This window comes from Aurantibacter sp. (assembly GCF_039941195.1).
In the GTDB taxonomy this organism is placed as follows: Bacteria; Bacteroidota; Bacteroidia; order Flavobacteriales; family Flavobacteriaceae; genus Aurantibacter_A.
In genome coordinates, this window is sequence record NZ_JBDVFA010000029.1 from 1 (window position 1) to 57,671 (window position 57,671).

Here is a 57,671-nt window from a genome sequence, read left to right on the forward strand (position 1 = left end):
GGTATAGAATATATGACATTCTTGGCCGATTGGTATACGGAAAACTCTGCGAAAGGCATTGGATTCTTTCAAATAGGTGGGGGTATTGCTGGCGATTTTCCTATTTGTGTGGTGCCAATGTTGTATCAAGACATGGAACGAACCGACACTCCTTTTTGGAGCTATTTTTGTCAAATTAGTGACAGTACCACCAGTTACGGTTCGTATTCTGGTGCTGTGCCTAATGAGAAAATAACTTGGGGAAAATTAGATATTAATACCCCAAAATATATAATTGAGAGTGATGCTACTATCGTCGCGCCTTTGATTTTCGCTTACCTTTTAAAAATGTAATTTGATAGAATAATGGACAAACATGCACACCTTAGAAAAGTAATTGTTGATTTCAAAAAATTAACTCCGGAAGTATTAAGGCTTACCGTTGAGAGATATCCTGATGGATATGATGATAGAGATATAATTTCATTTAGAAACGCACATGGCGAGCGTATTGAGGCTGTAGAGGTTTTAACTGAGGACACTAAGTATTTGGTGAAAATCAGCGAAAAACTTGAGTATACGATGGAAAATTATAAACAAAGCGATTATGATGATTTTGAAGATGACGACCCTGAAGCAGTTGTAGCTCCATCTCCAGAAGATATGGTCGACGATGAGGATAACGATTAATAAAAGAATTAATAAGTACAATAAAATTAACCGGGGTTTTCTTTTAGAAAATCCCATTTTTTTATGTCACAAATCATGAAAATAGAAGAAATAGAAAATATTGAATTAAAGTTTTTAGATCTTAATGATTACCAAGAATTGAAATCAGCAATGATTTCAGCTTATACAAATATGCCAGGAGCATACTGGAAGGAAGAACACATAGAATCTTTAATAGAAAAGTTTCCTGAAGGCCAAGTAGTAATAAAAATAAATGGCCAGTTAGCAGGGGTGGCACTTTCGATTATTGTTGATTATGAAGATTTCGACGAGAATCATACATATGAACAAATTACCGGCCATTATTCATTCAATACACATAATAACAATGGTGATGTTTTATATGGAATAGAAGTGTTTATAAAGCCTCAATTTAGGGGTTTACGATTAGGACGAAGATTGTACGACTATCGAAAAGAATTGTGTGAAAAAAGAAATCTTAAAAGTATTGTTTTTGGAGGTAGAATGCCGAATTTTCATAAATATGCAAAGGAGCTAACACCTAAAGAATATATAGCTCAAGTGCGACGAAAAGAGATTCAAGATCCGGTTCTAAATTTTCAGATTAGTAATGATTTTCACCCTGCCAAAGTAATGAAGGGTTATTTGGAGGGAGATGCTGCTTCAAATGATTTTGCCATTTTAATGGAGTGGGATAATATTTATTATCAAAAACCATCGAAAAAGGCCGTTTCTAAAAAAACAATTATTCGTTTGGGTCTTATACAATGGCAGATGAGACCATACAAAGATTTAGAAGAATTATTGCAACAAGCCGAGTATTTTATTGATGCAGTATCTGGATATCGTTCTGATTTTGCGCTATTCCCTGAATTTTTTAATGCGCCTTTAATGGCAAAAGATAATCATTTATCTACACCAGATGCCATTCGAGAATTAGCAAAACATACGCAAGATATAGTACAGAAGTTTTCGGAATTTTCTATTTCTTATAATATCAATATTATTACAGGGAGCATGCCGGAAATGATTGATGGTAGATTATATAATGTCGGTTATCTTTGTCGTAGAGATGGAAGCATGGAGCGCTATGAAAAGTTGCATGTTACACCAGACGAGGCCAAAGTTTGGGGAATGCAGGGCGGAACACAATTGAAGGCTTTTGATACCGATTGTGGAAAAATAGGCATCTTAATTTGTTACGATTCTGAATTTCCAGAATTAAGTCGTTTATTGGCAGATGAAGGTATGGATATACTCTTTATACCTTTTTTGACTGATACGCAAAATGGCTATTCTCGAGTTCGGCATTGTGCCCAAGCACGAGCAATTGAAAATGAATGTTATGTTGCTATTGCTGGGAGCGTAGGGAATCTGCCGAATGTGCAGAACATGGATATTCAGTTTGCTCAAAGTATGGTTTTTACACCATGTGATTTTTCGTTTCCAACAAATGGTATAAAGGCTGAAGCAACGCCAAATACGGAAATGATATTAATTGCAGATGTAGATATCGATTTGTTGCGAGAATTAAATCAGTTTGGTGCAGTAAGAAATTTAAAAGATAGAAGAAAAGATATTTTCGAATTAAGAAAGAAATAGAATTGTCTAAAAAAGACAGTAAAACAACAAATAGTGGAAGATTTAAAGATAATTGGTGGAGAAGAGTGGTGTGTTTTTGATGATTTAGGCGTGCCTGCAATTAAAGCACGGGTAGATTCTGGTGCTAAGACTTCGTCAATTCAAGCAACAAATATTAAGGTTTATAGTAAAGGGGTAGAGGAATGGGTGAAGTTTGAGGTTAGTCCGTTACAAGAAAATAGAAGCATAGCTATTGAATGTGAGGCGCGTTTGGTCGACCGTAGAATGGTTAAAAGTTCCTCTGGTATTTCTGAAGAGCGTTTAGTGGTGCAAACCCCATTAACAATGGGAGGTGAAACTTTTGACGTTGAATTAACCTTGGCGAATCGAGATACAATGGAGTTTCGAATGCTATTAGGTAGAGAAGCTATTAATGCGCGATTCGTTGTTAACCCCGCTTTAAATTATCAAGTACAGTCTTTTTCTGATGAAGAAATAAATAGAAAGTACAAATCCTATTTTAAAGAAAAGTCTGGACTAAAAATAGCCTTATTGGCTAGTAATCCTAATTTGTACAGTAATAAAAGAATAATTGAGGCAGCCGAAGCTCGGGGGCATGAAATTGTGTTTTTGAATGTAGAATTGGCATATATGAAATTAGATGCCCAAGCTCCTGAAATACGATATCGAGGTGGAAATATTTTAGCAGGATTTGATGCAATTATTCCCCGTATTAAACCTTCAGTAACTTTTTATGGTTGTGCATTAATAAGGCAATTTGATAATCTGGGTGCTTATTGTCAGAATTCGGCCGAGGCAATTACCCAATCTCGAGATAAACTTTTTGCTTCTCAATTGTTTTCTAAAAATGATATTCATATACCAATTACGGGTTTTGCAAAATCTCCAATGGATACAAAAGACCTTATAAAAATGGTAAATGGAGCTCCTTTAATAATTAAGCTATTGGAGAGTACTCAGGGTAAAGGAGTTGTACTAGCAGAAACCAATAAAGCTGCGGAGAGTGTAATTAATGCCTTCAAGAGTGTAAACACAAATATTTTGGTTCAAGAATTTATTAAGGAAGCTAATGGTCAAGATATTCGCTGTTTTGTTGTTAATAATAAAGTGGTTGCTTCCATGCAACGTCAAGCACAAAAAGGTGAATTTCGAGCAAATATTCACCAAGGAGGTAAAGCTTCAACAATAAAAATAACAGCGGAGGAGAAAAAATTAGCTTTAAAAGCAGCTAAAGTATTGAATTTAGCTGTTGCGGGTGTAGATATAATTCGATCTAATAAAGGGCCACTGTTATTGGAGGTAAATTCGTCTCCTGGTTTAGAAGGCATAGAAAATGCCACTGGTAAAGATATCGCCAATGCTATGATTATGGCAATTGAAAAGAAATTGAAATTTACCATATAAGAGTGAAGTTTATTTTTTTGCGAAAAGTGGTGCGATTATAGCGTCGTCTTTTTTAAAATCAATAATTGGCACCATCTAAAATTTGTAACTTAGCTTCATGCATAAATTTCTAATACTAACGCTCGTTTTTATATTCTTTGTTTCTTGTAAAAATAATAAGAAAGACCAGTCTTTAAATCAATCGACAGAAGTAAATTTTAATATTGAAGAATGGCCAAAAAAGCTAAATGTTAATGCCAAAGCTGCTGATATTTTAAATAAGTGGCTCGAATATCAAGAGCTTGAGAGCACTTTTGCAAGTATTTATAACATTGATAATGCCGAAGATTTGTCTTTAATTATTGAAGATTTAATTGAGAAACAAAAAGCAATGGCCGAATCTACTTATCCTTTGGAGTTTGATACGCCGCATATAAAAAGTAGACAATTAATGCTTAAAACGTATATTTTAAAAACAAAAAGTAGTTTAGAATATCGTATAGATTTTGAACCACCTGTTATAGAAATGATTGATGCATTTAATGCTTTACGAAATCAGTTTAATGTAATTTTAAATAGTAAAATAGATATTGATTTAATTCAAGGAGACACTAATTGAAAATCGCCTTAAAATTAAATTGTAGTTAATAAAAAAAGCGCCAACCTAAGTTGACGCTTTTTTAATAGGATATGTTGTAATTACTCCTCTTTTGGAGCTGCTTCAGCTTCGTTTTTTCTTGACTCAAGAGCTTGTTTGCTTAAACTAGCCAAATTAAAATTAGGGTCTAGTTTTAAAGCTTCATCGATAGTTGCAATTGCAGTATCAATATTTTTGTCTTGGTTAAATTGGGCCAGCGCCTTTAGATGTGTAAATGCTGCTTTTAAAGAAACTTCATAAGGCTGTTGTCTTTCATAAAATGCATATTTCTGATCGTCTTTAACATTCAAAAGGCCAAATTCGATATTTTTTGATGCACCCACACCATCGCCTGTTTGAATTTTTAAATCAGCTAATTCATATGCTAAATAAGCATTAGGTACTCTTTTAAAAAGTACTTCAAATTGTTCTAATGCTCTTTTTGGTTGCCCAAGTGCTTTTAATGAAATGGCCTTTACCTGCACTGCTAAATCAGAATCGGTATCTTGTTTTTCAATACCAATGGTATTTAAAGCCTGTAAATGTTGATTGTCATTAGCATAAATATATGCTAGAGTATCTTTACGAGCTTGTGAAGGAGATAATATATTAAGATGTGTAAGTGCATTAATTACTCCATTCATATCACCTTGTAATCGCATTTCCTTATAAAATGCTTCGTAATGCTTTTGTAATTCGGTATTCGTCTGAGCCGAGCTTGCAAAACCAACTAGAAATACAAGGGCAATTAATAAATTTTTCATTTTGTAAATTTTTGGTGCGCTAAACTATTAAAATTATCTGGGTATATCTGTTATAAAACCTTTAAAATTAGCAAGTAAAAAGGGATGTCATATTTTGACATCCCTTTTACTAATTAAGTTGGTTATTTATTAAATGCTAAGCAATTGTGTAAGTAGCCTCATTATTTTTAAATGACTTTAATAATCGAGCATAAATAGCTAAACTTTTAGAGTCGTTATCTAAACAAGATTTTAAAAATTCATTTAAATTTTTAAATAAAATATTAGCATACAATGTCGGAATTTGTGTATTCACCTTTCTAGGGTCATAAGCATTGTCATCCACAATAATATCCATCTCCACTCTATTACGATGGTAATCAATCGAAACAGATGCCGCATTGTAATGGTTTTTCAAAATTGCAACATGGAGTCTTTCGTATTTACGTCTAACTTTAGCTTTCGTGCTTCCTGTGACAAGATTTTCAATTTCTTTGAGAATCTTTGTCCTTAAACTTGATTTTCTCATGGCAATATGTTTTATAATTATCCAATAAAGTTAGGGGTTAATCGATGTAATACACTATACATTAACAGTCACAGACCTGCTTTTGTTGTGAAATATGGACCTTGTGTTGTGAAAATCGACTATATGGTGGTAGTAAACTTGTATTTTTTAACAAAAATGAGTCTATCTGAGTTTACTATTTTGCCTTTTTTGTAATTATCTTGTTTATAATCAGGAGGTTGTAAATTATTTTTAATAGCTTCAGAATGATAATAATCTCTCTTTTTTGGATGATGAGGATAAACTCCATTAAATAATTCGTTCCACCAATTATTCTTTATTATTTCGGCAATAATACAAATACAATCATTTCTATGAATAAGGTTTATAGCATGATTACCATTTGATAAATTTGACCGACCAGAGAGCATATTTATAGGGTGTCTATTGCCACCAATTAATCCTCCAAAGCGCAGAATTGTAGTTTGAAATTGCCTATTATCTGTAAATATATTTTCAGCACTTAACATTTGTCTTCCCGATTCTGTAGCTGGTTCTGGTTCTGTTTCTTCAGAAACCTCACCTTCAACAGCACCATAAACTGCTGTACTGCTAATAAAAAGAATTTTTTGAACCGACGATTGTGCAATAGCTTGATGGAGCAATTGCATTTTTTTTACATAGTTTTCCTTCTTTATACCTCTTAATTTTGGAGGAACATTAATAACTACAATTTCGGTGTCTTTTAGAAATTCAACTATATCGCCTTCTAATTGTTCTTCAGTGATGACTATTTTAAAAGCATTGATTCCAACTTCTTTTAATGAATGTAATTTGTCAGCTGAGGTAGTACTTCCATTTATGGAATATCCTTTTTCTATAAGGTTTTTAGCTAATGGAAGTCCGAGCCAACCACAACCAATTAATGCAATAGTTTTATTCAAAAGTTATCTTTTTAATCGTTAGAATAGCATCGTTTAATACAAACGGCATTGGTATATTATTATTTGGGCGTGGGGGTACAGTAAAATCTGGATGATTTAATAAATCATTTGAAGCTTCATAAAGTGTTAAGGTTAGGGCTTGGTCTTTTGGAATTTTTATTTGAAGCTCAGTAAATTCATTATTAGTTATGTAATGGGTTAGTAATCTACCTTCTTCTTTAGCGCCAAGTTGCGAATCTCTAAGTTCTATTCCATTTATTATTACCTGGTTTAAAACAATTTTATTCGTAAAAACCTCTAATCTATTAACTTTTCGCTGAGGGGTTATACACAAATTGAGAATACGTTCATTTCCAATAATGGTATCAAAAGAGGTTTCAACTAAGGGAGGTTTTATGTTTTTTAATGGTGCTTCAGAAATATGGCTAAAACCAGTACTGTATTTACTGCTTAAAGTATTCTTTGATTCTTTAACGGGGTTATTTTTATTGATATAGTTAGCAGTCCAGTCGCTTAACACTTGTTCGTATGTTGCCCAGTTTGCCGTATTCGAATCAACGTCTAGTATATAGGTTAAACTAGTAGGTTTTGCATTTTCTTCCGAAAAATCAGAATTAAAATGCGCTTTTGTTATAAAAAATAGGAATAGTATTGTGCTCATTAAAGCCAGCCTATTTTTCTTTTTATAAAAACCAATAAGTGGTATTAGAAGAATAAAATTTAGTACTGTTAACACTGTAGTTCCTACCATTAATTTTAGTCCTAAACCAACAGGTAGTAATGCGATAAAAGGTGAAAATATCCATAGTGCAGGTATAGCTAAGAAAACTAATAAAAACGGATTTGGTTTTTTTTGATTGATAAGGACCATAAACGCGGCCAAAGCTGCAAAAACGGGAATAATAAAGTAAACACCTCCTTTAAGGTAATAGGACAATGCTCCACAAATACATAACCAAATAAAAAGTGGGGCTACTAATAGGTTTTTAGGATCTATTTTTTTGAATCGATGATAGGAATAAAAGCAAATGGCGAGGGATAAAAATATGAAGGCATTAATATATGCTTTTCCATTATAGGTGAAACCATGTAATATATCTTGATATTCGGGGTACAACCATTTTAAAAAGGACCAAGAGAAATAGCCCACAATTCCGGTTACTATTAAAGAAATAAGCGTTGGCATAAAGCCTATTGCGATTTGTTTTACGTTTAGTTTGTTGTTTTTTAAACCATAAATCAGTAAACCGATAAAAATAGAAACCGCTAGGGCGAACATCGGCCATATCCATGAAAAAGGGTAGGTTACCATTTTAAAAATAGGAACGTTAAAATAGACTAGGTCACTATCGTCTTTAAGGTTATTGAGATCTGTACTCGAAAAATGTTTTAACAATGGCATCAAATATGCTCCTTGGTGTTTCAAAGTATTTCTATCCAACCGATCATAATTATCACGTACGGTATGGTAGTCAAAATGGTCATCGATAAAGGCAAAATTAAAACCATCGATATCACCATCTTCACGAAAAACGGTTAAATCTGTATCATTCGGAAGCATTTTATAGATACTGTACATTAATGAATTTGCAACCGGAAAATCCGGATTAGCTCGCGTAAATTCTTTCATTAGTTTGGAATTACCCTTATTTGTCTCTAAAAGCATATAGCTCGCACCTCCGCTACCCCGTGCTTCAAAATTTAAAACTAAACCAGTTTCTTTAGCCCATTGGTGGTTATTTACATATAAATCTGCACCATTTAAACCGAGTTCTTCTGCATCCGTAATTAAAATGATTATGTCATTTTTTGGAGTTTTACCACTGGCTAAAAAAGCACGAATACCCTCTAATATTGTTGCAACACCACTCCCGGCATCACTTGCACCTAGCGATGAATGGGGACTACTATCATAATGAGTCATTAGAAGTAATGCTTTACCGTTTTCAGCGCCTTTAATTCGTGCTAAAACATTTATAGCTTTGCTATAATTTGCCCAATCACCAGCTGTGTAACCTTCTTGAAGTTGTGTTTCAAGACCTAATTTTTCCAGTTCTTTAATAATATATTCTCTTACTTCTGTATGTCCTTCGAAACCAACGCCATGTGGTTTTTGAGAAATGTTCTTAACATGTTGTAATGCCCTATTTGTAGAGAATTCTGATAGATTAGGTTGCTCATTTTCGTTGTATTTTGGCATTTCGGCGTCGAAGCACCAGTATACTGCTATTGCGATTAGTAGCAGTGTTAAAAAGCTTTGAAATGGTTTCATTTATTTATGAGATATTCGATAAAAGTATGAAATTCTTAAAGTTTTGATTGTTTCATCCGATTTTTTTGGCAAAATCATCAATAAAGAGTATATTTAAGATTAACCTTAACCGACCAATATTTACTTAAAAAGATTAAAATTATGGGAATAAAGAGTTTTAGAGGAGCCCGGAAAGAGACTAAGAAGGAGTTTGATGCCCCTATTTTGGTTACAGATTATATGACAAAAAAGTTAGTTTCTTTTAGTCCCAAACAGTCTATTCTCGAAGTAATGGAGTTATTTACCAAATACAATATTTCTGGTGGACCAGTATTGGATGATAATGGATTTTTGGTAGGTATTATTTCTGAAGCTGATTGTATGAAACAAATTTCTGAAAGCCGATATTTTAATATGCCAATTTTAGATAAAAGTGTTGAAAATTATATGACTAAAAATGTGGAGACCATTCCACATGAAATGAGCATATTCGATGCTGCGAGTGTATTTGTAAAACATAACCGAAGAAGATTACCGGTTATGAAAGACGGATTGTTAGTCGGACAAATTTCTAGAAAAGATATTGTTATTGCAGCATTAAAGCTTAGTGGGCATAACTATAAGTAATTAAAAGAAAATTTTTAGAGTAATAAAGCTTTCAATTATGAGAGCTTTTTTTATTCCCTTTTAACAATCATATAATAATCGTTGTCTAGGGGTAAATAACCTAAATTGTAAATGAAATAGTAGGTCGTACCTTTTTTAGTAGTATATAGGTTGGTGAAATAATCAAAGTCAAAATTCTTATCCAATAAACTATTTTTCGTAGTTCTCGTTTTACCATCTTTTAAAGTATAACTATCGAGAATTTTATAATTACGTCGCAGTCTATTATTAATATTACGAATGAGGTTTTTACTATCTGAATTAAATTTATTGTGATATGCATTTCTGCATCCATCGGAACAATATTTCTTATCGACCCGGCCCATAAGTTCTGCACCACATTCTAGACATTTTTTCTTCAAAACTCAGCTCTTTTGTAATTAAAGATTACTTCTTCAACTGCTCCATTTTTTTGATGTATTAACCCATAGATATTAATTTCATTTGAATTTACTTTTTCAAAAGTAAAACCGTCAAAATAAAGTCTGTTATCCGCTACTTTAATTAATTTAAATTGTTGTACTTCATTTTTCTCTTCCCAACCTTTTAAATTTCCGTGAAAATGTTTCAATTCAAAAACTAGTGTTTTCTCTACTTCACGAATATGTCCTAATTCGTAAAATTGAACTTTGCCCTCTACAACCAATTTAAATGAAAACATCATAGAACCACCTAAGGCCGGGCTCCATATTTCTTCGGTAATACCACCAAAAGCTTCTCCTTTCCAATGTCCTTCTATCCAAGAAATTTCTGAGAGATTTGAATTTGGAGACTGATCTCCTTCTTTAAAGGATAACGTGTTTTGTGCGTTAATTGAGATGCTAAAAAGAAAGAAGAGTATACAGATATTTTTCATTTTATGAATCTTGTACGTACAAGGTACGAAATATCCGTTTGCACACGGATTTATGGGTTTTATCATCACTTTTTTAAAGGTAATTGTAAATTAATGGATTTAAGTTGTAAGGGGTTTTACCTATGCTTACTTTTAGTTTTCAATTAATTTTTAAAATTCAAAAACCAAAAATGAGAAAAGTATTTTTACTAACATTTGTTATAACGACAATGTTAAAAGTCTATGCTCAAGACAAGGTAGAGGTTGAGGTTCTTCCTGGTGAATTTTGGTGGGGAGGTCTCAGTGCCATTGGTCATAATACACCGTACGACGTTAGCACTAAAGTAAGTCATAATCTCTGGGGTGATAATAAAGGGAATCAGGCACAACCCTTATTGTTGTCAAGTAAGGGTAGATATGTTTGGAGTGAATCTCCAATAGAATATTCTTTTGAAAGTGGGAAATTAGAGGTAACTACAAAAGCAGATAAAATAGAATTTGGGTCAGCAGGTAAGAATTTAAGAGATGCATACGATTATTCGGTTGAAAATTATTTTCCGCCTAACGGAAAAATACCAGATGACTTATTGTTTACAAAGCCACAGTACAACACTTGGATAGAACTTACCTACAATCAAAATGAAGTAGATATTTTAAATTATGCGCAAGCAATTATAGACCAGGGTTACCCTCCAGGAGTATTAATGATTGATGATAATTGGCAAGAAAGTTATGGCACATGGGAATTTTCTTCAAGAAGATTTACAGATCCAAAAGGTATGATGAATAGGCTGCACGATATGGGTTTTAAGGTTATGTTGTGGGTTTGTCCATTTATAAGTGCCGACACGGAGAATTTTAGATATTTAGCCAAAGAAGGAATGTTATTGCTTGATGGTGATAAAACAAAAGAAGTACTTTGGGCGAATACTAAAAATAAAGCTGCCATTATTCGATGGTGGAATGGCGCAAGTGCTTGCTTAGATTTGAGCAATCCAAAGGCTCAAAATTGGTTTGAAGAAAGACTTAAGTATTTAATGGATGAGTATGGTGTAGACGGTTTTAAATTTGATGCTGGCGATTCTGATTTTTATACAGGAGATATTGTTTCTTTTGTTCCTGATACTAACCCTAATGATCATACTACATATTTCGCGAAATTAGGATTACAATTTCCTTTAAATGAATATAGAGCATCATGGAAAATGGCTGGCTTGCCCTTAGCACAACGATTACGAGATAAAAATCATAATTGGAATGACCTTGCAAAACTTATTCCAGATTTAATGTCTCAAAGTATTATGGGGTATGCATATACTTGTCCTGATATGATTGGTGGGGGAGAATACCAGTCATTTGAAAATAATACTACTATAGATGAGGAATTGGTAGTGCGATCTGCCCAGGTACATTCGTTAATGCCTATGATGCAATTCTCGGTGGCACCTTGGAGAGTTTTGTCAAAAGAGAATAATAAACTGTGCTTAGAAGCTGCGATGTTACACGCAAAAATGGGCAATTTGTTTTTGAAATTGGCAAAAAATGCTTCAAAAACGGGTGAGCCAATAGTAAAACCAATGGTTTTAGCATATCCAAATGGCGGGTTTGAAACTATAAAAGACCAATTTATGCTAGGAGATACTATATTGGTTACACCAGTAATTGAAAAAGGGCAACGAAAACGAAAAGTTATATTGCCGAAAGGTAAATGGGTTGCAGAAAATGGTAACATGTTTAAAGGTGGTCGCACAATTGAGATTGAAGTTCCTTTGAGTCGTTTACCTTATTTTACTAAAAAATAAATAGATTTTTTTTGAGAGGGTGCCAAAATAAATGTCAAAATTTTAAATATGAATTCAATTAAATCTATTTCTACTTTATTAATTACCCTTTTAATTTGGTCTATAAATTATGAATTGAATGCTCAGAAAAATAATGTAAGATATCTGCATACCGTATTTGATCACATTGAGATTGAAAAGGACCTAATTTATGGTGAGGCGGTAAACTTCCAAGGAGAAAAGCAATCGTTGGCTCTTGATATTTATACGCCTAAAAATGATCACATTAAAAATCGGCCAGTAATAGTTTGGTTGCACGGCGGTGGTTTTAGATATGGTAATGATAAATCACAGTCTTATATAGTTGAGATGGCTAGTCGATTTGCTAAGAAAGGTTATGTTTGTTTGTCTTTGGATTATCGAGTTCGGAAAAGCCCTAAAACTGATATGGCTGGCACACTTTCAGATGCCATTGAAGACGCAAATAAAGGCCTCAATTGGCTAAGAGCTAATGGAGATTCTTTAAATGTAGATATATCTAAAATTATCATCGGTGGAGGTTCGGCTGGAGGTATTCTCGGAAGTCCTTTGGTTTTTAATAATACCAATAAGGAAGAAAATACTAGAGGAATTATTGGATTTATTAATTTATGGGGAACCCCTGATGAGAAATGGAGTAAACTAGATGTCGATAAAAATGATCCACCCACTATTATCGTTCATGGAAGCGAAGATCAATCTGTTTCTTATGACAATTCAGTTTTACTAATTGATAGCTTAAAAGCTAATAATATAAAGAATGAGCTTGTAACTTATAAAGGAGCAGGGCATACTCCTGTAAAATATATGGATGAGTTTGAAGTAAAAATTGCAAAATTTCTATACGATATTATTAATTAGTTTTCATTTGTACAAAATTTTAATCTTCTACTAAATCATGGCCTTAAATTAGTTTTAGAGAGCCTTAGTTTTAATTCGTATTATAGAATAGTTAGGCGAAAGAGGTCTCTAGTATTCTTCTCTCATTTTATTGCCATTACTTTTTTTGTCAGCCAAAACTAATATTAAATAATAGTTTCAAAAATTATTTTACTAATCAATCTATAGGTGTTAATTACATAAAACACTTGAAATCAGTATTTTAAATATAGTTTGATACTTTTTAATAAATATTGAATGTTAAATAATTTATAAAATAGTACCTTTTTATACATAGTACTGTAACAAAATGAAACATCTCTCGTCTATCTAGTATAAACAAATTATAAACAACAAATAATATCAATATTAAAAACAAGAAATTATGAAAGCAACGAGCAGCAGAACAGCAACAGAATCAAAAACAGGACAATACTTTTCATCTTTTGGGAATAGTAAAAGAGCGCAATGGGCGCAGTACAGAAATTTCAATCGCTAATCACGATTTTATAAACAACAAAGACCAATAATTTAAAATCAAAAAACATGAAAGCATCAATCACAAGAACAGCAACAGAATCTAGAAGTGGACAATATTTCTCAACTTTTAGTAATAGTAGAAGAGCTCAATGGGCATCTTACCGAAACTTTAACCGCTAATCACGGTATATAATAGCACATCAATCATTAATTATACATCATGAAAATTTTTATCAATCAATCGCCAATAGAGTCTAGAGAGTTTGCTTTCTACAATCAATTAAAAAACAACAAAAAAATCCGCTGGGTAGAATCGAGACAATTTCTTAACTAAGATTTCAGCAATAATAAATTAAAAAGGGATAGGCTTTAATTAATGCCTATCCCTTTTTTTGCAAATTATTGCTATTTTAAAAAATACCATTTATAGCGATAATCGGCATCTTATACAGTATTGTGGACACTGCATAATATATTTGTTTTTCTCCTCTTTATTTAGGTTACTTTAATTCTTAAGTTATGGTTAATTTTTGTTTAACTAAGCTATAAAAGAGTAAAAAATTAGAGCGTTAGTACTATGGTTAATACATCCAGTAGCAGAATTAAATCTATAGATATGTTACGTGGCCTAGTGATGATAATAATGGCTTTAGACCATGTTCGAGATTATTTTCATTTTGATGCTTATCTATTTGATCCTACTGATTTAACACAAACAAATGGAGCCTTATTTTTTACACGATTTATTACGCATTATTGTGCACCCGTATTTGTGTTTTTGGCTGGTACTTCTGCTTTTTTTGTAGGTCAAAGAAGAGGTTTGAAAGCTTTGTCTGTTTGGTTGCTAAAAAGAGGTTTGTGGCTTATATTTTTGGAGCTAACGATTATTAAATTTGGATGGCTTTTTAAGTTTGATTTGGGTTATAGTTTGCTTCAGGTTATTTGGATTTTAGGGTTGGCTATGATAATTCTTGCAGGATTAATTCATCTACCCAAAAAATCGGTTATTATAGTTTCTGTTCTAATGATAGTAGGGCATAATGCTTTTGATTCTTTTGTGCCAACAGGTATTTTTAATTCTGGAGTTTGGACTTTTCTACATGAGTTTAAATTGTTAACCTATGGCGATATTCAAATTTTTGTGGCCTATCCAATTATTCCATGGGTGTTTGTAATGCCTTTGGGGTATTATTTTGGAGCATTATATAAAACAACATTTAATAGAAAAATAAGGTCAAAAATATTGTTGCAATGTGGTATGGGTCTTATTGTTACCTTTTTCATACTTCGAATTATGAATCTGTATGGAGATCCATATGAATGGGAACCGCAAGATTCTTGGAGTTATACACTAATATCTTTTTTTAATATTTCAAAGTATCCACCTTCATTATTATTTTTATTAATTACCCTAGGGCCATCAATAATAGTGCTTGCTCTTGCAGAAAAATGGAAGGGTTGGCTTTATGATAAATTAGTTATTATTGGTCGAGTACCAATGTTCTTTTACATTATTCATATTTACGTTATTCATTTGTTGGCGCTCATTGCAGTAGTGATAACTGGGTTTGACGCATCTAATATGTACATTGATTTATGGGTTACTATGCAAAATGGTTTACGAGGGTACGGTTTTAATTTGGGTGTAGTGTATATAATCTGGATTGTCTTAGTAATCGGTCTTTATCCAATTTGTTCTTGGTATAATACTTATAAAACCAACAATAGAGATAAGTGGTGGTTAAGTTATTTCTAAATTCTTGAAATTGACACTTTTACTTCACCACAATATCATATTTGCGAAGCAAACCAATTAATTCATCTTTAGCAAAAACTGCTTTTTTAATGCGATTAATTTCAGGGTTAATATTAAAATTTAAAGTTGATAGAAAATTGGCTTTTTCAATATTTGTTTGTTGAAAAATAGCTCCTTCTAAATTACTATTATCAAAATTTGCTTCTATTAGTTTAGCTTCTGTGAAATCGACTTGACACATTTTGCAATCAATAAATTGCTGTCGGTTTAAACTAAGTGCGTAAAAAGATGAGAAATCCAAGTTGCAATCTAAAAATGAAAATGCCATCAAGAAATCATTACATTCTTCAAATTTAAGTCCAATCATTTTACAATGTGAAAAAGTAATTTCATTAAAAGTGGTATTTGTGATATTGGCATTACTTAGATTACAATCAATAAATTCACATTCCATAAAATTTTGATTGTCTAAATAGCTGCCTTCAAAATTACAACCTTCAAAAATGCAATTTTCATATTGACTCTTCGCTAATGCTAATTTCGAATAATCTTCATTTTTAAAGGTTTTGTCAACAATAAAAGGCTTTTTCATTACAGTTTAATTTTACTGATTTCGTTTGTCAATAACTCCAACTGGTTTTCTGCCCAGTTTCCCCATGCTTAAATTTTGAATTTCTTTAAAATCACATACTTCTATTTTAGGCGAAACACGCAGTTTAGATCGAAAACGATCTTTTATTTTAAGCAGTAATTCTTCAGAGGGTGTGTGCACCGCAATCTTAATTAAGATTTCGTCGGTGCCAATAGTGTTCTTATAAATTTCGATAACATGACTAGCCACTTCTGAAAAATCATTCAATAAATTATCCATGGCAGGTGGATAAATGGTAGTTCCTTTGTATTTAATCATTTGTTTTTTACGACCAACTAAAGGCCCCAAGCGTGTTGTATTTCTCCCACACTTACATTTTTCGGTATGTGCAATAACAATATCGCCAGTTCTAAAGCGAAGTAGGGGCATAGCTTCTACGCCCAATGTAGTAATTACTAATTCTCCTTCTTGTCCATCAGGTACTTTATTGCCAACATCATCGAGAATTTCAGTGATAATTAGTTCAGGGTGTTGGTGACCTCCTTGTTGCTCACAACATTCCGTAAATGCTGTGCTCATTTCTGTAGATGCATAGGTTGAATATAATTCTATATTCCAAGCTGCTTTTATTTTTTTGCCAAGGGTATTTAATGAGAAATCTTGTTCGCGTAAGGCTTCACCAATACAAATAGCACCTTTAATTCCCGATGCGTTAATATCTATTTTATTCTTTTCTGCATATTCCACAAGTTTTAATAAAAATGAGGGCACAACAATTAAATAGGTGGGCTTGAACTTTTTAATGGTGTCCCATTGTAGTTCAGGAATTCCGGCTCCAACGCGTATAATACCAGCTTTAAGTTTTCTGGCACCCAAAAAATACGCTAAACCGGCCATAAATCGTCGGTCTATGGTGGTGGTAAGTTGAAGTATGTCATCTTTTCCAACTCCCGCACAAGCGAAGGAGATTGCTTCGTTGTACGCTAATCGGTCTAAATCTTTATCGGTTAATCCAACAGTTACGGGTTCTCCTAAAGTGCCCGAAGTGGTTACGAAATCAACGATTTCATTTTTAGGTACACAGAAGAAATCATCATTAAATTCTTGTAAATGCTCTTTGGTGGTGATTGGTATTTTAGCTAAATCTTCTAAAGTTTGAATATTGGCAATATCGATATTATGGGAGCTGAATAGATTTTTATAGTATTTAGAATTTTTATTTAAATACAGTAGTAGCTCTTTCAATTTTTCTTCTTGAAAGCTTTTTATTTCTTCGGTTGATGCTTTTTCAATTTCAGGAATTTCCATCATCAATTCAATCTTCTCTTTAGTTTACGAATATAATCTTCCACTTCTTCTTTATCTGGAACGGTAGTAATTTCTTTTGTTTCGGCTTTTGTAAAAGCCTGTAAGGCCAGTGCGTCATAACCTTGGTTATAATAATACAAACCAATTAAAAAATGTACTTCCCAAAATTCTGAATTACTAGCTTCAAATTCTTGTAAAGTGGATTGCTCTAAATGAGACTCAGTGGATATAGCCTTGTTCACTACAGCATATAATTCACGATACTTTTTATAACTAGCGTATGCTTCAGTATATAAAAATGGATCTGCATCTATATTTAAATCTGCATTTGATAATTCAATATGTGTTTCATTTTGATCTCTTTCTGCAAATATTTCATTTAAATCATAAGCAACAAATTCTCCCAATTGATATGGGTTTGAAGAAACCCATACCATTAAATCTTCTGGTTTAAAAACAATTCCGTGGTGTGCCAATAATTGGTTTAATGCTTTTTCATTTCCAAAACCTAGCTCTTTTTCATTCAAACCTTTTTTGTCTCGTAAAATGTCGACAGCAATTTTAGGTGTTATTTTAGGTTGCTTGTCCAATAATTCTTCCATTCGTTCAAAACGATATTGAGAGTGGCTTTCCAGGATATGTTCTTGATTGTTTTTATCCTTCGCGTAAGCGGCACTTTGAAAGTGGTTAGCGCAAATTAACTGATTGGAATTCTCAACTTCGTAAACACCAAAATTCTTGGGTGATACTTCAATAATGGCCGCTTTTTTATCTTTTGCACTGCCGATAAATATAGATTCAGATACGAATACTTCTCGAGTTTTAGCAATTGCAATAGCTTCTTCAATAGTTGAAGCATATTGTAATATTTCACGGGTTACCAATGAGATTGGTGTTTTAGCAATCAATGGAAAGTCAGATTTTCCAGCATTTATGGTAACCGTTAAACCTTGATCATTCATTCCAGAAAGTACACCTATAAACCCTCCCCAAGTAACCGACATAAAATTATATCCGTTATCGGGTTTAACAAAAGCTATTATCTTATTTTTAGAAAATTCTTCCCCTACGTAAAAATCGAAATTTCGACCAATAATCATTTTGCTGTCTTGGGTGTGATCACCCCAAGCAGCAAAAGAGGAGCAACCAACAAGGGCCAAATCTTGTAATGCATGTCCAATGTCATGGGCTCCATGAAAGTACATTACTCGTTGATATGGTTTCGCTATATAATCTAAGTCTTGCTTCGCGCTTTTAGAAATACCGTATATTTCAGCTTTAAATTTCTCATCTATATTCAAGTACATTTTTCGATTAAACCAAGCTAAGAATTTTCGAAGAAAATTTTGTTTTCCTGAGGATGGAACTAATTCATCAATTTTATTAACAAAGATCTCTTCTTGGTAATTAAAAAGTTCTTTGGTTAGGATTCCTGTTTTTAAGCCAAGTTGATACGGGTTGCCTTGTACAAGTAATTCCCACTGGCCTTGCTTGTTTTTTGTCAAAAAATCTGACCCTAGAACATAGGTAGAGTCATTAACTTTTTTCCGTTTTGCAACTGGTGTTTCGTATTCAGAAACTTCAGGAGATTCGAGTAGTGATTTCTTTACCCCACATGAATTTAAAAAAAGTACAATTCCACAAAAAAGGAATGTTTTTTTAAATATTAAATTTAAGGCAATAGATACGTTCATTTTTTAGTTCGTTGTATAATTTTATCAATGAGGTATTCGCCTCCTAAAATTTCTGAACACGTAACTACACCACTTATAGTTACTCCTAAGATGCCATGCATATTTAAACTCTGACCTGTAAAATATAGGTTTTCAATTTTTGTTCGTGGCGAAATAAATGAGAGTAATGGGTCTTTTACATCTTTTATATATCCATACATGGATCCTCTTGTACAGCCAATATAATCACGATAGGATAGCGGGGTAGAAGTATGAAGAGAATGCACACATTCACGAATGTTTGGAAATTTTTTTTCAAGTGCACATAAAAAAGCTTCGGCCTTTTCATTTTTAAATTTTTCGTATGCCTTGCCGCGATCCCCTTTTTGAGCTACGGTATTAAAAGTGTCTTCCCATTGTTCAACTTCAGCATATCGCATATAGGTAATGGCGGTAAGTTGGTCACCCCATTCATCTTGGTTTTTGCGCACACCCATGGAAACCATATAAGTTTCTGGCCAAGTATTTTGAGTGTATTCATGACCCTTCCATACATTTTCGCAACTATTAAAATGATAATAGTTTTTATTGATGTATTTAAAAGATTTAGGTTTGAGTACGATGTGAATGCTAAATGCCGAAACTGTACTTTCTAAATTTTGAATTCTAGAATTATACGACTTTCTAAAATGTTCGGGCCCTACCATTTTCAGGGTTATCTTGGGCTCTATGTTAGAGATGTATTTATCCCCTGTAACTACTTTTCCATCTGAAGTAACTACTGAGGTGATTTTTTTGTCGACACAATTAATATCCACTACTTCTTGATGATTGTATGCTTCCCCACCGTTTTCTTTAAATCTTTTCACCAATAATTTGGTAATCTGACTTCCGCCATCTGCACATCTATATGAGCTTTGTATGTATGAATTTATCGAAAGGGCGTGTACATAGATTGGGGTTTTATCGGCAATACCTGCATACAATAAATTTGAACCTGCTAATACAGCTCCAAGCTTTTTGTTTTTTGTAACGGAATCGATATAATCCTTAGCCGATTGTTCAAAAAGCTCTGGGTCATTACCATACGGTTTACCGGCTTCTAAATTATATAGCGGAAATTTTTGACATATCTCTTGTAACTTATTACAGTAGGCTTCGATAGCTTTTTCCTCATCGGGGAAATAACCAACTAATTGTCTTTTAAAATTATCATAACCTTGCCCATGTGGATACTCAGTTTCATCATTATCAAAAGTGATAACATCATAAGCATTTTCATCTAATTTCTTTAACTCTAATCCCTCTAGAATATCCAAGTAGTCGAAATAGCGATATAAATTTTGCCCTTTTTCTAAACCCCCAACGTAATGTACACCGGTATCAAAAATAGTGCGGTCTCTAACAAAGGTTTGAAGGTTTCCGCCAAATTGATTGTTTTTTTCTAATACACAAACACTTTTACCTTCACGTGCCATTATATTTGCTGCCACTAGACCACCCATGCCACTGCCGATTATTACAATATCATAATGTGATTTTATCTTTGCCAAATCGACAACGTTTTTTCTTGATACACAAGTTTAAAACCTAAATCTAAAATAGTCTTATCTTGAATATCAGAGGTTTCATTTATTAAAATGAAGGTAGCAATTTCAATACTTATTTTAGCTGCGATTGCTTCTAAATCACATTTATCTAGGTTTAAAATTAAGGTTTCGACCTTTTGCGAGAGTATTTCTTCTATAGAATCAGAAGAGGATATTCTTTTTCTAAATTGACTCGTAAATGAATTTTCAACTAATTTTTTCACTTCTGTTGTTGAATGAAAACTATTTATTTTACGGTCTGCAGAATCCATAGAAAGCAAAATGGACAATTGTCCATAATCATCGGCAAGGTTAGTTATAGTTGTTTTTTTAGGAATAAAATCGATTATCTTTTTGTAGCTCGTTTTATGCAGAATGAAATCTTCTTTTACAGCCTTATATATGTCATTTCCCTTATATCGATATTCAGCTAATAGGTCTTTTTGAAAATAGGATTCATCTTCTACTTCATCTCTAAAATTTTGAAATTCAGTTCTAAAAAAACTACCTATTTGTTTTGTGCGTTGGCGATCAATTTCTCCAAAAGAATTATCTGAAGAAATTATCCTTTTTAAGATTTTAACACTTATGCTTCCATCGCGTATTACAATACTGCCTTTTGGTTGCACCTCAGAATTGCCATGAATAAGAATCGGAACAATGTCTAATTTTAATTGGTCAGCAAGATAAAATGCACCTTTGTGCCAGCGTCTAATTTTGTTGGTTTCGGAACGAGTTCCTTCCGGGAATGCCATTAATGAATAACCCTGGTCAATTTTCTTTTGTAAATGTGAAACACTTTTTTCAATACCCTCAGAAACAGGATAAAATTCAGCCAAGCGCGCAGCAAATCGAAATACGGGTGAGTTGTACACCCAATCATTTACCAAGAATATTATTTTCGGGTGCAGCATTCCTATGGTAAGTGAATCTAATGCAGAAGCATGGTTAGCAATTATCATTGCTGGTTTTTCAAAAGTTTCACTGGATTCATTAATTACTTTTTTCTTTACAAACGGATTGCTATATAAGACTGATTTTAAAAGATTAGACATGGCTTTGTGATACCATTTCATTTTTAGCTTTTTGCTAATCGGAACAATTTTCACAAGAATGGTACTTAAAAATGAAAATAACATTCCACCTAAAGCGTAGTAGGTGGTAGAAATAATTGAATGCAAAAGAACACGCAAAGAAATAGGTCTTTTTGTAGCACTTCCAATAAATAGTTTAAATAGTAAAGGTTGTAGTGTAAAAGCAATTTCAACTGCAGAAAATATACCAATTAAAGAAACAGTAGAAATTGAATGCAGGGCAGGATGTTTGGCAAAAATCAACACACCTACTCCTAAAATAGTAGTAATAACTGAAAGGATAATTGAAGTGCGATGAGTTGGTAAAATGCGCTCACCAGTTTTTAATTCTGCTAGTAAACCATTAGTGATAAAAATGCTATAATCTACTCCGAGGCCAAAAATAAAAGTGCAGATAATAATGTTGAAAATATTAAATTGAATCGCGAAAAGCCCCATAATTCCAACTGTAACGAACCAGGTTAGGAAAATGGGTAAAGCGGTTACTAAGGTTAGTGAGAAACTACGATAGTATAAACCTAGAATTAATAATACGACTAAAATAGAATAACTGATAAGGCGGTTGAAGTCGTTTTTTAAGTTTCCTAAAAAGGTTTCATTAACTCCTTGTCGGTCGATTACAACTGTATTGGCCGAATTTTTAAATGCTTTGTTAACTATATCTATCTTGGACGAATCTAGTTTTACTAGTGAATTTACAGTGCTAAAATTTATGTCAGTACTTACATAATCTTGAATCGGAATCGCATTAAGAACCTTAAAATCATTAAGGTCTAAAATTTTAAAATCGGTCTTTAATAATTGAAAAAAGGCTTTAAAGGTATCTGGTTTAAAGCTTAGTGTATTACCGCTAGTAATTAAATTTTGTTTTAGAGTATTGCTTTTTTCTGTACTCCAGAATTGATTCCACAATGCTATTTTTTCTGTTTGTGTAGCTTTGGAAGAAACTAGTCCGCCGATTCCACTATAGTCAATAATTGCACCTCTCTTTTTAAGTTCAATTAGCTTCTCGTTTAAACCATCGTTGGTTTGTAATGCGTCTTCAATAGAATTAGCATACGTCGCTATATAAACAGATTTAGATTCTAAATTTGTGAGGGCATCTAGTTGTTTGCGAGCGTTAATTATTTCTTGCGGTTCGTAATTAAGTTGACTGATATCTTTATTGAATAGTACTTTAGAATAAGTGAAAGCACTAATAATTAAAGCTATGGATATAAAGGCAATTGCCCATTTGTTTTTATGAAAATTAAATGCTGCAATGCGATCTAAAAATGTTTCCCCTTTTATTTTATCTTCCGTTGTTTTATAAACCTGTGGAACAAAAAGTAGTGCAAAAATTGCAGAGCCTAACACGCTAATTGCGGCAAATATACCGAGGTCTTGCAGGGCTTGTGATTTTAAAAAGAGCAAACACAGAAAGGCAGATGCTGTAGTTAAACTGCTCATTATTATGGCTGGAGCAACTTCTTCATATAATCGTTTGATAGAATTTCCGTTTCGAATGTGGGTAAGAATATGTAGTGCATAATCAAGAGTAACGCCAAGTAAAATTGAACCAATACCTAAGGAAATTGCCGAAACCTTAGTGCGTATTAAATATAATACTGCAATTGCCAATAACCCTCCAATTGCAGTTGGAGTAAATAGAATTAATGGTAGTGTGATTTTTTTATAAAAGAGTATTAAAATTAAAAGTAAAAGGGTGAGCGCTATACCTACTGTAAACTGAATGTCTTTTTTAATTTGTTGTGCATTTGCAACGGCTATTAACGCTCCTCCGAAATATTCTAATTTTACTTTACCATTAAATGAAGTGTTCAACTGGTTTTGAAGGTGATAAAGGTTGTCTACAAAAGGTTCGTTGTTTGCTGTGTCGCTCGATTCAAAATTGGGACTAATAAAAAGTAATATGTTCTTTTCATCTTTACTTAATAGAAATCCATTTTTTAATGTAAAATCATCACCAAAACTTAGTTGTTGTAGTTTTTTTAGTGCAATAAATGATAGTCCAAGTGGGTCTTTTAGAATGGTTTCTTTTGCAATAATTCCAGTAGGCGAAATAAGGGTTTTGTAGTTTGCATTGGTGATAGCAGTGATGCTATCCTGGCTTAGTTTTTTTGTTATATTGGAATAATCGGTTTCATCTAAAAATAAAGGTAAATTTTCATAAACGAAATCCATAGAATTTAAAACAGCTTCGTTGTCAATTTTACCTTGTATTTCTTTTATGTATGCCGATGATGAGTTGTTTAAACTATCTAAAAATTGATTTGCAAATTGAGTGAGTTCATTTAGATTGCCATTGTTTTGCAACTGTATATTAACAATAACTTTATCAGCAAAGTTGACCGATTTCAATACTTTTTGAAGTTGTTTGGCATCTTCATTAAATGGAATCAACTTTGAAATGTCTTCTTCAAATTCAATTTTTGAAGCCAAAAAGGCTAGGGAGCCGACAAAAGTCAATAATAATAAAGCACTTTGCCATTTGTTGGCACTTATCCATTCGTCAACAATACGAAAGAATTTACCCATTGCTTACCGAAGTGTTTTTTCGTTTAAACAAAAGCAATGTAAAGTATCCTATTGCCCCGAAGAGTGTTGATGCTAAAATTGCCAGAACTATACTGCCTATGAGGTAAGTTTTAAACTGTTTAAGCGCTCCAAAATCTTCAGTAAAATCACTCAGAGCAAAACTCACTTCTTGTCCAGTAACAATGGAGCCTGTTTGTAAGCCTAGATAAACTACAAAGGGAATTAAAGGGGCCATACTCACATTTGAAAATGCAAATGCGATTACTTTATTCAGCTTTAGTACAACTGCAAGAGTAATCACTAAAAAAGTGTGAAATCCCCATAAGGGTGAAAGTCCAATAAAAGTACCCAACGCAATTGATAATGCTTTTTTTAGTGGAGGGTCATTACTTTGTAAGAAGTCTTCATAGAAGAATCGTTTAAAACCTTTTCTACGAAATTTTCGATATAAATCTCGCGGTTTTATATAGATTAAAGCTATAAGTACTAGAATAGTATTTAGTGCAAAAATGCGTAAAAAATCTTTTGTAGGACGATAATGTGAAACTCGTTCTGTTTCATCATACAGTACGCGAATAGGCACATTTTTTAAAGCAATACCATTCCATGAAGATCTGACCATTGCCTCAATTTCAAACTCGAACTTATTTGTTTTAAGGTTAATGTTTTTCATGGCCTTAATGGGGTAAAGCCGAAAACCAGATTGTGTATCAGTTAAGGTAGTTCCGGTTGTAACCCAGAGCCAAAAGTTAGAGAATTTATTGCCGAAGCTGCTTTTTTTGGGTACACTTTTGTGTTCCATATTCCTACTTCCTATCAATAATATGTTTTTGTCTTCTTTAGCTTTTAATTCGTTTAAAAAAACAGGAATGTCTGCGGGAAAATGTTGCCCATCAGAATCTATAGTAATTGCATATTCAAAACCTAAATCTAGTGCTTTTTTAAATCCCACTCTAAGGGCATTGCCCTTGCCTTTGTTTTTATCTAAATTTATTTGTGATAATTGGGAATAACCTTTTAATAATTCTTTGGTGTTGTCAGTGGAGCCATCATTAACAATAATTACATCGGAAGTTTGCAGTAGCACATCATCTAAAACTCTTTTTAGAGTCTTTGAGTTATTATAAGTAGGGACAATAACACAGCATTTGAGCTGGCTCATATGTTCCTTAGTGGAATTTGTATCTAAAGTTATTGGTTGTTTCAATCTTACCCTGAAATATTAGGCAAAGATACATATTCACTTGCCTAAAACAATTGCTTTTCCGCTTCGTTAAAGGTCTTCGATTGTTGGATGTAGCCCTTAATAAAATTTTTAATTTCTTGTGAATTTTCAGACTTAAAGTGGTCCAATATATACTGCTTATCAGCTGGAATATCAGATTTGTATTTTAAAAATTTTGGCGTATTTTCTTGTACTCCTAAGCGCAGACACCTTATTTCAATGTTGTTAGCATCTCTTTCTATTGCTAGTTCGATCAATGCAACTCCATCTTTGAAATACGTTTTTTTGTCCTTTATTTGTTTACTGTGTTTAGATTTTAATGTTGAAAATGCTCCTTTATAAGCAATAAGTATTGCCTTATCTTTTGTGGTTATAGTGGATAGTGACTCGTGCATTTTGTCTGTTATTTCCACATTATCATTAGCAAGAGGGAATGTTTTGCGTAATTCTTCCAAACTTGGTGGAAAAAGTGGCAATGATAAAATACAAAAGAAGAGAGCGAGTAGTTTCATTTAATCTACACTATTTTAAACGTAGCATTCAATTTTAGTGCCAGAGTATCATCAAAAGATACTGTATTTTTAATTTTAATTACACCATCAATTTCGGTGTAGGAGATGTTTAAATTTAATAGTTTGTTCTCTTCAGGGTCTATAATAGCCATAAACTTTATGTTAGAACAACTTGATAAAAATAAATTTTTATCCGTCGCTCTTTCAGTCAGTTCTTTAATCATTTGAATCATACAAACTCCTGGCATTACTGATTTATCTGGAAAATGGCCTTCAAAAACTTCATGGTCTTTATTTAAGGAAACCGTAGCGATAACAGTATTGTTGTCGTTTTCAAATGATTTTACTTCGTATAAATTTTCAATAAGTACGTTCATAATTTTTTCAAATGTATGTTGAGGTTAATATTCGAATGTTGAATATTAATCTGGCTTGCAATGTTATCACTAATTCCTGAATATAAAAATGTAACTTTTTCTTTTCCTTTGTTAGTCCGAGCAATTTTATAGAGTTGTTTGTTTTTAGCAATATAATAGAAATCTTTATTTAAAAGTTCAGATTTAATCATTGTTGATTTTTCATCTGAATAGTATTGTACAGGTGTAGGTTTTTGTTCAATTAAGGCGAAAAAATCATGTTTTAGGGTGTTTATTAGTGGTTTTTTGTTCATTTCGGGTAAAATATGATTGATTTTGAAGTTTTTATTTAAAAATTCAAAATCGAATAATTTATTGCCCATTTCGGTTGTAAAAACAATTCGGTGGTGTTGGTTGGCCATTTTTTTTACGATGAAAATCCCACTGAAGGATTTATTAAACACCTTAATGTCTGATTTATACACATAATCTATGCTAGGGTTTGAGAAGTAGGGGTTTTCTAATTGAAAGTTATGTGTGCTAGTTTCTTTAAAATTGTGTTGTTTTGGATACGAAGCACAGCTAGCTGTGAGTAAAAATAGACTAATGAGCAAAAACCGCATCAGGTATATTTTGATTGGTAATTCTATTCGAGAATTGTATGAGTGTATAGTCATTTGAGGGTTCTATCATTTTAACCGCACTCACTTCAGCATTGTGATTAAAGTTAATATGAAATTCTTTTATATACTTAGCAAATTTTTCATCTTTTGGAGAAAAATATACAACACTTCCTTTTTCGTTTTTATAATAGTTGATATTAAATTCTTCGGTGGTAAACATATTACCTGTAATACTCGAACTTATTAATTTGTTCAATTGTTTAAATAGCTTGTTAGAGCCAATATCTATATTGTTTTTCTCACCTTCGTTGTTAATATATAGCATATCATTTTTAAACAACACAGAATATTGAAACGGTTTGTTATAAGCCCATTTAACCATGTCAGGACTTTTAAAAGATAATTTACCGCTCGATTCTATATCGTTGGATAGAAAGTCGAGATGTTTGTATTGAACAAAATTTGCGGATATGGTATTCGTGGTTTCGGCTAACGATTTAACTTTTTCTTGTAAAGCAATGGATTCAGAAGTGCTCATTTTGGTTTGAGCTATGATATTTCCGAATGCGAAAAATAATAGTAGAAAACTATATGTAAATAGCCTTCTTAAAGTTTTGTTCAAGCGCAAAAACCATTTATTCATAAGCTTTGATATTCAAAAGTTGTTCCACAGGAACCGACTTAAGATTATTTACTTGCAAAAATAACAATAACCGTTCCAACACGGCTATAGTCTTGTTTGAAGTGTCATGCAACAGAATAATATCACCTTTTGAAACTTTTGCGGTAATACGTTTTAGGATAGCATCTTCGTTTCTTTTGGTTGTGTCTAATGAACGTACAGACCACCCAATAGAACTTACCTTTAGATTTGCCACGGCCTCTTGTATACTAGGATTAGTAACCCCAAAAGCTGGCCGATATAAAAGCATTTTATAACCTGTTATTTTTTCTATAATTGCTTTAGTGGTATTTAATTCGGACATAACTTTATTAGTACGAAAAAAACCAAAATCATTGGTGTGCGAATACGTGTGGTTACCAATACTATGACCACTTTTTAGAATATCTTGAACAATATTAGGATGATTTTCTGCAAATTTTCCAATTAAGAAAAAAGTTGCTTTTGCATTGTACTGTTCTAGTAATTCTAAAATTTTCGGGGTAAACTCAGCATTTGGGCCATCATCAAAAGTAAGTGAAACCCTATTCTCAATAATGTCTTTTTTATCACTTAAGGAGGTTAAATGATAGTTCCATCGAATAAAAAATGAACCAAAAAGGGTGATTAATAACCATAGAAATAGAATAATAGGGTAGATAAACCATGGGATGTCAATCACAAAATTCAATACAATTAAAGCGACTAAAAGCGAAATAACAAAAAAGTTGATGTATTTTCTTTTTAGCATCTTTTTAATAATACAAAGCTTTGATTTTCACCTCTATATTGATTGTAGAGTAGAATAGTTTCGAGTTTTTTTGGTTGTGCTGTATTTAACTGAACGGCTTTAGGAAGTCTTTGGTTTTTTAAAATTTTGTTTCCTAACCAAAATCCAAAGGCAGAAGCAGTATCGAATTCTCCGGATAAATGTTTGTAATAGGCTTGCGGCGTATTTTTAAATGTGTTATCCGATAATAAGGTATAATAGTCATCGTAATCTACATCGCCATTGTTACCCATTATTAGTAAATCAATGTCTTCAACTTCTAAATTATTTTCTGTTATAAATTCAAGAACAAGTGTGGTAATCCGATCTTTAGAAATTGAATTGAAAGTCTTAAGTGCTATTAACTCTGAATAAACAGAATTGGTTTTTTTATTAGATAACAGAAAAAAGTTCGCGCCTTCCGCAAAAACAGCTCCTGAAGTATTTGAATTTAATAAGGAGTTGGAATTTATTGGAGTTTTTTTAATATGGCCAATTAATCGATGTGTGTTTTCGTGATGGTCAACTAACTCGTCTACACCACCAACTAAAATATGTTGTGCTTCATTTTCTTCCAGTTGCATTTTTGCATCTAATAAGGAAGATTCAAATGAAATTGTGGAATGAACATAAGTGAAATTATGCCCCTTGCAACCCATGCCTAATGCTATTTGGCCAGCAACAGTATTGTGAGAAGATTGGATAAATCGAGTAGGGGTCAAGTACTGCTCATCGTTGTCAATAATATCTTTTATAAATTTTTCTGAATCTCCAATACAGCCTAGTCCAGTGCCTACAATAATAGCATCTACCTCACTTTCTTTAATTTGAGCTTCATTCAGTGCAGTTTTTGCGCTTACTGTACTCATTTTTATGCCTTTCGCCATTCTTCGTGCGGCGGCAGGTGGAATAAAATCTTTGTAATTTGGTGCTATAACGGTTAGTATTGTAGCTTCATAATTGACAATGTCTTCAAAGAAAGTTGAATTGTCAAGTGTGTTTTGAGGAGAAACAGAACCAACACTATTGATGTAGACCGATTTTTTCATGCTTCTTTTGAAAATATTAAGGTCGAGCAATTTCCGCCAAATCCAAAAGAATTAGAAAGCACTGTATTCAATTCTTTTTGTTTAAGTTTTAATTCGGGCTGCAATTCGAATTCTTTCATCGGGGTTTGGAAATTCAAATTCGGATAGATAATATTGTTTTGTAATGCAAGTACAGAGAATACAGCTTCAATTCCACCAGCTGCAGCTAATGTATGACCTGTAAATGCTTTCGTAGAGCTAAATTCTGGTACCGCCTTTCCAAAAATACGCAATAATGCCCTGCCTTCAGAGAGGTCATTATTGGGAGTAGCAGTGCCATGAGCATTAATATAGTCGATGGACTCAGGTGGAAGTCCAGCTACTTTCAAAGCTTTTTCCATAGCTAAGACGGCGCCATCGCCATGCTCAGAAGATGCAGTTTGGTGGTAGGCATCGTTTGCATTACCATATCCTTTTACATACGCAAGAACTTTTTTGTTGTCTCGTGCTATTATTTTATCGGATTCTAAAACTAAATAACCAGCTGCTTCACCAAGGTTTAAGCCTTTTCTGTCGTTGTCGAAAGGTGCATTATAGGTGTCAGATTGAATCATTAAAGTTTTAAACCCATTGATGGTAAATTTAGACATTGCATCCGTGCCTCCAACAATCACTCGATCTAATTGACCAGATTTAATCATTCTTGCTCCAAGCATAATAGCATTGGCGGCAGAAGAACATGCGGTGCTAATGGTGGTTACGAAACTCTCTTCTATGTTTAGATATTCAGCTATCTTTTTTGTGGAATCACCTGCACTAAGTCCGGTAATATGATTCCAATGAGAATCATTCTCAAAATAGTCGTAGAAATACTGTTCTGTTTTATCCATGCCACCAACTGTAGTTCCAGAAATTAATCCTGTCGCACAAGCATTAATATCGGATATTCCAGCATTGGCAACTGCTTCTTGAGCTGCTATAATACCTATCATTGGTGTGCGCGAATACGCATTAGAATCAAGATTTAATATTTTCTCGAGCTCGTCATTTTGAGTAGCTATTTCACCCACCATAATGTCGTTCTTATGAACAGTGTTAATCTGGGAAATTTTTGAGATACCTATTTTGCCTGAAATCAGGGATGCATAATTTTCAGCTACATTGTTTCCAATAGCTGAAATTATACCAATTCCCGTGATGGCGACTCCTTGACTCATTGTCTGTTTGAAGTAAATGAAACGAGTTCAATGTAAAAATACAAATATCCCAATTTAATTGTGGAGATATTTTTAATACGGTTTATTTGAATTATGGGGCTGGCGATTAGCTTTTGTTCGCTTCAATATAGGCAGCCATTGTGTCTATCGATTCGAAAATCTTACGACCTTCCTTAGGGTCTGCTAATTTAATTCCGTAATCTTTATCAAGCATTACGATAAGTTCTAAAGCGTCAATAGAGTCAAGCCCTAAACCTTCACCAAAAAGTGGTTCGGTATCTGAAATTTCTGCTACAGAAAGGTCTTCAAGGTTTAATTGCTCTATTATTTTTTCTTTCAATTCTAATTTCAATGCGCTCATTGGGTCTAATATAATCTAGTTATTTCGCTAATCGAATGCACAAAAGTACCGCTATTGGCAACAATGTACAAGAATGCATCATATTTTCCATTATCAAAGTCTACCCAACCACAAAGTGCTTTTTGAGCTTTTTTTTCTTTAATGAGGTTTTCGCTATAGTCAAATAACAAGTTTGGATTGAATTTGTCAAAAACGAAAAATGCATTTTCCGAAAATAATTGATGACGAATACTTATTTCACCTAAGCAAATGTTTGGTAAAGTGTATACAAATACAGCGGGACTCGCAAAGCCATTTTCAATGGCATTTTGATGTTTTCTATCGGTGTCTATACTGGAAGCTCGGTTTGATAGAATTAATGCAATATCTTTTTCAGATTCTTTTTTTAATAAGACTTCAGCGCCTATGAATGACAATTTGCTTAGGTTGTCCATCTTAAAAAATTTAGAATGGTCAATTTCTAAAAATTTGTAGGCGGCTTTTATAAATTCCTTAAAATTTTCTGATTCCGTATTGAAAATAGATTTACCGTTTAATAGTATTTCACTATTTCGGATATGACAATAGGCTTGTATGTGTAGGTTTTTATTCAGATTTATTTCTTTTTACAAATAAACATGGTATGGTATTCACCTAAACTGATATCTTCTTTTATAGATAAGCCTGCTTGATCAGCCAATTCGATAAGCTCAGTTGCTTTATACATTTTACTATTACCATTGGCTAAAGCAGTAAAGTATAATGAAGTGGCTTCTAAAATAAATTTAGCATTGTCAAATTTCTGACGATCCGTATATGTTTCTATAATTATTAATTCGGTTTCGTCATTCATAGCGTTAACACTGGTGCTCAGTATTTTTAGAATTTCGTCTTTTGAGAAGCAATCCAAAAATTGGCTCATCCATATTATATCTGCTCCTTCTTGAATGGTTGGGTTTTCAGAAAGCCAATCAATTTCTTGCCCAGAAACTCTATTTCCGTGACCTTTAGCAGTAGCATTAGCCAAGCCCTTTTTTAATTGACCCGGAAGATCATAGATTTTTACTTGAATATCCGAATTAAACTCGCAACATTGTATGGCAAATTTTCCCGTATTACCACCAATATCAAAAATGGTTTGAGGATTGCTTTTAAAAATAATATTTAGAGCATCAACAAAGACTTCATCGGAATAGAAGTGGTCAAAGTCAAACCAAGATTTCTGTACATGTGGTGGCAATTGCGAAAGACCTTCATAAATAGTGTTCCAATCACCTAGTTCTTTTAGCCCCTTAGGTTTGCCTGAAGTAATGGTGTCTTCTAGATGAAAAAGTCCTTGATAGCAAACATCTTGTGTGAAGTTGAGATTAACTTCAGTCATTTTGTGGTAATTTAAGAAGTAACCAATTTTTGATAGTTCGTACTTGTTTTCTTCATTTTTGGTTACGATGTCTGAACTCTCAGCTATTTCTAAAAGCACACCTAGTCCGTATTCGCTGATGGGTAAAGCTTTACAAATTTCAATTTGAGATACCGGGCGTTTAGCTTCGAAAATATAATCGAAAACTCCTAAATTTTTAAGTGTAACCGAAGTTTGGAAAACAAATGGGGCGAATGCTATCTTTTGTGCTTCTTGCAAGGCATCTACCGCCCTGATGGTTTTTTTTGACATATGATGTTTAGGTTATACCGAACTAAGGTCGCAAATTTAATGAATTCAATAATTACAAGTTTATAAAGCCCTTATGGATTAACTTTTTCAAAAATCACCGCAGTATTGCAGCCGCCAAAACCAGAAGCTGTTTTTAAAAAAGTGTTTAGTTTTTGCGACATGGTTTTCGTAATAATATTTAGTGGTTTTGACACTCCTAACTCCTGAAAACCTAGTGAGCAGAATAAAGTGTTTTGGTGTAAAGAATGCATGCCTATAATGGTTTCCAATAATCCTGATGCACCTAATGTGTGACCAAAATATCCCTTTAAACTATTTAATGGCGTGTTTTGTAATCCAGCACGATTAAATGCAATAGCTTCCATTTCATCATTAAAAATAGTGGCGGTGCCATGAGCTGAGATGTAATCAATTTTTGATGCCGCTATGTTGGCTTGATTTAAAGCAGCGTTGATACTTCTGTATAAACCTTCTCCAGTTCTAGATGGACCCGAGATATGATTTGCGTCGTTACAGGAGGCTTCACCAATTATTTTAACAGCTTCTTTATTAAGTTTTGTTTTGTCGCTAGTAACCAAAATGCTTGCACCTATTTCTCCAATATTAATACCAGATCTTGTTTTACAATAAGGGCGACAGGGTGCTGTGCTTAAAGCTTGAAACGATTGAAAACCGGTTAAAATAAATTCGGTTACCAAATCACCAGCAGCAATAAATACATGGTCATAGGTTCCTTGGTTTATAAAACTTTTGGCCATAGCAGTAGCTAACACTCCAGAAACACAGGCATTGGAGAGAATAACAGCTTCGTTTTTAAAATCGAAAAATTTCACTATTTTTTTCCCCAATGTAGCTAAGTAAGCTCTATCATCTTTGAATTCACTATTCGCTTCGAGAACATCAATATTACCTTTGGTTGTTGAAATTATAAGACCTACACGGTTATTTAGCTCAATCTTTGAATTGCTAATAGTATTTGCAAGTGAAGTAATTAGGATTTTTTCAAGCGGAGTATATGCCTCTTTTGGGTTTAATTTTTGAAACTTTTTGTTTAATGTCTTTCTATTTATTTGTGAGGAATAAAAAGGGTGTGGAAGTATGTTTGGATCATCAATCAATTTTAGACTTGAAATCTCTTGACTAATCTGTGTTATAGCAGAGTGGCTATCGAAACCATAAGACGATATAATGGTGTTATATGATAAGTATACTTCACGCATCAACCAAGCCAACTTTTTGTTTCCATTCCATAAAAAAGTCAGGAATAATCAATGATAAATCTCCGTCTAATTCCACAAAAACCTGCACCGTTTCACCAGTACAAACTATTTGTTCTTCTGGATTCATAATCTCATATTTAAAAATCATTTTAGCTGCAGCAGAATCAATGTATGTAGTTTTAATTTTGGCAACATCTCCATAACGCAAGGGTAATTTGTGTTCACAAGAAGATTTCACAATTGGAGTGCTAAAATTATGTGCTTTCTGATCCAGGTATGAGATGCCATGGTGTCGACCAAAAGCTTCTCTTCCATCTTCAAAATATTGAATATAGTTTCCATGCCATACAATGCCCAATGGGTCACATTCTGTAAAACGAACACGAACATCACTAATAAAACTAATTTCTTTTCTCACTTTAGACGGCATTCTTTCTCTTGTAATAAATAATAGCGATAAATGTAGTTGCGATAAAGAATAGGGTTAATAGGCCTATTTCAGGTAAAATTTCGATAAATCCTACATTTCTCAAAAATACATCATAAAAGGCATTCAGTCCCCAATTCATGGGTGATAGATTTGAAAGTGTTTGCATTAATTGAGGCATTGCAAATACGGGTACCCATACGCCACCAATGGCAGCTAATATAACAACGAATGTTGCTCCAAAAGGTGCTGATTGTTCTTGGCTTTTTGCAATAGTTCCTAAAAGTAATCCTAAACCAACAGCAGCTAATCCAGCAAACAGGGCTACTACAAACAGTAATGGTAAGCGTCCGGATATATTAAGTTGCGGTAAGTCAATTAATGGAAATAAGAAAATACCAACTACTAACATTAATGCAAATTGAATTAATGAAACTAAGAGAAAAACTATTGCCTTACCACCTAAAACGGTAGCATAAGAAACTGGATGAGTACGTAGACGAACAAATGTTCCTTGGTTTTTTTCTTTTACCATGTTGATTGATAGTGGAAGAATAATAAAAAATATTGCGAACAACGACCATGCGGGTATATTGTGTTGCGTAGAATTTGGTATCATCGCCTCCTTGCCAGAATTCGGTATTATCTCTTTAAAGATTATAAAACTTTCAGTGTCAAAAATTTCTTCATTGGAATCCTCTGAGATTTCTTCTTGAAAAGCTTTATATATTGATTTAGTTTCAATTTTTGAAACCATTTGATTGATGCCACTTTTAATGGCGTTTCTAAAAGAAAATTGTGTAGCAGGGTCAAAAAACAATTTAACTTCTTTGGGTTCTATTTGTATTGTTCCGGGTAAATCTTCACTTTCATCAACTCCAAATTTTGCCAAAATACCATCTACATTTTCAGCAATTTTTAGGTTTAGATCGTTAGAAAGGTTTTCGGGTAAAATAATTGCTAATTGATATTTTCCATTTTGAATTAATTTTTGAGCTTCATTTTCGTTTGATTGTTCAATAATGTTAAACATGTCCGATGTTCTCAAATTGTCATGAATGGTTTGAGAGACTTCACCCTTATCTTTATCTACTAAAAGAATGTCAATTTTATTCTGCTTAATTGTTTTAAAGGAGCCGTCTTGTACAGTTGTAATAACAATGACTAATAGTAAAGGCATTAAAAATAGTACTGCCAAACCACCGATATCACGGGTTAGCAATAATAATTCTTTATATGCACTTGCTAAAAGTTTAGGCATAATCTCGAAGTGCTTTACCAGTTAAGGATAGAAATACATCTTCTAGATGTTTCGCTCCTTGCTGATCATTAATCAATTCTTTCGGTTCACCTTTAACTACAATACTTCCATGATCTATAATGGCAACACGTGTACAAAATTCTTCCGCTTCATTCAAATGATGCGAAGTGTATATTATGGTAGTCCCGTTTTTATTTAATTTTTCGAGATGTTTAATAATTGCATTTCTAGATTGCACGTCTACACCGACAGTAGGTTCGTCTAAGAACAACACTTTAGGTTTGTGTAAGATACCTGCAATAAGATTGATGCGTCTTTTCATTCCGCCTGAAAAAGTTTTTATTTTCTGATGCGAGAATTTTGATAAGCCAAGTATTTCAAGATGTGTATAAATTTCTTCTTTTAACAATGGCTTTTTAACACCATACATACTCCCGAAATACATTAAATTTTCTAAAGCCGTTAATGTCGGATATAATGCATATTCTTGTGGAACAGTACCAATTAGTTGTTTTAATTCTTTTTGGTTTTCTGAATAGGTAAGCTTGTTAATTGAAAAAGAGCCCGATGTTGGTTTTAATAGCGAGCTCAGCATGGATATTAATGTAGTCTTGCCAGCTCCATTTGGGCCTAGTAATCCAAAAATTTCGCCTTCATTAATATTGAGATTCAACTTTTTAACCGAATAGAAATCAGTATCTTTGTATTTTTTAGAAAGGTTGTTGATTTGAATCATTGCCTTTTGTGCTATCAATTATCAAAAACCTATTAAACGGCTTTCTTTAATTTTTTGTAGAATGCTTCTTCTTTATTAGCTATAGCTTCAAGTTGATCCGCAATTTTATTATAACCGTCTTCTTGTCCACTTCTATTTTTATATATTCGTGATGCATCAACAGCGAAGTCACGCCATTGATCTCCAATAAGTGTCATTTCTTTTGAGAGCTCAAAAAGAGCTGGATTTTCTAAAACTTTAGAGGCTTCTTGTAAAAAAGCTCCATAAATATAGCGAAATCCACCACCTCCTGTGCCAATTTCTTCCTGCATACGCACAATTTGGCCTAAGTAATGATTTGCTTTTTTAGGCCCTATTTTTTTTGGCCATTTTCGAATATTCTTGGCTACCCATTTAATTGCCTTAACACCAACTAGGGGTACTGGGGCAGTCATATCTCTACACGTTTGTTTTATACCTTTAACTATTGCGGTTTCAAGTTCTAATTTTTCTGGAAATTTTGTGGGATAATAAATGTGACCTTTTGGAGCAAAGGCACCTTTTGCAAAGCGAACTTTTTCAAGTTCTTTTGCTGTTAAGGTAGTTACATCTGCCATAACAGGATCGCTAATTAGGTAGTTGTCATTTTCTTTGCCGTAAACTACCATATTGTGGGCATTAAAGTGAAATCGATATTCCTCTGGAAAATAAGTAAGTTGATACACACCAACTTGCACTCCTACTGGGTTGTTGTTTTTTAAGTTGTTATCTAATCGTTCTTTAGCAGTTTTTGGGTTCGAGAATTTTTCCCTTTTTATTTTCATTCCAACACGTTTTGCAAAGCGGTTGAAGATAAGTCCTGGCATAACCCGATAGGTGAAAACAGGAGCGAAATTTACTTTTATAAATGGTAGATAACTGAATAATAATCCTGATCCAATACCGAAGACCATGGGTTCGCTAATTTCGAAACCATTATGTCGCATTAAATTAGATACTACGCCATTTTCGCAATGTGCAGCTTGTTTATGTGTGAAATCAATTTTCAGATTTTCAGGCATCTATATTTTTTAGTTGGTCAATAGTGATTTCAAAAACATCTGCATATTTCTGAAGTTTTTTATTGGAAAGTTTATTAAAAACGGAGGGCTTAAAATGTCTTTTTACTCTCCATTTCCAAAAACCTACGTAGCTGGCTAATATTTGCAAATCCATTTTATGGACTTCCATATAATATTCTATTGGGCTAGTTTTATTGTCAAGAACCCGTTTTTTAGCGTCGTTAATTCGTTCTTCGATTATTTGAATAGCATTGTCGAGAGCAATGGTTTTTGGAGTCCATCCAGTGCTGAGTTCAGTAGTGTATTCACCATTTTCATCTACGGCGTACACCATATCTTTTATGTTAGCCGAGGCTAAATTACTTTCGTCTTGTGGTACTTCTTCTTTTTTCATTTGACTTCGTGAATCAAAAAGTTTAAAGTACAATCTACGATTAAATCGTCATTTCTAAAAGAAGAGCAATTAATAGTACAGATGCTTAAATCATCACTATCATATCTTGAAACAAGTTTTGCTTTGCTTACAAGTTTGTCACCTACTTTTGGTAATTGATGTATAGTGGCTTTTTTTATGGCACTTATATAGCCTATTAAATTATTGCTAACACCTTCGTAGTCGTCTGTATCGTAATAGCTTTGTCCAACAATTGCTGAAGATGTTTGAGCAGCATTTTCAATAATTCCCGTTTCTGAAAAGCATCCATTTTTTACAAATAAACATTCTTCTGATATATTAAATTCTGTAACCACAGAATCTTTGTCTATATAAGGCATATTGGAAACCAAAAGGATAGGAGGCCTATGAGGCAGAAATTTTTTGATATCGATTTTGCCTTGCTGTTGCTCCATTTTACTTGGCTAATGCAGTTTTAATTTCTGCTTTTGCAATTACTATACCGTCACATTCAATTAGTGCAGAAACTAATGTTACATCCATTATTTCATGCATTATATTAATGGTAGTTGTTAATGATTTACTTACTTCGGGGAGTTTAAATATTTCTACTTTTTTAATAGCACCTATATAACCAACTGGTGCAGAAAGTTTATTTCTATAGTACGTATATCCTTTATGTAATGCTATTGATTGCGCCATGTTTTCAATTAAACCGGCTTCGTGAAAATAATTATTTTTTGCGAATATATTTTCAACTTCTACTGTAAATCCTGAGATGATTTTATCTTCTGAATAGTAGTGTAAAGAATCTACCATGACAAAAGGCTTTTTTTGGGGAATTAAATTCCCAATAAAATTTTTGTCAGTTAATGGAGTGCTAATTAAATTCATTTAGCATACTGTTAGATATGCATATGTATATGAAAAACGAGCACTTTCAGGAACGTGACATAAGATTTTGTCTCCTTTTTTAAGTTTGCCTGATGTCATTAAATCTTCAATCATAACATATATTGATGCTGCACCAATGTTGCCAACTCGTTCCAAGTTCAAAAACCATTTATCCCAAGGAATTTCTACACCTTGTTCTTTTAATTCTGTGTATAATCTTTCTTTAAAATAGTTCGAAGAAATATGTGGTAAATAATAATCAATATCATCTGTTGTGATATTGTTCTTTTTCATTGCATCAATAAGACTATGAACACCTTTAACAAGAATATTACCTGAAAGTAATTTTACATCTTGTTTCATGGCAAATAATGATTTTTTACCCCATTGATCAGACGGATATTCACTCCACGGTTTTAAGTGACCATTTTCTAATTTGTCACCACCAGCATACATGCAAGTTTCCATTTCAAAGGCGTATGAATAGCCTTCCATCCATTCTATTTTAAGTGGTAATTTTCCTTTAGGTTCATTTTCCAAGAGTACGGCTCCCGATCCATCAGAAAGCATCCATCTTAAAAACTCTTTTTCGAATGCCAATATTGGGTTTTCTTCTAATTCTTTTAAATAATCCACTTCGTCTTCAAACACATCGGACCGCATCCAAGATGAAGTGCGTTCGGAACCTGTGCAAACTGCATTATTTTTTTGACCAGTTGCTACAGATAGATAGCCAAATTTTAACGCATTCATACCAGAGCAACACGCCCCAGAAGGCGAATTGATTTCCATGTTTCCATTTTGTAAAAAACCATGTACCATAGCCGCATGTGAGGGAAGAATTTGATCGGGACTAGATGTTCCACAAGATAATAATTCAATATCTGAAGTTTTGAAATCTTCATCACATAAAAGTTCAACAGCTTCTTTGGTTAATTGTGCATTATTATGAGTTACCTCGCCATTTTCATCAATGGCATAATAGCGAGTAGCTATTTGATTGTTTCGTAATACAATACGTCTTGCCTTCGATGTTTTACCATTAATAGCACCGAGCTTTTCTTCCATTTCATCATTTCCAACAGGGTCATTGGGTAGAAATTTAGCTATTCTCGTTATGTATACTTCCTTCATTAATTTTCCTTTAATTCTACCGAAGAATAGTAGGTTTTATCCCTATTTCTCTTGGCGCTCATGGGTAAATAAGTCAGCAAAAATACAATAAAAACTATTGGTGTAATTACCCATACAGCAAATTGCAAATAAAATTCAAAAATTCGTGTCCATTTAATGCGTTGGGGTTTATTAGCATCCCCTTTTTTAATAAGATGATTGGCCCATTTTGAAAAAATGGCGTTGCCACGTTCGTCAGTTTGAATTAAAAATGGATTGATCTTCACACTTTTTAGAGCTACAAGTTTACGCTGTAGTTCGGAAAAGTTTCCTGCTTCTAAGGCTTCTTTTATAGGTGGTCCAAATCTATTAGCATTTGCAATGTCTTTTGCTGAAACACCGGGTTTTGGAAAAATGCCTAAATAGCGATCTTTTTTACCGGAGAACATCCAGTGGGCAATTGTAATAACACTAATATGATTGATGTTTCTATCTACTAATGCAATATGACCTACTAAATTCGCATTAACTTTTTTGAAAAGGCGTTTTATTTTTTCTTGTGCTTGTAGCCACATATTTCTGCAGGCAACTACTGTTACTACGGGTTGGTCTTTTAATAGTTTTTCAGCGTATTCCGACTTTAAAAATGAATTAATAGGTATTGATGGTGTTAAAAACCAAACCTGATAGCCGAAAATAACCAAATCATATTTTCTATTTAAAACCTCCTCTTTGGGTGGGTGAATATCGCGAGGAATTTGAAGGAAAGATTCTGGAAATACATCGTAGAAATTTTTTTGTTTCCAAGGAAATTCAAACTCGGGGTTCGTCTCTATTTTGTAATAAGTGATATTAGTATTTTTATTTTCCAAAGCGGATGTGACATTTTTTAAAATGTCGAACAATTGTCCAGATTGTGTGTAGTAAATTACAAGTACTTCTTTTTTCATAATTAGCTATAATCTTCCCAGAAATCGAAATAATTAAACCATTGAATGGGATACTTTTTAAGAACCCATTCCATGCTTTCTGTATATTCTTTTAATAGTGCTTGGGCATCTCTGCCTTTTGCTTCGGCTTGTCTAGCATATAGTTGATAGTTTCTTTTTTTCCCTTTCATTACATAAACAAAAAGCACAGGCACATTTAAGCGCGATGCTAATCTAAAAGGGCCTAAAGGAAACTTTGCTGGTGCACCCATAAAATTTTCAGTTAGGTATTTTGATCCAGGTAAAAAACGGTCTCCTGTTATCACCACCAAACCACCTTTGTCCAATGCTGCATGGATTTCAAAAATATGAGACATGTCGTCCTTTACCAAAATGAGTTCCAATGCAGTGTCCATGCTCATTTGGGCTAAATATTCTTGAATATTTTTTTGCTCAGCTTCGGTGGTAACCATGCTGATTTTATTAATGGAATATCTATTTTCCAAAAAGTAATGTGAGATTTCAAAATTACCTACATGGCCACTTATTAAAATACCCCCTTGCTTTTTTTGTAGGAGGTTGTCTATTTTTTCAATTCCGTCGTGCGTATATTTAAAAAGTGTTCTAAAGCCTGTAGATACAGTCACTCTATCAGAAAGTGTCTGTCCTAATTTGTAGTAATTTTTATAAATACTGCCAATACTCTTTATCCAAGAATAACCTAATCTTTTTCTAAAATATTGGTAAATAGCTTTTGAACCTCGCCATGAGAACAAGAAATAGTAGAGAACAATAAAATGCAATAGTGTGTATGCCCCGTTGACTCCAAAATTTTTAAGAACAAAAATATAGATTTTATATCCTAAAAGGTTTCCTCTAGATTTTCCTTCCCATTCATTAGCCATTTATGCGAGGTATTGGTAATTAAGCAACTTTACGCTCAATCAAATCATAAAAGTCTTGCAGTGTTTTTACGGTGACAAAATCTTCACCAACTAATTTTACTCCAAAATTACTTTCAACTGCAACTACTAAATCAACAAAGTCAAGACTATCTAATTCTAAGGTGTCTTTAAGATCAGCCTCAGGAGCCATTTCTTCTTCATCAACTTCAAATTCGTCTACAAGAAAGTCGTTAATCTTTTCAATAATAACTTCTTTGGTCATTTCAGGCTAGCATTTTTTTATGATAAGTGCTGAGTTTGTACCACCAAACCCAAACGAATTAGACAAAAATACATCAATTTTTTTTTCTAGAGTTTTACGAACGAGGTTTAATTTAATTGAATCTTCATCTGGATTTTCAAGATTAATGTTTGGTGCTACAAAAGAATGCTGCATCATTAGCATTGAATAGATTACTTCACTAGCACCAGCCATCCAACACTCATGTCCGGTCATTGATTTTGTTGAGCTTACAGGAGGGTTGCTTTTTCCGAATACTTCGTAAATTGCTTTTGCCTCATTAGCATCACCAACGGGTGTAGATGTTGCATGGGCGTTTACATAATCGATTGCAGATACGTCTAAATTAGCGTCTACTAGTGCTTTTTGCATAGCACGAGAAGGGCCTTCCACATTCGGAGTTGAGATATGTTCACCATTAGATGAAAATCCATATCCGACTACTTCTCCAAGAATTGGAGCTCCTCTTTTTATGGCAGACTCGTAACTTTCTAAAATTAATGTAGCACCACCTCCACTAGGTATAAGTCCGTTTCTGTCTTTGTCAAATGGTCTTGAAGCTTTCTCAGGGTTATCAGTATTGATGGCGAAAACCCCTAAGCCATCAAAACTTCCCATGGCATACTTATTAATTTCTTGTGCTCCACCGGCAATAATGCAATCTTGCATGCCGCTTTTAATTAAATGATAGGCCATGCCAATAGCGTGAGACCCACTTGCACATGCTGCGCTAATAGTGAAATTAACGCCTTTTAGTTTAAAAATAGTAGCAAGATTCATGGTTACCGTTGAATTCATTCCTTTGAAAATGGAACCAGAACCCACGAGTGTGGTGTCCCCCTTTTCTTTAATAATGTCAATTGCTTCAACAGTAGATTTTGCAGTACTATCATTTCCATAGAGGATGCCTACTTCGTTTGCATCTAAATATTCTTGGTCAATTTTAGCATTTTGCAATGCTTCATGAGTAGCCATAAAAGCATATTGAGCTTCTTGCCCCATGCTAATTCGTTGTCTTCTAGATAGTAGCGATTTTAAATTTGGTTCAGGTACCATGCCTGTTAATGGAGAACGATATCCGAAATCTGCTCGTTCTTGGTCGAAAACAATTCCTGACTTACCGGCAAATAAAGAATTTTTTACTTCATCTAGGTTTTGACCTATACATGAATATATACCCATGCCTGTAATAACAACTCTTTTCATTATATTTTTAAGATTGTGGAACTAAAACTAAATTTAAGAAAAGTCTTTAAGAATAAATACCCCCATTAATGTTTATTACTTCACCAGTAATATACGCCGATTTGTTAGAAGCTAAAAAAGAAACAACGTGCGCAACTTCTTCAGCGGTGCCAAATCTATTAGCAGGAATCATTTTTTTTAATTCTTTTTCGTCAAGCTCTGCGGTCATATCGCTACTAATAAAACCTGGCGCAACCGCATTTACTGTAACGTTTCTTTTCGCTACTTCTTGTGCAAGAGCTTTAGTAGCGCCAATAACAGCACCTTTGGCAGCAGAATAGTTGGTCTGACCTGGAGTCCCTTTTAGACCAGATACTGAAACCATATTAATTATACGACCATACTTATTTACAAGTAATTTTTGGATTAAAGTATTGGTCACATTAAAGAAGCCGTTAAGACTTGTGTCAATAACTTTAGACCAATCTTCTTTAGGCATCCACATAAATAGTCCGTCTTTTGTAATACCTGCATTGTTGACGATTACCTCTATAATGGAATTTTCATTTTTTTCTAACCACGAGTCGAGCGTGTTTTTTACTGCTTCACCATCAACAACATTAAATTGCATTAATTCTCCACTACCTCCAGCTTCTTCAACAAGTTTTAAGGTTTCTTCAGCAGCAGTTTTGTTACTGTTGTAATTGATAATAAGTTTATAGTCTAAATCTTTTGCTAATTGAATGCAAACGGCACGACCAATACCTCTAGAGCCACCAGTAATTAATGCATATTTTTCTTTTTCAGCTTTATTTTCTTTCATAGGTAAAAGGTTATTTAGCTGGTGCAAAATTTTCTGCATTTTTATACCACGTATCTCCTAATAATTCGCCATTAGTATTGATAAAACCCCAACCTTTTTTTGTTTTTACTCTGGCAAGTCCATTATTAAAACCTTTTTGAGCGTTTTTTTGAAGAAAAGAAAATCCGGCCGAAATATCATATTCCATTGGGATAACTAATTTGCCAGTTTTATCAATGAAACCCCAAAGCTTTTCTTTAACAGGTGCTAGACCGTCAGCTGAAAAAGTTTCGGCGTCTTTAAATTGAAAATCAATTACATTTTCTCCTTTCTCATTAATATAACCCCATTTTTTATTTTGCATTGCAGGTGCCAATCCGTTTGAGAAACCTCTTACCTTATCGAAATTTGGTTCAATAATCCATTCACCTTTATTATTTACAAAACCTATTTTTTCACCTTTTTTAGCATAGGTAAGATTGGAGTCGGAACCAAAATCCCAAATTTTTGTTGCTCCAGAAATTGCAATATACTTACCATCAGCTAAGACGCCAATTTCCGTGCCTTTTTTTGCCCATATTCCATTTTCATTATAAGTGCCAATTGCATCATACTTCGCAGGCACTACTACTTCTCCTTTGGTATTTATGAGTCCCCACAATTCACCTTCTTTGTATTTGGCATGGCCATTCCAAAACTTTTTTATGGTTTCAAATTTAGGTTCAACAACCAATTTTCCATCTGTACCAAGTAATCCTACTTGTTCTCCTTTTTTAAACAACGCCACGCCATCATTAAAATCGTAATATTTTTCAGTTTCTTCAACCTTAAGAGCTTCTCCTGAAGTATTAATGTAATGCCAGTTATCTTCCTTTTGCACCAATGCTAGACCCGAATTAAATGCTTTTACTCTATCATAATCTGGTTGAATAACCCATTTGCCATTTAAATCAATAAAGCCCCATTTTTTACCTTCTAAAGCTGCAGCTAATCCATCTGAAAAACTACCAGCTTTTTTAAATTCGGTTTGTAAAACAACATTGCCGGAGGTATCTATGTAGCCTACCTTACTATCTTTAAAAACTAAGGAGAGGTCTTGTGCATAAGAAATACTAATACCTATAAATAAACAGAGAATAAAAATAAATTTAGTTTTCATAATTTTTAATTTAATTGTTCTTATGGTTAGTGATATATTCCTTCACTTGGTTAACATAAGGGTACATTACAGTATCTTCTTTAAATGCGGGAACAATTTTACGAACGGCATCATACATGTTTTTGGTTTTTGTTGACACCACATCTTGCACTTGTAAATATTCTATGGCCTGTACTACGGTTATCATTTCTATCGCAACCACTTCAAAGGCGTTTTCAATAACTTTTTTAGTTATTAAGGCCGCATTAGTTCCCATGCTAACAATATCTTGATTGTCATTGTTATTCGGAATACTGTGCACGTACATTGGGTTGGAAAGCATTTGATTTTCCGCGGTTGTCGATGTAGCAGTAAATTGTACCCCTTGCATACCGAAGTTTAAACCTAGTGTTCCTAAGTTAACAAAAGGAGGTAAAATGTCATTTAATTTGGAGTTTAATAGATAGTTTAGTTGTCTTTCTGCAAGCATGCTCATTTTGGCAACGACTATTTTAAGTTTATCCATTTCCAGAGAAATATAATCACCATGGAAATTTCCGCCATGATAAACATTCTTTTTTTCAACGTTAACAATAGGGTTGTCATTTGCAGAATTCACTTCTTCTATTAATACGTTTTCTACCGAGTTTAAAGTGTCTAAAACTGGCCCTAATATTTGTGGGACACAACGTAGTGAATAATACTCTTGTACTTTTTCTTCGAAAACAGAAACGTTTCCGTTAGTGTCGGTATATAAATGATGCTCACGTTTTCTAGTTAATGAACTATCTTTTAAATGACTTCGCATGGAGCGTGCTATTTCACGTTGGCCATGGTGTCTTTTTGTTTCATTTAAGTCAGATGAAAGGTGATCGTCATAGGCTTGTACAATTTCGTTAATTGCAGAAGAGCAGCTAATGACCCACTCTAATAATCTACGCGTGTATATGGCATTTACAATGCCTACCCCTGTCATTACTGAAGTTCCGTTTATTAATCCAAGACCTTCGCGTAATTTTACTTCAATTGGAGTGATGCTTTCTATTTCAAAAACCTCTTTAGTTGGTCTTCTTTCACCTTTATAGAATACTTCGCCTTCCCCAATTAGCACTAGTGCTAAATGCGCTAATTGTACTAAATCGCCACTAGCACCCACACCGCCATGTTCGTAAATTAACGGTGTAATATTTTTATTTATCAAAGAGGTCATTACTTCAATAGCCGAAGGGTGTACTCCTGAGTTTCCAAGACTAAGAGTGTTTAAACGCGCCAACATTGCTGCCTTAACGTATTTTGGTGCAATAGGATTTCCGGTACCCGAAGCATGACTTCTAATTAGATTATATTGCAATTGAATAGTTTGCGAATCTTTAATCTTGTATTGAGCCATGGGCCCAAATCCTGTGTTAACGCCGTAGATAACTTTGTTTTTTGAAAATTCCTTCAAGAAATCGAAACTCTCCTGAACCGTTTGTATTACTTTGTCATCAACAGAAATTTCTTCCTCATCAAAAATAATACTGTAAAAATCTGTAATTTCTAACTTTCCTTTAATTTGTGGCATCTATGGTTGATTCTGTGCGGTATATGCAATACCTTAGTACGTGAAAAAATATATAGCAAATCAGTCGGCAAATTTAAGATTTTTGACGGATTGAAGAAGCTAATACTCTAAATATAAATATGTCAGAAAACATCGACGTTTTAATTATTGGTGCAGGTCCTTCTGGCGCTGTTGCGGCAGCATACCTTCATAATGAGGGATTTTCAATAAAAGTAGTAGAAAAAAATAAATTTCCAAGATTTGTTATTGGTGAAAGTTTAATTCCGCGTTGTATGGATCATTTTGAGGCCGTAGGATTGTTGGATTGTATTAAAAAGAAGAATTTCGAAATAAAAAAAGGCGCACGTTTTATGCAAGGCCCAATTGTATGTGAATTTGACTTTAGTAAAAAACATACCGATGGTTGGGATTGGACGTATCAGGTGCCTAGAGCAGAATTTGATAAGACTTTGACTGATGAATTACAAAGCAGAGGCGTTGATATCGATTTTGAGAAAGAAGTTATTGACGTTGAATTTGTGGACAATGTCTCGCATACGACTATTAAGGATGTTGATGGAAAGGAAACAAAAATAACAGCAAAATATATAGTAGATTCAAGTGGGTTTGGCAGAGTGTTACCTCGTTTGCTTGATTTAGATAAGCCTTCAGATATTGGTAAGCATTCGTCAATTTTTACACATGTAAAAGATGTAAATAGACCAGAGGGTTGGGATGGCCATAGAATAACTTTTGATATTGTTAGTCAGTCTACTTGGTTGTGGGTAATACCTTTTTCTAATGGCATTACAAGTATTGGCTATGTTGGACCAACTGAATATTTGGAATCATTTAAGGGTTCTAAAGAAGAACGGCTCCGTGAAATGATGAAGCTTTCGGATTATTATGTTGGTCGTTTTGATGGTTTGCCATATGAATTTGAACCAAGAATGATTAAGAATGTCGCTAAATCAGTAAAACAACTGTATGGTAAAGGATACGTGTTAACAGGCAATAGTGCTGAATTTTTAGATCCTGTTTTTTCATCTGGCGTAACATTTGCTACTGAATCTGCTCATTTAGGGGCTCAGTTAATAGTTAAGGAATTAAAAGGTGAATCCGTTGATTGGGAAGTAGATTATACGCAGTATATTTTGGAAGGTGTAAATGTTTTTGGTACTTATGTGAAGGAGTGGTATACTGGAAATCTTCAAAAAATATTTTTTAGTGGGTCTGAAAATCCGGTTATTAAAAGCCAGATTTGTGCTGTGTTAGCAGGGTATGTTTGGGATAGAAGTAATCCTTTTGTGAAAAATCATGCACGTTTAGTAAAAACGGTAGCACACATAACAGATTTAGAAAAGGAAAATGCTAAAAGCTAAAATTAAGTTTTTCTACAAAAGAATTTTGCTGACCATCTTCCAAGTTCTCCATAGGCTGTAGTAATCTTTTCAAATTCATCACCATCAGCTATTCCATGTATTTGTAAGGGTTTAGTGCTATAGAGCGGGTTCTCCAAATCATTGACATTATAAATTTCAAAAGTTACTTCTAATTCCGCTTTTTGGTGCCATAACACGATATCAATACCAGGATGAATAAAATGTACTTTTATAATCATTATATGTTTTGCCTCGCTGTAGTGTTTTGAAACCGTTACATGGCGATCTTCTAACATAAAATTATTAAATGCGGTTATGAATGTAGGTTCATACCTATTTGTTCTATTTTCAAACCATAATTTTTTGAATTCTTCACCGGAGCCTGATTCTTTTTTTTCTCTTTTGGCTACTTGTGCTTTTATGAAGGCTTCTTCAGTATCATAATTATGTATTTCTAGGTTGTCTGAATACTTAAAAACAATTTTATATTGATTGATTTCAGCAAGATTTTCTAGAGCTCCTTTATCTGTTTCAAATTTTTGAGAAAAACCTGAATAGGATATGATAAGCGCTATAAAAAATAAGATATGCTTGGTCATTGTACTAATGAATTAGTAGGGTCGCAATCTAATTCATTTTTAAGTTTCTCCCAAAAAAAACCTGTCTAACTATAGACAGGTTTTTAACATTAAACTACTCTTGATTTTAGAATGCTTTTTTTAATACCATTTTAGCAAAGGATTTTCCAGTTTTCGCATATCCTTCTCCAATACGATCTTCATTATCAAAGCTGCTACCCCACTGATCGCCGGGGGCATTTTTGCTAGATACTTCAAGTAATACATTGTCTTTATTGGCTGTTTCTACGAATTTTAAATTGGTAGTCACTTTTGCAGGCTGTTTCATTACGCCAGCATCCCATCCTGGAAATATCCATAAAGTTTCAACTATTAAGGTGTATTTTGCATCGGTTAGATTTTCGCCAAATTTTAAACCTTCATCTTCGTAAAGGTATCTGTTCATCAATTCTAAAAATTTTGGAGCATAAATTAATTCTCTAGCAGTAATCCATTTTTTCTCCCATGTTTTCCCTTTGCCAGGACTCTTTTCCTCTAATTCGGCAGAATGTTCTTTAACATAATCATCGTTTGAAATATTCTTTTTTAAGAGTGTCAAATTATCATAAACAAATTCAACATTCATTTCTGTTTGCCCTTTAATAAAATTAAAATCGCCTTGTTCTACTTTAAGTTTTTGACTTTGAGCGTTTAAGGCAAATAGTAAACAAATTGACAACGTTGTTAAAAATTTCATAGTTTTTATTTTTATAGTTCTGAGAATTTTATGTGCTTCAACAAGTTAGGTTAACATAATTAATCATTTATTGTTGTGAATATCATCTGACGAAATTTCCAACCTGTTTCGTCACCTGGGGTATCTCGCATTTGTTTCATTAAAATACCAATTACGTTTTCTTTTGGATCGGCAAAATATTGAGTGTTAAAGTAACCGCCCCAGTCAAAAGTGCCCTCGCTACCCATGCCTCCTATGTCTTGGCCACGTTTTGTAACTAGCCCAAATGCTAAACCATAATCCTTAGCTTCTCCACCAAATAAATCACCAGACTGATTACTCAAAATACTTTGTACAGTTGTTCTACTTAAAATTCTAGTACCATTTAATTCACCATTATTTAAATACATCTGTAAAAAAGTAGCATAATCTTTTGCTGTGCTAGAAAGGCCAGCACCACCGGAGAAAAAGCTTTTTGCTCCCTTTTTTGGATAATCTGGGTTGTAGAAAGTAGTTGGAAAATTTTTCCAATTGCCATCTTTTTTAAACTGAATATTTACCAGTCGATTGTGCTTGTCTTTTGGTAAATAAAACCATGTATCATCCATACCCAAAGGGTCAAATATTCTTGTACGTAAGAATTCATCGAAAGGTAATCCGGAAACTACCTCGATAAAATAACCCAGAACATCCAAACCTTCACTATAAACATAGGCGGTGCCTGGATCATGATGTAATGGAAGTTTTGCTAGTTTTTTAACGCTTTCTTCAATCGTGATTTTTTCAGTTGTAAAAAGATCTGTAACTCCTGCTTTTTTATAAATAGTCTGAAAACGTTTGTCTCCATCGATTACACCATATCCTAACCCAGAAGTATGTGTTAGAAGATGTCTAATTGTTATTTGGCTTTCTGCTGGTTTGGTAGTATAGCTTCCGTCGGCCTCATTAAATGTATCTAGAATTTTAGCCTCACCAAATTCTGGGATATATTTTGAAATTGGATCATCTAATTTAAATTTTCCTTCTTCCCAAAGCATCATTACCGCTGTTGAAGTAATTGCCTTTGTTTGTGAAGCAATTCTAAAAATAGTATTCTTATCGAGTTTGTCTCCTTTTTCATTAGAAGTGCCATATGCGTTATGATAAACAATTTTACCATTTCGAGCTATTAATGCAACAACTCCAGGTATTTGGTTTTCGGTAACCGCATTCTTAAGCATTGCATCAATTCGGTCAATACGCTCCTGTGATATATTCGCTTCTGCGGGTGAAGTAACTTTAAGAATGGTTGTTTGTTGGGCATAAAAATTGGTTGTAGAAAATAATAGAATTAAAATGAGGATTTTTTTCATAATTAGGTTGGTTTTAAGAGGTTTAAATTAAATAATTTGAAGGAGTTTAATAGGAAACAATTATTATTTTTCATAAAAATTGCTATTCTCACCCACAGCGGTTAAAAGAGAGGGCTATAATTTTTGCAATAGTAGCTTAAGTATGGAAAAATGTCGTGTATTCATTTATTTATAAATTGTAGATTCTTAGTTCGAATATTGATTTGATAAAATGGAATTTTTATGACTGAAAAGGAAAAAATGATAAAGGGTTTGCCTTATGATCCATTAGATAAAGAGCTAATCTCTGGAAGATTAAATGCTCGTAAATTGACAAGAAAAATTGCTGAGATTCCAATGGATAAGGAAAAGCAAAGAAGACATATTTTTAAGGAGCTTTTAGGAAGTACGGCAGGCAGGTTTTATATAGAAAATCCATTTCTCTGCGATTATGGATATAATATACATTGGGGAGAGAATGCCTATGCTAACTTTGGTTGTATCATATTAGATGCGGCTCCGGTGCATATAGGTAAAAACGTTATGATGGCGCCAGGAGTAAAAATATTAACTTCTACACATCCTTTGGAATATGAAGCAAGAAATTCTGGGATAGAAACAGCGGAACCAATTTATATAGGTGATAATGTTTGGATTGGGGCAGGTGTAATTGTTAATCCTGGAGTTTCTATTGGAAAGAACTCCGTTATAGGTTCTGGAAGTGTTGTGGTTAATGACATACCAGATAATGTTGTAGCAGTTGGCAATCCTTGTAAGGTACTTAAGACAATTGCTAATTAAAAAAAGTAAAATATTTAAAATTGCATTGAAACCCCTAGAGTTCCAGGTCCGAAATTAAGATTCCAACTTGTCTTTTTAGAGTGCGAATTATACTTTTGATCATACTTTCTGTCGAGATAACGATCGATACACTCTACAGTGGCAATGCTTATAGCAAAAGCAAAAACCACATCGCTTACCCAGTGCTGATTATCCCAAAGTCGAGATATTCCAGGAATAGCACCTAAAGTATAAATGCCAGCTTTTGCCCATGGACTTTTAAATTGTTTGCCAATGGCGTATGCGTTAGTAAAAGCCAAAAGCGCATGTCCAGATGGAAAAGAATGATAATTTCTGTCGCTTTCGAATGGGGAAAAAGTGTCTTTTCCTAAGCCAGCTACTGGTCTAGCTCTACCCACAAGAGATTTCATTACTTGTTGTAATAATCCAGTTGAGGTTGCAGATGCAATAAGTAGAACCCCTGTTCTTCTAAGTTTTTCATTTTTAGTAATTAATCCTACTAAATAAACTCCTGAAGTAACCATGTAATTGTTTTCGGGACTTCCGTAAAATTCCCCATACTCCCTAATAATAGGAGGTGCGCTTGCTCTGTTAGATTTTATAAATTCTGAAGTTTCATCATCCACTAAATAAAGTGCGCCGGTGCCAGCTAATACACCTCCAAATTGTGCCCATTGTTTTCCCTTCCATTTAAGTGGTTGAATGTATGAGTATCCAACACTCTTAAACATATTGCCAGCATCGTATTTAAATAGTTGCCAACGCGATTCATCGGTATTAGTAATTGAATCTTGAGCAATGATATTTAAAAAGAAAAACATCATTAATATAGTTATAAGTCTTTTCATAAAAAGAGCTAAAATAAAATTTCAAAAAGAATTAAAGACTAATCCTTTTATTTATTTCACGGAAACATACTTCGGATTATTCATTGTTTCGTAAAAATCAGCAATAACGGCATCGCGATCGAAATTTTCCCAAATGGTAATTTTTCGGTTGTTATTAGGTCGTTCAACCCATTGGTTGTTTATTAAAATTGGACATGGAATGCTTTTTGTTTCTCCCCAGGAATCATTTTTTAATACCGAAAGCGCAACCATATCAAACAATGGTCGTGATGGGGTGACTTTGTCTGTTCCAAAATGTTCAAAAATATGTTCAAAAAGGTTTGCAGCGTAATCGCCAAAATTATCAAATGTACCACCATGCCTTCCAGTTATGGGTTCAATCGCTTTTGGTCCTAATCCAGCCATTTTTTCATCAACTTCTACTTTTGTAACGGCTACGGCATCGGTTCCAGAAGGTTGACCATAACGTACCGTGACCATTTCAAATGGAATTTTACTGTTTAATACATAATTCATTGCTATGGTATCGTTGTCCTGATTGTATTCTCCCGACTTCGGATAATTACTACCCAACCATACAATTTTAGTTCGGTCTACAAAAGTTGAATCTTTCTTAATGGCCAATGCAATATTTGTTAGTTTTCCTACAGCAACAATAATTACATCTTCTTTTTTTGTTTCCTCTAAAATAAAATCAACTCCATCTTGTCCGTCATATTCATTAGGATTAAAATTTGTAGATATTTCTTCAAAATTTCCCTCAGCACCTTTTAATAAGGGTAGTGAATCTTTTAAATTACATAATTGCATTACACGTTCCGCCTCGTCGTAATGGCCTTGTACATCAGTATCGTTTCTAGTGGCGTTTACGGTTATTCCTTTTACATTAAAAGTATTACCGTTTAATAGCATATAGGCAATTGCAAATTGGTCGTCCAATTCGTTATTTGCGTCGGTGTCAAATATTAATTTAATTCTAGAGTCATTTTTTTCTACTGTAGATTTTGTGTTGTTTTTAGAATTTTCTTTTTTAATTTCTTTACAGGAAATTATACTAAGTAGTAAAATAAGTAGTGGAAATAAGAATTTAGGTTTCATATGCATTTTATAAGTGTATGGATGAAAAATACAAAAAATAGATTTAGAGAATTAGTAGTTATATACCGATTTCTATGTTTTATAATTATTAATTGAGACTAGACCTTTAATTAACTAGGATTTTCTCAGGGTATACCCTGAATAATATAATTCAGGGTATACCCTGAGAATTATATTGTTGAGGTTTAACAACTTGCAGCAAATTACAATCCTAAATATAGAACCATGAAAACTTCAATTGTTTTACTTTTCCTTATCATTCTAAATACTTCTGCATTATTGTCAGAGCCTCTGGCGGTTATAGTTAAAGATTTAAACCCGTGGTTTTTGGTAGCACTTGAGGTTGTATTGTTGTTGTTTTTTTATTTGAATAACCAATTAAAAGGATTGAATGAATTAGCTAATATCGATTTAAGTGATATTGAACTTTTTGTAATCAAACCTAAAAAAAATTCGAAATGATGTAGTTGTACTAGGTCTTAGCAATTCTATTATCAAAATACATTTAAAAACATTAGTGCTAACAATTGTATCTTTAAGAACCTGAAAACCAATACATATGAAAAACCAACTCTTCTGTCTTCTTTTCATTTTGCTTTGTTCTGCATTAAGCTTTGGACAAACAAAGGAGATTGATAGTTTGAAAGCTGAGCTATTGAAATCTTCAATTCAAGATACCACAAGAATTCGTATGTATATGACTTTGGCAAATACCTATCACTCCTACAGTGTAGATAGTTTGGCGAAATATGCCAAATTAGGAGTGAAGTTATCTAAATTAAATAACGATTATCTTTTAGGTCGCACCTCACTCAATTTAGGACTCGCTTTTCGAGCGAGAAATCAAATGGATTCTTCTCGTTATTATTTAAACAATGCTCTCAAAATAGGAAAACTTAAAAAGGATACACTTTTACTGAGATACGCTTATACCAATTATGCTCTAACACTTATGGATGATACTGATTTCGATGAAAAAGTTCAAGTAAGCTTAGAGGTAATAAAATTAGCCCAGGATAATAATTATTACTTGGCGGAAGCTGAATATAACCTTGGTGTAGTTTATGGGAATGCTGGTTATGACAGCCTTGGTCTAAAGTACTTCAAACGAGCATTAACTAGTTCGGAGATAGGTGAAAACAATAAATTTCTATCGTATACTTTAATGAATTTAGTTCTATACTCGTTTGAAAGTAATAATCTAGATGAGGCTAAGGCCTACCTAGATAAAATGTCAACACTTTGCGAGAAAATGAAATTACCGAAAGTTTGTTTTAATTATTACCAAAGACTAGGCGCTTATTATGATAAAGTCGAAATATTCGATAACGCTGAAAAAGCTTATTTAAATGCGATACAAGAGGTTGAAAATATGAACTCCCCATATCATCAAATGTATAGTCATATCTCTTTAGGGGAACATTATGTATTGGCTGGAAATTTAGAAAAGGCCATTCAAAGTTTTGATAAATTCGAAAAAATTAATGAGAACAATCCAACACGGAGCCTAGAATTCTGGGCCTTTAAACAAAGGGCAGAAGCAGAGAAATTGATTGGAAATCATGAGATTTCCAATAAATACTTAGAAAAGTATATCAAGATTAATGATTCCTTGAATTCTGAAAAGAACAAAACTTCAATTGCAAATGCCGAAGCAAAATACCAGACTGTAATAAAAGACAAAGAAATTGCCGAACAAAAACTGGCACTAGCAGAAAGCAAATCAAAAACCCGCACTATGAATATCTTAATTGTTTCCCTCCTCCTAGGGTCAATTTTATTATGGTTCTCTTTTCGACAGCGCCAAAAGCGCATGCAGCAGCAGTTGGTCACCATAGAAAGAGAGCAAGAAGTCAGAACCTTAGAATCCCTCATGGAGGGCGAAGAAAAAGAACGTCTTCGTATCGCCAAAGAATTACACGATGGTGTCAACGGGGATTTGGCGGCCATTAAATTCAAATTGGCATCATTGTTAGAAACCAATAATCAGGTTATCAACGAAGCGGTGGCCATGATTGATACGAGTAGCGAACAGGTACGTGCCATTTCGCATAATCTAGTGCCGCCATCGTTGAGAGATTTTAACCTCTTGGAGGCGGTTGGTACCTATTGCGAAAATATGAACTCGGTTCACCAACCTGAAATAACATTTCAACATTTAGGGAATGCCATAGTATTGAATAAAAAGCAAGAGGCAAATCTTTTCCGAATTGTTCAAGAATTAGTCACCAATAGTATCAAACATGCCAAAGCAAAAGAAATTCATGTACAATTAAGTAATGTTGAAAACAACTTGCAATTGACCGTTGAAGATGACGGTAAAGGTTTTGATGAGAACAATGTTAATGGCGATGGTATTGGCATGCAAAACGTAAAATCTAGAGTTGAATACCTCAACGGGTTAATGGATGTTAAATCCGACGGAAAGGGAACTTCTATTACGATAACTATTACCGATTAATTTAAAATAGTAAAAAACAAACTCAAAGAACTTGTGAGAAATCAATACATATTTATACTTCTCTTTTTAGTGATTTCGGTTTCTGGCTTGGGGCAGACTAAGGAGATTGATAGTTTGAAAAGAGAGCTTTTAAAAACTTCCTTATCCGATACCACAGAAATTCGTTTATATATGAAGATAGCTAGAGCCTATCTTCACTATAATAATGATAGTCTCGGGAAATATTCTGATTTAACCTTCAAACTTTCCAAATCCTCAACCAAATATTATTTTGGACGGGCTAATAACGATAGAGGTATGTATTTTTTCGGTAATGACAAATTAGATTCTGCAAAATATTATTTTAAGAGCGCTATTGAGATTGGAGAAACAGAAAAGGATACACCCTTGTTAGTCAATGCTTATTCTAACTACGCAGCAACTTTAAGAGATAGGACTGAATTCGAAGAGAATGTAAAGTTAAACCTAAAGGTCATTGAATTATCAAAAAGTAATAAGCGTCAGATGGGCGTTACACAGTATAACCTTGCATCAACTTACTCAGTAGCTGGTTTTGATAGTCTTACAATCAAATATTTAAAATTAGCAACCGCAAATGCGGAGGAAAGTAATCACGACTTTCTTCTTGCTCAAACCCTACCAAACTTAGCTTTTTATGCTTTGGAAAATAATGAATTAGATGATATGAAAATGTATCTCGATAAGAGTTTGAAAATTTGTAAAAAGTTGAAATCACCAAGAGTATGGAGTACCTATTATATGAACGTAGGACATTATTATAATAAACTAAAAGATTTCAGTAAAGCAGAAGAAGCATATATCAAGGCCTTAAATGAATCTAAGCGAGCGAATTATGGCTATAACATAATGTATTCGTATATGGCATTAGGGGTGCATTTTGTTTTGGCTCAAAAGCCCAAAAAAGCTATTGAAAATTTTAAAGAATTTGAAAAGATGTATAATAAGAATTCAGTTCCAAGCATTGGAGTTGATGCGTATGAATACTGGGCTAAGGCTGAAAATATGACTGGAAATTTTCAAAATTCTAACAAATACTTGGAAAAGTACGTTAAGATAAATGATTCTTTAAACTCCGAAAAGAATAAAACTTCTATTGCAAACGCTGAAACAAAATACCAAACCGAAAAAAAAGACAAAGAAATTGCAGAACAGCAATTGGAATTAGCCGACCAACAATTAGCTATTCAAGAAAGCAAATCAAAAACCAGAACGATGAGCATACTTGTCGTTTCCCTGTTATTGGGTTCTATATTATTATGGTTCTCTTTCCGGCAGCGCCAAAAACGCATGCAGCAGCAGTTGGTGACCATCGAAAAAGAACAAGAAGTCAGAACCTTAGAATCCCTCATGGAGGGCGAAGAAAAAGAACGTTTGCGAATTGCAAAAGAATTGCATGATGGTGTCAATGGCGATCTTGCAGCCATCAAATTTAAATTGACCTCATTACTAGAAACCAATAACCAGGTCATCAATGAGGCGGTGGAAATGATTGATACCAGTAGTGAGCAAGTGCGGGCTATTTCACATAATTTGGTACCACCATCTTTGAGAGATTTTAATTTGCTTAAAGCTGTGGAATCGTATTGTGAAAACATGAACGCTATTCACGAGCCTGAAATTATTTTTCAACATCTGGGCGACGAAATTGTATTGAAAAAAAAGCAAGAGGCAAATCTTTTCCGAATTGTTCAAGAATTAGTCACCAATAGTATCAAACATGCCGAAGCGAAAGAAATTCATGTACAATTAAGTAATGTTGAAAACAACTTGCAGTTGACCGTTGAGGATGATGGAAAAGGCTTTGATGTGGCGAATGTAAAAAGTGACGGTATTGGTATGCAGAATGTAAAATCTAGAGTTGAATACCTCAACGGATTAATGGATGTTAAATCCGACGGAAAGGGAACTTCTATTACGATAACTATTAGTGATAAACTAGATAACGCATGATTAAAGTAGCTATTACAGACGACCATTTGTTGGTTATGCAAGGTATAGAATCTATGCTTCAGTTCGAGTCTTCCATAAAGATTACGGGTAAATATTCATCCGCAGAAAAAACCTTGGAGGCGCTTTCTGAGGAGCAACCTGATGTGCTGTTATTAGACATTAACCTTCCTGATATCAATGGTATTGATTTGTGCAAACAGTTGCTTGGTTTGTACCCTGAATTAAAAATAATTGCGCTCAGTTCTCATG

General features: G+C 33.5%; 58 protein-coding genes (1 of these 58 running past the window's edge). 15 read left to right on the plus strand and 43 right to left on the minus strand.

Annotated elements, in window-relative coordinates:
* The 5 genes from ABJF52_RS05390 to ABJF52_RS05410 all read left to right on the plus strand — a co-directional run.
* Positions 1 to 333, plus strand: a 333-nt coding sequence (locus tag ABJF52_RS05390; RefSeq protein ID WP_348147398.1) for a deoxyhypusine synthase family protein, incomplete at its 5' end; no start/stop codon positions are given.
* A 12-nt stretch (positions 334 to 345) separates the two neighbouring features.
* Positions 346 to 669 (plus strand): hypothetical protein, encoded by a 324-nt coding sequence (locus ABJF52_RS05395; RefSeq protein ID WP_348147401.1) that lies wholly within the window; start codon positions 346 to 348, stop codon positions 667 to 669.
* 75 nt (positions 670 to 744) lie between these two features.
* Positions 745 to 2,271 (plus strand): bifunctional GNAT family N-acetyltransferase/carbon-nitrogen hydrolase family protein, encoded by a 1,527-nt coding sequence (locus tag ABJF52_RS05400; RefSeq protein ID WP_348147404.1) that lies wholly within the window; start codon positions 745 to 747, stop codon positions 2,269 to 2,271.
* 33 nt (positions 2,272 to 2,304) lie between these two features.
* A complete protein-coding gene (rimK, locus tag ABJF52_RS05405) occupies positions 2,305 to 3,675 on the plus strand; it encodes a 30S ribosomal protein S6--L-glutamate ligase (protein WP_348147407.1) in 1,371 nt (456 codons plus the stop codon).
* 97 nt (positions 3,676 to 3,772) lie between these two features.
* Positions 3,773 to 4,273: a hypothetical protein gene (locus ABJF52_RS05410; protein ID WP_348147409.1), complete on the plus strand. Its 501-nt coding sequence runs from the start codon at positions 3,773 to 3,775 to the stop codon at positions 4,271 to 4,273.
* Positions 4,274 to 4,353: 80 nt separating this feature from the next.
* Here the strand turns inward: ABJF52_RS05410 and ABJF52_RS05415 are convergent, their stop codons facing one another.
* The 4 genes from ABJF52_RS05415 to ABJF52_RS05430 all read right to left on the minus strand — a co-directional run bounded on the left by ABJF52_RS05415 (position 4,354) and on the right by ABJF52_RS05430 (position 8,758).
* On the minus strand, positions 4,354 to 5,055 hold the full coding sequence (locus tag ABJF52_RS05415) for a hypothetical protein (RefSeq protein ID WP_348147412.1): 702 nt from the start codon (positions 5,053 to 5,055) through the stop codon (positions 4,354 to 4,356).
* 136 nt (positions 5,056 to 5,191) lie between these two features.
* Positions 5,192 to 5,563 carry a hypothetical protein gene (locus ABJF52_RS05420; protein ID WP_348147415.1) on the minus strand — a complete coding sequence of 124 codons (372 nt, stop codon included), beginning with the start codon at positions 5,561 to 5,563 and terminating at the stop codon, positions 5,192 to 5,194.
* A gap of 119 nt (positions 5,564 to 5,682) precedes the next feature.
* Complete coding sequence (locus ABJF52_RS05425; protein ID WP_348147417.1) at positions 5,683 to 6,486, minus strand: NAD(P)H-binding protein; 804 nt, start codon at positions 6,484 to 6,486, stop codon at positions 5,683 to 5,685.
* Positions 6,479 to 8,758 carry a M28 family peptidase gene (locus ABJF52_RS05430; RefSeq protein WP_348147420.1) on the minus strand — a complete coding sequence of 760 codons (2,280 nt, stop codon included), beginning with the start codon at positions 8,756 to 8,758 and terminating at the stop codon, positions 6,479 to 6,481. Before ABJF52_RS05430 ends, ABJF52_RS05425 begins: the two co-directional genes overlap by 8 nt.
* A gap of 141 nt (positions 8,759 to 8,899) precedes the next feature.
* On the opposite strand from ABJF52_RS05430, the gene ABJF52_RS05435 reads away from it, so the two are divergent.
* A complete protein-coding gene (locus ABJF52_RS05435) occupies positions 8,900 to 9,364 on the plus strand; it encodes a CBS domain-containing protein (RefSeq protein ID WP_348147423.1) in 465 nt (154 codons plus the stop codon).
* A 50-nt stretch (positions 9,365 to 9,414) separates the two neighbouring features.
* On the opposite strand, the gene ABJF52_RS05440 is transcribed toward ABJF52_RS05435, so the two are convergent.
* The gene (locus ABJF52_RS05440) at positions 9,415 to 9,765 is read right to left on the minus strand and encodes a hypothetical protein (RefSeq protein WP_348147426.1); all 351 of its coding nucleotides are present in this window, start codon (positions 9,763 to 9,765) and stop codon (positions 9,415 to 9,417) included.
* Positions 9,762 to 10,259 carry a DUF6265 family protein gene (locus ABJF52_RS05445; protein WP_348147429.1) on the minus strand — a complete coding sequence of 166 codons (498 nt, stop codon included), beginning with the start codon at positions 10,257 to 10,259 and terminating at the stop codon, positions 9,762 to 9,764. The genes ABJF52_RS05440 and ABJF52_RS05445 overlap by 4 nt, the downstream gene beginning before the upstream one ends.
* A gap of 170 nt (positions 10,260 to 10,429) precedes the next feature.
* Here ABJF52_RS05445 and ABJF52_RS05450 point away from each other — a divergent pair, with 170 nt between their 5' ends.
* The 3 genes from ABJF52_RS05450 (at position 10,430) to ABJF52_RS05460 (ending at position 15,173) form a co-directional block, all read left to right on the plus strand.
* On the plus strand, positions 10,430 to 12,040 hold the full coding sequence (locus tag ABJF52_RS05450; RefSeq protein WP_348147432.1) for a glycoside hydrolase family 31 protein: 1,611 nt from the start codon (positions 10,430 to 10,432) through the stop codon (positions 12,038 to 12,040).
* A 48-nt stretch (positions 12,041 to 12,088) separates the two neighbouring features.
* Complete coding sequence (locus ABJF52_RS05455; RefSeq protein WP_348147435.1) at positions 12,089 to 12,919, plus strand: alpha/beta hydrolase; 831 nt, start codon at positions 12,089 to 12,091, stop codon at positions 12,917 to 12,919.
* A 1,075-nt stretch (positions 12,920 to 13,994) separates the two neighbouring features.
* Positions 13,995 to 15,173 (plus strand): heparan-alpha-glucosaminide N-acetyltransferase domain-containing protein, encoded by a 1,179-nt coding sequence (locus tag ABJF52_RS05460; protein WP_348147438.1) that lies wholly within the window; start codon positions 13,995 to 13,997, stop codon positions 15,171 to 15,173.
* Between the two features lie 19 nt (positions 15,174 to 15,192).
* Here the strand turns inward: ABJF52_RS05460 and ABJF52_RS05465 are convergent, their stop codons facing one another.
* The 32 genes from ABJF52_RS05465 to ABJF52_RS05620 all read right to left on the minus strand — a co-directional run bounded on the left by ABJF52_RS05465 (position 15,193) and on the right by ABJF52_RS05620 (position 46,258).
* The gene (locus tag ABJF52_RS05465) at positions 15,193 to 15,765 is read right to left on the minus strand and encodes a pentapeptide repeat-containing protein (RefSeq protein ID WP_348147441.1); all 573 of its coding nucleotides are present in this window, start codon (positions 15,763 to 15,765) and stop codon (positions 15,193 to 15,195) included.
* A 12-nt stretch (positions 15,766 to 15,777) separates the two neighbouring features.
* Positions 15,778 to 17,076 carry an AMP-binding protein gene (locus ABJF52_RS05470; RefSeq protein WP_348147444.1) on the minus strand — a complete coding sequence of 433 codons (1,299 nt, stop codon included), beginning with the start codon at positions 17,074 to 17,076 and terminating at the stop codon, positions 15,778 to 15,780.
* The gene (locus ABJF52_RS05475; RefSeq protein WP_348147447.1) at positions 17,076 to 18,767 is read right to left on the minus strand and encodes a C45 family peptidase; all 1,692 of its coding nucleotides are present in this window, start codon (positions 18,765 to 18,767) and stop codon (positions 17,076 to 17,078) included. Before ABJF52_RS05475 ends, ABJF52_RS05470 begins: the two co-directional genes overlap by 1 nt.
* The gene (locus tag ABJF52_RS05480; protein WP_348147587.1) at positions 18,764 to 20,290 is read right to left on the minus strand and encodes an NAD(P)/FAD-dependent oxidoreductase; all 1,527 of its coding nucleotides are present in this window, start codon (positions 20,288 to 20,290) and stop codon (positions 18,764 to 18,766) included. The genes ABJF52_RS05475 and ABJF52_RS05480 overlap by 4 nt, the downstream gene beginning before the upstream one ends.
* Positions 20,287 to 23,967, minus strand: a complete 3,681-nt coding sequence (locus ABJF52_RS05485; protein WP_348147450.1) for an MMPL family transporter — start codon at positions 23,965 to 23,967, stop codon at positions 20,287 to 20,289. Before ABJF52_RS05485 ends, ABJF52_RS05480 begins: the two co-directional genes overlap by 4 nt.
* Positions 23,960 to 25,129 carry a DUF2062 domain-containing protein gene (locus tag ABJF52_RS05490; protein ID WP_348147453.1) on the minus strand — a complete coding sequence of 390 codons (1,170 nt, stop codon included), beginning with the start codon at positions 25,127 to 25,129 and terminating at the stop codon, positions 23,960 to 23,962. Before ABJF52_RS05490 ends, ABJF52_RS05485 begins: the two co-directional genes overlap by 8 nt.
* Positions 25,130 to 25,215: 86 nt before the next feature.
* A complete protein-coding gene (locus tag ABJF52_RS05495; protein WP_348147456.1) occupies positions 25,216 to 25,704 on the minus strand; it encodes a hypothetical protein in 489 nt (162 codons plus the stop codon).
* 5 nt (positions 25,705 to 25,709) lie between these two features.
* The gene (locus ABJF52_RS05500) at positions 25,710 to 26,081 is read right to left on the minus strand and encodes a 3-hydroxyacyl-ACP dehydratase (RefSeq protein WP_348147458.1); all 372 of its coding nucleotides are present in this window, start codon (positions 26,079 to 26,081) and stop codon (positions 25,710 to 25,712) included.
* Entirely contained in the window at positions 26,078 to 26,482 is a 405-nt protein-coding gene (locus ABJF52_RS05505) for a hypothetical protein (RefSeq protein WP_348147461.1), read from the minus strand. The genes ABJF52_RS05500 and ABJF52_RS05505 overlap by 4 nt, the downstream gene beginning before the upstream one ends.
* A gap of 181 nt (positions 26,483 to 26,663) precedes the next feature.
* The gene (locus tag ABJF52_RS05510; protein ID WP_348147464.1) at positions 26,664 to 27,221 is read right to left on the minus strand and encodes an outer membrane lipoprotein carrier protein LolA; all 558 of its coding nucleotides are present in this window, start codon (positions 27,219 to 27,221) and stop codon (positions 26,664 to 26,666) included.
* 97 nt (positions 27,222 to 27,318) lie between these two features.
* Positions 27,319 to 28,095, minus strand: a complete 777-nt coding sequence (locus ABJF52_RS05515) for a polysaccharide deacetylase family protein (RefSeq protein WP_348147467.1) — start codon at positions 28,093 to 28,095, stop codon at positions 27,319 to 27,321.
* Positions 28,089 to 29,162 carry a beta-ketoacyl synthase N-terminal-like domain-containing protein gene (locus ABJF52_RS05520; protein WP_348147470.1) on the minus strand — a complete coding sequence of 358 codons (1,074 nt, stop codon included), beginning with the start codon at positions 29,160 to 29,162 and terminating at the stop codon, positions 28,089 to 28,091. The genes ABJF52_RS05515 and ABJF52_RS05520 overlap by 7 nt, the downstream gene beginning before the upstream one ends.
* A complete protein-coding gene (locus ABJF52_RS05525) occupies positions 29,159 to 30,358 on the minus strand; it encodes a beta-ketoacyl-[acyl-carrier-protein] synthase family protein (protein ID WP_348147473.1) in 1,200 nt (399 codons plus the stop codon). The genes ABJF52_RS05520 and ABJF52_RS05525 overlap by 4 nt, the downstream gene beginning before the upstream one ends.
* Before the next feature lie 106 nt (positions 30,359 to 30,464).
* Positions 30,465 to 30,719 (minus strand): phosphopantetheine-binding protein, encoded by a 255-nt coding sequence (locus tag ABJF52_RS05530; protein WP_348147476.1) that lies wholly within the window; start codon positions 30,717 to 30,719, stop codon positions 30,465 to 30,467.
* A 5-nt stretch (positions 30,720 to 30,724) separates the two neighbouring features.
* Entirely contained in the window at positions 30,725 to 31,153 is a 429-nt protein-coding gene (locus ABJF52_RS05535) for a hypothetical protein (RefSeq protein WP_348147479.1), read from the minus strand.
* Between the two features lie 161 nt (positions 31,154 to 31,314).
* The gene (locus ABJF52_RS05540) at positions 31,315 to 32,370 is read right to left on the minus strand and encodes a methyltransferase (RefSeq protein WP_348147482.1); all 1,056 of its coding nucleotides are present in this window, start codon (positions 32,368 to 32,370) and stop codon (positions 31,315 to 31,317) included.
* Positions 32,371 to 32,441: 71 nt separating this feature from the next.
* Positions 32,442 to 33,590, minus strand: coding sequence for a beta-ketoacyl synthase N-terminal-like domain-containing protein (locus ABJF52_RS05545; protein ID WP_348147485.1), 1,149 nt, complete (start codon positions 33,588 to 33,590; stop codon positions 32,442 to 32,444).
* A complete protein-coding gene (locus ABJF52_RS05550) occupies positions 33,583 to 34,020 on the minus strand; it encodes a thioesterase family protein (RefSeq protein ID WP_348147488.1) in 438 nt (145 codons plus the stop codon). Before ABJF52_RS05550 ends, ABJF52_RS05545 begins: the two co-directional genes overlap by 8 nt.
* Positions 34,010 to 35,278 carry an ABC transporter permease gene (locus ABJF52_RS05555; protein ID WP_348147491.1) on the minus strand — a complete coding sequence of 423 codons (1,269 nt, stop codon included), beginning with the start codon at positions 35,276 to 35,278 and terminating at the stop codon, positions 34,010 to 34,012. Before ABJF52_RS05555 ends, ABJF52_RS05550 begins: the two co-directional genes overlap by 11 nt.
* Positions 35,271 to 36,014 (minus strand): ABC transporter ATP-binding protein, encoded by a 744-nt coding sequence (locus ABJF52_RS05560; RefSeq protein ID WP_348147494.1) that lies wholly within the window; start codon positions 36,012 to 36,014, stop codon positions 35,271 to 35,273. Before ABJF52_RS05560 ends, ABJF52_RS05555 begins: the two co-directional genes overlap by 8 nt.
* Positions 36,015 to 36,046: 32 nt before the next feature.
* A complete protein-coding gene (locus ABJF52_RS05565) occupies positions 36,047 to 37,042 on the minus strand; it encodes a BtrH N-terminal domain-containing protein (protein WP_348147590.1) in 996 nt (331 codons plus the stop codon).
* 4 nt (positions 37,043 to 37,046) lie between these two features.
* Positions 37,047 to 37,448, minus strand: a complete 402-nt coding sequence (locus ABJF52_RS05570) for a hypothetical protein (RefSeq protein WP_348147497.1) — start codon at positions 37,446 to 37,448, stop codon at positions 37,047 to 37,049.
* Entirely contained in the window at positions 37,445 to 37,903 is a 459-nt protein-coding gene (locus ABJF52_RS05575; protein WP_348147500.1) for an ABC transporter permease, read from the minus strand. The genes ABJF52_RS05570 and ABJF52_RS05575 overlap by 4 nt, the downstream gene beginning before the upstream one ends.
* Position 37,904: 1 nt before the next feature.
* Positions 37,905 to 38,342, minus strand: coding sequence for a hypothetical protein (locus ABJF52_RS05580; RefSeq protein ID WP_348147503.1), 438 nt, complete (start codon positions 38,340 to 38,342; stop codon positions 37,905 to 37,907).
* Complete coding sequence (locus tag ABJF52_RS05585) at positions 38,343 to 39,476, minus strand: beta-ketoacyl-ACP synthase III (protein ID WP_348147506.1); 1,134 nt, start codon at positions 39,474 to 39,476, stop codon at positions 38,343 to 38,345.
* Positions 39,476 to 40,405, minus strand: coding sequence for a dialkylrecorsinol condensing enzyme DarA (locus ABJF52_RS05590; protein ID WP_348147509.1), 930 nt, complete (start codon positions 40,403 to 40,405; stop codon positions 39,476 to 39,478). The genes ABJF52_RS05585 and ABJF52_RS05590 overlap by 1 nt, the downstream gene beginning before the upstream one ends.
* A 2-nt stretch (positions 40,406 to 40,407) precedes the next feature.
* Positions 40,408 to 41,289: a lipid A biosynthesis acyltransferase gene (locus ABJF52_RS05595; protein WP_348147512.1), complete on the minus strand. Its 882-nt coding sequence runs from the start codon at positions 41,287 to 41,289 to the stop codon at positions 40,408 to 40,410.
* A 19-nt stretch (positions 41,290 to 41,308) separates the two neighbouring features.
* Positions 41,309 to 41,551 carry a phosphopantetheine-binding protein gene (locus ABJF52_RS05600; RefSeq protein WP_348147515.1) on the minus strand — a complete coding sequence of 81 codons (243 nt, stop codon included), beginning with the start codon at positions 41,549 to 41,551 and terminating at the stop codon, positions 41,309 to 41,311.
* Positions 41,552 to 41,557: 6 nt separating this feature from the next.
* A complete protein-coding gene (locus tag ABJF52_RS05605) occupies positions 41,558 to 42,775 on the minus strand; it encodes a beta-ketoacyl-[acyl-carrier-protein] synthase family protein (RefSeq protein ID WP_348147518.1) in 1,218 nt (405 codons plus the stop codon).
* A gap of 46 nt (positions 42,776 to 42,821) precedes the next feature.
* Entirely contained in the window at positions 42,822 to 43,577 is a 756-nt protein-coding gene (gene fabG, locus ABJF52_RS05610; RefSeq protein ID WP_348147521.1) for a 3-oxoacyl-ACP reductase FabG, read from the minus strand.
* A 10-nt stretch (positions 43,578 to 43,587) separates the two neighbouring features.
* The gene (locus tag ABJF52_RS05615; RefSeq protein ID WP_348147524.1) at positions 43,588 to 44,715 is read right to left on the minus strand and encodes a WG repeat-containing protein; all 1,128 of its coding nucleotides are present in this window, start codon (positions 44,713 to 44,715) and stop codon (positions 43,588 to 43,590) included.
* A 10-nt stretch (positions 44,716 to 44,725) separates the two neighbouring features.
* A complete protein-coding gene (locus ABJF52_RS05620; protein WP_348147527.1) occupies positions 44,726 to 46,258 on the minus strand; it encodes an aromatic amino acid ammonia-lyase in 1,533 nt (510 codons plus the stop codon).
* Positions 46,259 to 46,377: 119 nt separating this feature from the next.
* On the opposite strand from ABJF52_RS05620, the gene ABJF52_RS05625 reads away from it, so the two are divergent.
* Positions 46,378 to 47,619 carry an NAD(P)/FAD-dependent oxidoreductase gene (locus ABJF52_RS05625; protein WP_348147530.1) on the plus strand — a complete coding sequence of 414 codons (1,242 nt, stop codon included), beginning with the start codon at positions 46,378 to 46,380 and terminating at the stop codon, positions 47,617 to 47,619.
* 2 nt (positions 47,620 to 47,621) lie between these two features.
* Here the strand turns inward: ABJF52_RS05625 and ABJF52_RS05630 are convergent, their stop codons facing one another.
* From ABJF52_RS05630 to ABJF52_RS05640, 3 genes are all read right to left on the minus strand, one after another.
* On the minus strand, positions 47,622 to 48,218 hold the full coding sequence (locus ABJF52_RS05630) for a hypothetical protein (protein WP_348147533.1): 597 nt from the start codon (positions 48,216 to 48,218) through the stop codon (positions 47,622 to 47,624).
* A gap of 106 nt (positions 48,219 to 48,324) precedes the next feature.
* Positions 48,325 to 48,933 carry a hypothetical protein gene (locus tag ABJF52_RS05635; protein ID WP_348147536.1) on the minus strand — a complete coding sequence of 203 codons (609 nt, stop codon included), beginning with the start codon at positions 48,931 to 48,933 and terminating at the stop codon, positions 48,325 to 48,327.
* A gap of 59 nt (positions 48,934 to 48,992) precedes the next feature.
* Entirely contained in the window at positions 48,993 to 50,264 is a 1,272-nt protein-coding gene (locus ABJF52_RS05640; RefSeq protein WP_348147539.1) for a serine hydrolase domain-containing protein, read from the minus strand.
* A 222-nt stretch (positions 50,265 to 50,486) separates the two neighbouring features.
* Between ABJF52_RS05640 and ABJF52_RS05645 the strand changes: the two genes are divergently transcribed.
* Entirely contained in the window at positions 50,487 to 51,044 is a 558-nt protein-coding gene (locus tag ABJF52_RS05645; RefSeq protein WP_348147542.1) for a sugar O-acetyltransferase, read from the plus strand.
* A gap of 14 nt (positions 51,045 to 51,058) precedes the next feature.
* Here ABJF52_RS05645 and ABJF52_RS05650 read toward each other — a convergent pair whose 3' ends face one another.
* Both ABJF52_RS05650 and ABJF52_RS05655 read right to left on the minus strand, forming a co-directional pair.
* Positions 51,059 to 51,892: a phosphatase PAP2 family protein gene (locus ABJF52_RS05650; protein ID WP_348147545.1), complete on the minus strand. Its 834-nt coding sequence runs from the start codon at positions 51,890 to 51,892 to the stop codon at positions 51,059 to 51,061.
* A 51-nt stretch (positions 51,893 to 51,943) separates the two neighbouring features.
* On the minus strand, positions 51,944 to 52,990 hold the full coding sequence (locus tag ABJF52_RS05655; RefSeq protein WP_348147548.1) for a nucleoside hydrolase: 1,047 nt from the start codon (positions 52,988 to 52,990) through the stop codon (positions 51,944 to 51,946).
* Positions 52,991 to 53,215: 225 nt separating this feature from the next.
* On the opposite strand from ABJF52_RS05655, the gene ABJF52_RS05660 reads away from it, so the two are divergent.
* From ABJF52_RS05660 to ABJF52_RS05675, 4 genes are all read left to right on the plus strand, one after another.
* On the plus strand, positions 53,216 to 53,452 hold the full coding sequence (locus ABJF52_RS05660; RefSeq protein ID WP_348147551.1) for a hypothetical protein: 237 nt from the start codon (positions 53,216 to 53,218) through the stop codon (positions 53,450 to 53,452).
* Positions 53,453 to 53,549: 97 nt separating this feature from the next.
* Positions 53,550 to 55,451, plus strand: a complete 1,902-nt coding sequence (locus ABJF52_RS05665) for a sensor histidine kinase (protein WP_348147554.1) — start codon at positions 53,550 to 53,552, stop codon at positions 55,449 to 55,451.
* Between the two features lie 33 nt (positions 55,452 to 55,484).
* Entirely contained in the window at positions 55,485 to 57,422 is a 1,938-nt protein-coding gene (locus tag ABJF52_RS05670) for a sensor histidine kinase (RefSeq protein ID WP_348147557.1), read from the plus strand.
* On the plus strand, positions 57,419 to 57,671 hold the beginning of the coding sequence (locus ABJF52_RS05675; protein ID WP_348147560.1) for a response regulator transcription factor. The gene runs 386 nt beyond the window's last position; only the first 253 of its 639 coding nucleotides appear in the window; the start codon lies at positions 57,419 to 57,421; its stop codon lies beyond the right edge, outside the window. The genes ABJF52_RS05670 and ABJF52_RS05675 overlap by 4 nt, the downstream gene beginning before the upstream one ends.

Coding starts and splice junctions, on each gene's coding strand:
- ABJF52_RS05395 (WP_348147401.1), top strand. CDS start 346: ATGGACAAACATGCACACCTTAGAAAAGTAATTGTTGATTTCAAAAAA.
- ABJF52_RS05400 (WP_348147404.1), top strand. CDS start 745: ATGAAAATAGAAGAAATAGAAAATATTGAATTAAAGTTTTTAGATCTT.
- ABJF52_RS05410 (WP_348147409.1), top strand. CDS start 3,773: ATGCATAAATTTCTAATACTAACGCTCGTTTTTATATTCTTTGTTTCT.
- ABJF52_RS05415 (WP_348147412.1), bottom strand. CDS start 5,055: ATGAAAAATTTATTAATTGCCCTTGTATTTCTAGTTGGTTTTGCAAGC.
- ABJF52_RS05420 (WP_348147415.1), bottom strand. CDS start 5,563: ATGAGAAAATCAAGTTTAAGGACAAAGATTCTCAAAGAAATTGAAAAT.
- ABJF52_RS05430 (WP_348147420.1), bottom strand. CDS start 8,758: ATGAAACCATTTCAAAGCTTTTTAACACTGCTACTAATCGCAATAGCA.
- ABJF52_RS05435 (WP_348147423.1), top strand. CDS start 8,900: ATGGGAATAAAGAGTTTTAGAGGAGCCCGGAAAGAGACTAAGAAGGAG.
- ABJF52_RS05445 (WP_348147429.1), bottom strand. CDS start 10,259: ATGAAAAATATCTGTATACTCTTCTTTCTTTTTAGCATCTCAATTAAC.
- ABJF52_RS05450 (WP_348147432.1), top strand. CDS start 10,430: ATGAGAAAAGTATTTTTACTAACATTTGTTATAACGACAATGTTAAAA.
- ABJF52_RS05455 (WP_348147435.1), top strand. CDS start 12,089: ATGAATTCAATTAAATCTATTTCTACTTTATTAATTACCCTTTTAATT.
- ABJF52_RS05460 (WP_348147438.1), top strand. CDS start 13,995: ATGGTTAATACATCCAGTAGCAGAATTAAATCTATAGATATGTTACGT.
- ABJF52_RS05465 (WP_348147441.1), bottom strand. CDS start 15,765: ATGAAAAAGCCTTTTATTGTTGACAAAACCTTTAAAAATGAAGATTAT.
- ABJF52_RS05470 (WP_348147444.1), bottom strand. CDS start 17,076: ATGATGGAAATTCCTGAAATTGAAAAAGCATCAACCGAAGAAATAAAA.
- ABJF52_RS05475 (WP_348147447.1), bottom strand. CDS start 18,767: ATGAACGTATCTATTGCCTTAAATTTAATATTTAAAAAAACATTCCTT.
- ABJF52_RS05485 (WP_348147450.1), bottom strand. CDS start 23,967: ATGGGTAAATTCTTTCGTATTGTTGACGAATGGATAAGTGCCAACAAA.
- ABJF52_RS05490 (WP_348147453.1), bottom strand. CDS start 25,129: ATGAGCCAGCTCAAATGCTGTGTTATTGTCCCTACTTATAATAACTCA.
- ABJF52_RS05495 (WP_348147456.1), bottom strand. CDS start 25,704: ATGAAACTACTCGCTCTCTTCTTTTGTATTTTATCATTGCCACTTTTT.
- ABJF52_RS05500 (WP_348147458.1), bottom strand. CDS start 26,081: ATGAACGTACTTATTGAAAATTTATACGAAGTAAAATCATTTGAAAAC.
- ABJF52_RS05505 (WP_348147461.1), bottom strand. CDS start 26,482: ATGGCCAACCAACACCACCGAATTGTTTTTACAACCGAAATGGGCAAT.
- ABJF52_RS05510 (WP_348147464.1), bottom strand. CDS start 27,221: ATGAGCACTTCTGAATCCATTGCTTTACAAGAAAAAGTTAAATCGTTA.
- ABJF52_RS05515 (WP_348147467.1), bottom strand. CDS start 28,095: ATGCTAAAAAGAAAATACATCAACTTTTTTGTTATTTCGCTTTTAGTC.
- ABJF52_RS05520 (WP_348147470.1), bottom strand. CDS start 29,162: ATGAAAAAATCGGTCTACATCAATAGTGTTGGTTCTGTTTCTCCTCAA.
- ABJF52_RS05525 (WP_348147473.1), bottom strand. CDS start 30,358: ATGAGTCAAGGAGTCGCCATCACGGGAATTGGTATAATTTCAGCTATT.
- ABJF52_RS05530 (WP_348147476.1), bottom strand. CDS start 30,719: ATGAGCGCATTGAAATTAGAATTGAAAGAAAAAATAATAGAGCAATTA.
- ABJF52_RS05535 (WP_348147479.1), bottom strand. CDS start 31,153: ATGGACAACCTAAGCAAATTGTCATTCATAGGCGCTGAAGTCTTATTA.
- ABJF52_RS05540 (WP_348147482.1), bottom strand. CDS start 32,370: ATGTCAAAAAAAACCATCAGGGCGGTAGATGCCTTGCAAGAAGCACAA.
- ABJF52_RS05545 (WP_348147485.1), bottom strand. CDS start 33,590: ATGCGTGAAGTATACTTATCATATAACACCATTATATCGTCTTATGGT.
- ABJF52_RS05550 (WP_348147488.1), bottom strand. CDS start 34,020: ATGCCGTCTAAAGTGAGAAAAGAAATTAGTTTTATTAGTGATGTTCGT.
- ABJF52_RS05555 (WP_348147491.1), bottom strand. CDS start 35,278: ATGCCTAAACTTTTAGCAAGTGCATATAAAGAATTATTATTGCTAACC.
- ABJF52_RS05560 (WP_348147494.1), bottom strand. CDS start 36,014: ATGATTCAAATCAACAACCTTTCTAAAAAATACAAAGATACTGATTTC.
- ABJF52_RS05570 (WP_348147497.1), bottom strand. CDS start 37,448: ATGAAAAAAGAAGAAGTACCACAAGACGAAAGTAATTTAGCCTCGGCT.
- ABJF52_RS05575 (WP_348147500.1), bottom strand. CDS start 37,903: ATGGAGCAACAGCAAGGCAAAATCGATATCAAAAAATTTCTGCCTCAT.
- ABJF52_RS05580 (WP_348147503.1), bottom strand. CDS start 38,342: ATGAATTTAATTAGCACTCCATTAACTGACAAAAATTTTATTGGGAAT.
- ABJF52_RS05585 (WP_348147506.1), bottom strand. CDS start 39,476: ATGAAGGAAGTATACATAACGAGAATAGCTAAATTTCTACCCAATGAC.
- ABJF52_RS05590 (WP_348147509.1), bottom strand. CDS start 40,405: ATGAAAAAAGAAGTACTTGTAATTTACTACACACAATCTGGACAATTG.
- ABJF52_RS05595 (WP_348147512.1), bottom strand. CDS start 41,289: ATGGCTAATGAATGGGAAGGAAAATCTAGAGGAAACCTTTTAGGATAT.
- ABJF52_RS05600 (WP_348147515.1), bottom strand. CDS start 41,551: ATGACCAAAGAAGTTATTATTGAAAAGATTAACGACTTTCTTGTAGAC.
- ABJF52_RS05605 (WP_348147518.1), bottom strand. CDS start 42,775: ATGAAAAGAGTTGTTATTACAGGCATGGGTATATATTCATGTATAGGT.
- fabG (WP_348147521.1), bottom strand. CDS start 43,577: ATGAAAGAAAATAAAGCTGAAAAAGAAAAATATGCATTAATTACTGGT.
- ABJF52_RS05615 (WP_348147524.1), bottom strand. CDS start 44,715: ATGAAAACTAAATTTATTTTTATTCTCTGTTTATTTATAGGTATTAGT.
- ABJF52_RS05620 (WP_348147527.1), bottom strand. CDS start 46,258: ATGCCACAAATTAAAGGAAAGTTAGAAATTACAGATTTTTACAGTATT.
- ABJF52_RS05625 (WP_348147530.1), top strand. CDS start 46,378: ATGTCAGAAAACATCGACGTTTTAATTATTGGTGCAGGTCCTTCTGGC.
- ABJF52_RS05630 (WP_348147533.1), bottom strand. CDS start 48,218: ATGACCAAGCATATCTTATTTTTTATAGCGCTTATCATATCCTATTCA.
- ABJF52_RS05635 (WP_348147536.1), bottom strand. CDS start 48,933: ATGAAATTTTTAACAACGTTGTCAATTTGTTTACTATTTGCCTTAAAC.
- ABJF52_RS05640 (WP_348147539.1), bottom strand. CDS start 50,264: ATGAAAAAAATCCTCATTTTAATTCTATTATTTTCTACAACCAATTTT.
- ABJF52_RS05645 (WP_348147542.1), top strand. CDS start 50,487: ATGACTGAAAAGGAAAAAATGATAAAGGGTTTGCCTTATGATCCATTA.
- ABJF52_RS05650 (WP_348147545.1), bottom strand. CDS start 51,892: ATGAAAAGACTTATAACTATATTAATGATGTTTTTCTTTTTAAATATC.
- ABJF52_RS05655 (WP_348147548.1), bottom strand. CDS start 52,990: ATGAAACCTAAATTCTTATTTCCACTACTTATTTTACTACTTAGTATA.
- ABJF52_RS05660 (WP_348147551.1), top strand. CDS start 53,216: ATGAAAACTTCAATTGTTTTACTTTTCCTTATCATTCTAAATACTTCT.
- ABJF52_RS05665 (WP_348147554.1), top strand. CDS start 53,550: ATGAAAAACCAACTCTTCTGTCTTCTTTTCATTTTGCTTTGTTCTGCA.